The sequence below is a fragment of the Leptolyngbya sp. GB1-A1 genome (assembly GCF_039962475.1).
Classification (GTDB): domain Bacteria; phylum Cyanobacteriota; class Cyanobacteriia; order Elainellales; family Elainellaceae; genus Leptolyngbya_A.
Window position 1 is genome coordinate 57,672 of the sequence record NZ_JAMPLI010000003.1, and the last position, 57,671, is coordinate 115,342.

Annotated in this window: 47 protein-coding genes, 4 tRNA genes and 1 pseudogene (2 of these 52 cut by a window edge); 28 read left to right on the forward strand and 24 right to left on the reverse strand. The window is 51.8% G+C overall.

The features are described 5' to 3' along the window. Together NDI45_RS04085 and purH are read right to left on the reverse strand one after the other, a co-directional pair. A protein-coding gene (locus NDI45_RS04085; RefSeq protein ID WP_348246497.1) for a 2OG-Fe(II) oxygenase crosses the window boundary here: on the reverse strand, nt 1-77 show its start. It extends 808 nt beyond the left edge of the window; the window shows 77 of its 885 coding nt (coding positions 1-77); its start codon is at nt 75-77; its stop codon lies off the left edge, out of view. A gap of 11 nt (nt 78-88) precedes the next feature. Continuing rightward, a complete protein-coding gene (purH, locus tag NDI45_RS04090; protein WP_190789992.1) occupies nt 89-1,645 on the reverse strand; it encodes a bifunctional phosphoribosylaminoimidazolecarboxamide formyltransferase/IMP cyclohydrolase in 1,557 nt (518 codons plus the stop codon). A gap of 298 nt (nt 1,646-1,943) precedes the next feature. Between purH and NDI45_RS04095 the strand changes: the two genes are divergently transcribed. The 3 genes from NDI45_RS04095 (at nt 1,944) to coaBC (ending at nt 4,318) form a co-directional block, all read left to right on the forward strand. Further along, nucleotides 1,944-2,597 carry a hypothetical protein gene (locus tag NDI45_RS04095; RefSeq protein ID WP_348246499.1) on the forward strand — a complete coding sequence of 218 codons (654 nt, stop codon included), beginning with the start codon at nt 1,944-1,946 and terminating at the stop codon, nt 2,595-2,597. Between the two features lie 111 nt (nt 2,598-2,708). After that, nucleotides 2,709-2,921: a DUF2555 domain-containing protein gene (locus NDI45_RS04100; RefSeq protein ID WP_190789990.1), complete on the forward strand. Its 213-nt coding sequence runs from the start codon at nt 2,709-2,711 to the stop codon at nt 2,919-2,921. Between the two features lie 164 nt (nt 2,922-3,085). After that, entirely contained in the window at nt 3,086-4,318 is a 1,233-nt protein-coding gene (gene coaBC, locus NDI45_RS04105; protein WP_348246501.1) for a bifunctional phosphopantothenoylcysteine decarboxylase/phosphopantothenate--cysteine ligase CoaBC, read from the forward strand. Nucleotides 4,319-4,432: 114 nt separating this feature from the next. Here the strand turns inward: coaBC and NDI45_RS04110 are convergent, their stop codons facing one another. After that, the gene (locus NDI45_RS04110; protein ID WP_190789988.1) at nt 4,433-5,413 is read right to left on the reverse strand and encodes a LysR family transcriptional regulator; all 981 of its coding nucleotides are present in this window, start codon (nt 5,411-5,413) and stop codon (nt 4,433-4,435) included. A 535-nt stretch (nt 5,414-5,948) separates the two neighbouring features. Here NDI45_RS04110 and NDI45_RS04115 point away from each other — a divergent pair. Continuing rightward, nucleotides 5,949-6,350 (forward strand): fasciclin domain-containing protein, encoded by a 402-nt coding sequence (locus NDI45_RS04115; RefSeq protein WP_190789987.1) that lies wholly within the window; start codon nt 5,949-5,951, stop codon nt 6,348-6,350. Between the two features lie 316 nt (nt 6,351-6,666). On the opposite strand, the gene nuoH is transcribed toward NDI45_RS04115, so the two are convergent. The 3 genes from nuoH to NDI45_RS04130 all read right to left on the reverse strand — a co-directional run bounded on the left by nuoH (nt 6,667) and on the right by NDI45_RS04130 (nt 9,463). Beyond that, nucleotides 6,667-7,779 carry an NADH-quinone oxidoreductase subunit NuoH gene (nuoH, locus tag NDI45_RS04120; RefSeq protein ID WP_190789986.1) on the reverse strand — a complete coding sequence of 371 codons (1,113 nt, stop codon included), beginning with the start codon at nt 7,777-7,779 and terminating at the stop codon, nt 6,667-6,669. Nucleotides 7,780-7,881: 102 nt separating this feature from the next. Beyond that, the gene (locus NDI45_RS04125) at nt 7,882-8,772 is read right to left on the reverse strand and encodes an AraC family transcriptional regulator (protein WP_190789998.1); all 891 of its coding nucleotides are present in this window, start codon (nt 8,770-8,772) and stop codon (nt 7,882-7,884) included. A 55-nt stretch (nt 8,773-8,827) separates the two neighbouring features. Then, nucleotides 8,828-9,463: a histidine phosphatase family protein gene (locus NDI45_RS04130; protein ID WP_190789985.1), complete on the reverse strand. Its 636-nt coding sequence runs from the start codon at nt 9,461-9,463 to the stop codon at nt 8,828-8,830. 276 nt (nt 9,464-9,739) lie between these two features. Here NDI45_RS04130 and NDI45_RS04135 point away from each other — a divergent pair, with 276 nt between their 5' ends. Then, nucleotides 9,740-10,951, forward strand: coding sequence for a 1-acyl-sn-glycerol-3-phosphate acyltransferase (locus tag NDI45_RS04135; protein ID WP_348246505.1), 1,212 nt, complete (start codon nt 9,740-9,742; stop codon nt 10,949-10,951). Here NDI45_RS04135 and NDI45_RS04140 read toward each other — a convergent pair. The 3 genes from NDI45_RS04140 to NDI45_RS04150 form a co-directional block, all read right to left on the reverse strand. Further along, complete coding sequence (locus NDI45_RS04140; RefSeq protein ID WP_348246507.1) at nt 10,926-11,348, reverse strand: DUF2141 domain-containing protein; 423 nt, start codon at nt 11,346-11,348, stop codon at nt 10,926-10,928. The two genes, NDI45_RS04135 and NDI45_RS04140, sit on opposite strands and share 26 nt — an antisense overlap. A 602-nt stretch (nt 11,349-11,950) precedes the next feature. Beyond that, nucleotides 11,951-13,336: an NAD(P)/FAD-dependent oxidoreductase gene (locus NDI45_RS04145; RefSeq protein ID WP_348246509.1), complete on the reverse strand. Its 1,386-nt coding sequence runs from the start codon at nt 13,334-13,336 to the stop codon at nt 11,951-11,953. Between the two features lie 201 nt (nt 13,337-13,537). Then, entirely contained in the window at nt 13,538-14,734 is a 1,197-nt protein-coding gene (locus tag NDI45_RS04150) for an aminotransferase class V-fold PLP-dependent enzyme (RefSeq protein WP_348246511.1), read from the reverse strand. A 360-nt stretch (nt 14,735-15,094) separates the two neighbouring features. Between NDI45_RS04150 and NDI45_RS04155 the strand changes: the two genes are divergently transcribed. Together NDI45_RS04155 and NDI45_RS04160 are read left to right on the forward strand one after the other, a co-directional pair. After that, nucleotides 15,095-16,783 carry a TM0106 family RecB-like putative nuclease gene (locus tag NDI45_RS04155; RefSeq protein WP_348246513.1) on the forward strand — a complete coding sequence of 563 codons (1,689 nt, stop codon included), beginning with the start codon at nt 15,095-15,097 and terminating at the stop codon, nt 16,781-16,783. Between the two features lie 133 nt (nt 16,784-16,916). Beyond that, nucleotides 16,917-17,417 (forward strand): hypothetical protein, encoded by a 501-nt coding sequence (locus NDI45_RS04160; RefSeq protein WP_190789980.1) that lies wholly within the window; start codon nt 16,917-16,919, stop codon nt 17,415-17,417. Between the two features lie 135 nt (nt 17,418-17,552). Here NDI45_RS04160 and NDI45_RS04165 read toward each other — a convergent pair whose 3' ends face one another. Beyond that, nucleotides 17,553-18,401, reverse strand: a complete 849-nt coding sequence (locus NDI45_RS04165) for a M48 family metallopeptidase (protein ID WP_190789979.1) — start codon at nt 18,399-18,401, stop codon at nt 17,553-17,555. A 370-nt stretch (nt 18,402-18,771) separates the two neighbouring features. Here NDI45_RS04165 and NDI45_RS04170 point away from each other — a divergent pair, with 370 nt between their 5' ends. After that, a complete protein-coding gene (locus NDI45_RS04170; RefSeq protein ID WP_190789978.1) occupies nt 18,772-19,308 on the forward strand; it encodes a DUF4330 domain-containing protein in 537 nt (178 codons plus the stop codon). Nucleotides 19,309-19,588: 280 nt separating this feature from the next. Here the strand turns inward: NDI45_RS04170 and NDI45_RS04175 are convergent, their stop codons facing one another. Further along, a complete protein-coding gene (locus NDI45_RS04175) occupies nt 19,589-20,641 on the reverse strand; it encodes a glycosyltransferase family 61 protein (RefSeq protein ID WP_348246516.1) in 1,053 nt (350 codons plus the stop codon). A gap of 489 nt (nt 20,642-21,130) precedes the next feature. Here NDI45_RS04175 and NDI45_RS04180 point away from each other — a divergent pair, with 489 nt between their 5' ends. Continuing rightward, the gene (locus NDI45_RS04180) at nt 21,131-21,676 is read left to right on the forward strand and encodes an O-acetyl-ADP-ribose deacetylase (protein WP_190789976.1); all 546 of its coding nucleotides are present in this window, start codon (nt 21,131-21,133) and stop codon (nt 21,674-21,676) included. A gap of 249 nt (nt 21,677-21,925) precedes the next feature. On the opposite strand, the gene NDI45_RS04185 is transcribed toward NDI45_RS04180, so the two are convergent. The 4 genes from NDI45_RS04185 to NDI45_RS04200 form a co-directional block, all read right to left on the reverse strand. After that, a tRNA-Ser gene (locus NDI45_RS04185) sits at nt 21,926-22,010 on the reverse strand. Nucleotides 22,011-22,050: 40 nt separating this feature from the next. Further along, nucleotides 22,051-23,013, reverse strand: coding sequence for a TIGR04168 family protein (locus NDI45_RS04190; protein ID WP_190789975.1), 963 nt, complete (start codon nt 23,011-23,013; stop codon nt 22,051-22,053). A gap of 218 nt (nt 23,014-23,231) precedes the next feature. Then, nucleotides 23,232-24,755: a DUF2157 domain-containing protein gene (locus NDI45_RS04195; protein WP_348246518.1), complete on the reverse strand. Its 1,524-nt coding sequence runs from the start codon at nt 24,753-24,755 to the stop codon at nt 23,232-23,234. Nucleotides 24,756-24,910: 155 nt separating this feature from the next. Continuing rightward, on the reverse strand, nt 24,911-26,650 hold the full coding sequence (locus tag NDI45_RS04200; protein WP_190789974.1) for a caspase family protein: 1,740 nt from the start codon (nt 26,648-26,650) through the stop codon (nt 24,911-24,913). Between the two features lie 360 nt (nt 26,651-27,010). Between NDI45_RS04200 and NDI45_RS04205 the strand changes: the two genes are divergently transcribed. Then, on the forward strand, nt 27,011-27,826 hold the full coding sequence (locus NDI45_RS04205; RefSeq protein ID WP_348246521.1) for a hypothetical protein: 816 nt from the start codon (nt 27,011-27,013) through the stop codon (nt 27,824-27,826). 30 nt (nt 27,827-27,856) lie between these two features. Here the strand turns inward: NDI45_RS04205 and NDI45_RS04210 are convergent. The 4 genes from NDI45_RS04210 to NDI45_RS04225 all read right to left on the reverse strand — a co-directional run bounded on the left by NDI45_RS04210 (nt 27,857) and on the right by NDI45_RS04225 (nt 30,761). Further along, nucleotides 27,857-27,930, reverse strand: a tRNA-Arg gene (locus tag NDI45_RS04210). 94 nt (nt 27,931-28,024) lie between these two features. Continuing rightward, on the reverse strand, nt 28,025-28,834 hold the full coding sequence (locus NDI45_RS04215; protein WP_190792123.1) for a DUF1350 family protein: 810 nt from the start codon (nt 28,832-28,834) through the stop codon (nt 28,025-28,027). 149 nt (nt 28,835-28,983) lie between these two features. After that, complete coding sequence (locus NDI45_RS04220) at nt 28,984-29,538, reverse strand: hypothetical protein (RefSeq protein WP_190792122.1); 555 nt, start codon at nt 29,536-29,538, stop codon at nt 28,984-28,986. A gap of 128 nt (nt 29,539-29,666) precedes the next feature. Beyond that, a complete protein-coding gene (locus NDI45_RS04225; RefSeq protein ID WP_190792121.1) occupies nt 29,667-30,761 on the reverse strand; it encodes a tocopherol cyclase family protein in 1,095 nt (364 codons plus the stop codon). Between the two features lie 185 nt (nt 30,762-30,946). Here NDI45_RS04225 and pheT point away from each other — a divergent pair, with 185 nt between their 5' ends. From pheT to NDI45_RS04270, 9 genes are all read left to right on the forward strand, one after another. Further along, nucleotides 30,947-33,436 carry a phenylalanine--tRNA ligase subunit beta gene (gene pheT / locus NDI45_RS04230; RefSeq protein ID WP_190792120.1) on the forward strand — a complete coding sequence of 830 codons (2,490 nt, stop codon included), beginning with the start codon at nt 30,947-30,949 and terminating at the stop codon, nt 33,434-33,436. 28 nt (nt 33,437-33,464) lie between these two features. Beyond that, nucleotides 33,465-33,734, forward strand: coding sequence for a YciI family protein (locus NDI45_RS04235; RefSeq protein WP_190792119.1), 270 nt, complete (start codon nt 33,465-33,467; stop codon nt 33,732-33,734). A gap of 314 nt (nt 33,735-34,048) precedes the next feature. Then, entirely contained in the window at nt 34,049-35,095 is a 1,047-nt protein-coding gene (locus tag NDI45_RS04240; protein WP_190792125.1) for a hemolysin family protein, read from the forward strand. 83 nt (nt 35,096-35,178) lie between these two features. Beyond that, nucleotides 35,179-35,260, forward strand: a tRNA-Tyr gene (locus NDI45_RS04245). An 11-nt stretch (nt 35,261-35,271) separates the two neighbouring features. Beyond that, a tRNA-Thr gene (locus NDI45_RS04250) sits at nt 35,272-35,343 on the forward strand. Between the two features lies 1 nt (nt 35,344). Continuing rightward, on the forward strand, nt 35,345-35,650 hold the full coding sequence (locus NDI45_RS04255; protein ID WP_190792124.1) for a transposase: 306 nt from the start codon (nt 35,345-35,347) through the stop codon (nt 35,648-35,650). Between the two features lie 120 nt (nt 35,651-35,770). Continuing rightward, nucleotides 35,771-38,245 (forward strand): serine/threonine-protein kinase, encoded by a 2,475-nt coding sequence (locus NDI45_RS04260; protein ID WP_190792118.1) that lies wholly within the window; start codon nt 35,771-35,773, stop codon nt 38,243-38,245. Between the two features lie 153 nt (nt 38,246-38,398). Beyond that, entirely contained in the window at nt 38,399-40,684 is a 2,286-nt protein-coding gene (locus tag NDI45_RS04265; RefSeq protein ID WP_348246524.1) for a FecR domain-containing protein, read from the forward strand. A gap of 53 nt (nt 40,685-40,737) precedes the next feature. Further along, nucleotides 40,738-42,078 (forward strand): hypothetical protein, encoded by a 1,341-nt coding sequence (locus tag NDI45_RS04270; RefSeq protein WP_348246526.1) that lies wholly within the window; start codon nt 40,738-40,740, stop codon nt 42,076-42,078. 107 nt (nt 42,079-42,185) lie between these two features. Here NDI45_RS04270 and NDI45_RS04275 read toward each other — a convergent pair whose 3' ends face one another. Beyond that, the gene (locus NDI45_RS04275; protein WP_190792115.1) at nt 42,186-42,359 is read right to left on the reverse strand and encodes a hypothetical protein; all 174 of its coding nucleotides are present in this window, start codon (nt 42,357-42,359) and stop codon (nt 42,186-42,188) included. A 446-nt stretch (nt 42,360-42,805) separates the two neighbouring features. On the opposite strand from NDI45_RS04275, the gene NDI45_RS04280 reads away from it, so the two are divergent. Beyond that, nucleotides 42,806-43,231 carry a response regulator gene (locus tag NDI45_RS04280; RefSeq protein ID WP_190791455.1) on the forward strand — a complete coding sequence of 142 codons (426 nt, stop codon included), beginning with the start codon at nt 42,806-42,808 and terminating at the stop codon, nt 43,229-43,231. Between the two features lie 306 nt (nt 43,232-43,537). Then, nucleotides 43,538-45,352: an FG-GAP-like repeat-containing protein gene (locus NDI45_RS04285; protein ID WP_348246529.1), complete on the forward strand. Its 1,815-nt coding sequence runs from the start codon at nt 43,538-43,540 to the stop codon at nt 45,350-45,352. 14 nt (nt 45,353-45,366) lie between these two features. Here the strand turns inward: NDI45_RS04285 and NDI45_RS04290 are convergent, their stop codons facing one another. Next, entirely contained in the window at nt 45,367-46,065 is a 699-nt protein-coding gene (locus tag NDI45_RS04290; protein ID WP_348246531.1) for an MBL fold metallo-hydrolase, read from the reverse strand. A gap of 514 nt (nt 46,066-46,579) precedes the next feature. Between NDI45_RS04290 and NDI45_RS04295 the strand changes: the two genes are divergently transcribed. Together NDI45_RS04295 and NDI45_RS04300 are read left to right on the forward strand one after the other, a co-directional pair. Next, nucleotides 46,580-48,061 (forward strand): site-2 protease family protein, encoded by a 1,482-nt coding sequence (locus tag NDI45_RS04295; RefSeq protein ID WP_190790263.1) that lies wholly within the window; start codon nt 46,580-46,582, stop codon nt 48,059-48,061. Between the two features lie 30 nt (nt 48,062-48,091). Continuing rightward, nucleotides 48,092-48,673: a hypothetical protein gene (locus tag NDI45_RS04300; protein ID WP_348246533.1), complete on the forward strand. Its 582-nt coding sequence runs from the start codon at nt 48,092-48,094 to the stop codon at nt 48,671-48,673. On the opposite strand, the gene thrC is transcribed toward NDI45_RS04300, so the two are convergent. Continuing rightward, on the reverse strand, nt 48,636-49,715 hold the full coding sequence (gene thrC, locus NDI45_RS04305; RefSeq protein WP_199296353.1) for a threonine synthase: 1,080 nt from the start codon (nt 49,713-49,715) through the stop codon (nt 48,636-48,638). The two genes, NDI45_RS04300 and thrC, sit on opposite strands and share 38 nt — an antisense overlap. Before the next feature lie 1,023 nt (nt 49,716-50,738). Between thrC and NDI45_RS04310 the strand changes: the two genes are divergently transcribed. Further along, nucleotides 50,739-52,262, forward strand: a complete 1,524-nt coding sequence (locus NDI45_RS04310; RefSeq protein ID WP_348246535.1) for a SulP family inorganic anion transporter — start codon at nt 50,739-50,741, stop codon at nt 52,260-52,262. 227 nt (nt 52,263-52,489) lie between these two features. Beyond that, nucleotides 52,490-54,079, forward strand: a complete 1,590-nt coding sequence (locus NDI45_RS04315; RefSeq protein ID WP_348246537.1) for a hypothetical protein — start codon at nt 52,490-52,492, stop codon at nt 54,077-54,079. Between the two features lie 443 nt (nt 54,080-54,522). On the opposite strand, the gene NDI45_RS04320 is transcribed toward NDI45_RS04315, so the two are convergent. Beyond that, nucleotides 54,523-54,924 carry a fasciclin domain-containing protein gene (locus NDI45_RS04320; RefSeq protein WP_348246539.1) on the reverse strand — a complete coding sequence of 134 codons (402 nt, stop codon included), beginning with the start codon at nt 54,922-54,924 and terminating at the stop codon, nt 54,523-54,525. 421 nt (nt 54,925-55,345) lie between these two features. Between NDI45_RS04320 and NDI45_RS04325 the strand changes: the two are divergent. Next, nucleotides 55,346-55,977 (forward strand): annotated as a pseudogene (locus NDI45_RS04325) (transposase); the annotation flags it as partial. A gap of 63 nt (nt 55,978-56,040) precedes the next feature. Here NDI45_RS04325 and NDI45_RS04330 read toward each other — a convergent pair. Continuing rightward, nucleotides 56,041-56,313 carry a hypothetical protein gene (locus tag NDI45_RS04330; RefSeq protein ID WP_190790256.1) on the reverse strand — a complete coding sequence of 91 codons (273 nt, stop codon included), beginning with the start codon at nt 56,311-56,313 and terminating at the stop codon, nt 56,041-56,043. A gap of 50 nt (nt 56,314-56,363) precedes the next feature. On the opposite strand from NDI45_RS04330, the gene NDI45_RS04335 reads away from it, so the two are divergent. Both NDI45_RS04335 and NDI45_RS04340 read left to right on the forward strand, forming a co-directional pair. Then, nucleotides 56,364-57,317 carry a lysylphosphatidylglycerol synthase transmembrane domain-containing protein gene (locus NDI45_RS04335; protein ID WP_348246541.1) on the forward strand — a complete coding sequence of 318 codons (954 nt, stop codon included), beginning with the start codon at nt 56,364-56,366 and terminating at the stop codon, nt 57,315-57,317. Further along, nucleotides 57,314-57,671 carry the 5' end (the start) of a hypothetical protein gene (locus NDI45_RS04340; RefSeq protein ID WP_348246543.1) on the forward strand. 1,391 nt of this gene lie beyond the right edge of the window, so the window shows 358 of its 1,749 coding nt (coding positions 1-358); the start codon lies at nt 57,314-57,316; its stop codon lies beyond the right edge, outside the window. Before NDI45_RS04335 ends, NDI45_RS04340 begins: the two co-directional genes overlap by 4 nt.

The following is a 57,671-nucleotide window of genomic DNA, read 5'->3' on the forward strand; positions in this document are numbered from 1 at the left end:
GCGACCTGGTACTGCTGCCCTCCTGACAGAAGCAGCGTGACTTTGACGATTTCCGGCAAATCCTGAAATTCTGGCATAGCGCGTAACCTTAGTGCAAGAAGTGTCTCATTCCCGTCAACACCATAACAATGCCCAATTCATTTGCTGCTGCGATCGAATCTGCATCGCGCATACTGCCCCCTGGTTGAACGATCGCCTCAATGCCTGCTGCCGCTGCCGTTCGCACCGAGTCATCAAACGGGAAGAAGCCATCGCTAGCCAGCACTGCGCCTTTGGTTTTGTCTGCTGCCTGCTCCAGCGCAATTTTCACCGACCCAACGCGATTCATTTGTCCTGCGCCGACTCCAAGCGTAGTGCGATCGTGGGTGATCACAATGGCGTTTGATTTAACGTGCTTACAAACCTTCCAGGCAAACAATAGCTCGGCAAGCTGCGACTCGGTGGGCTGGCGATCGGTAACAATTTTCCAGTCGGCAGGATTGGCAATTTGATCGTCTGCCGTTTGTACCAGAAATCCACCTGCAATCTGACGCACCAGTTCCTTTTCACCCCGGCTCAAATCCGGCAGCACCAACACCCGCAGATTTGACTTGGTTGCCAAAATCTCTGCCGCTTCTGCATCACAGCCTGGAGCCACAATACATTCGAGGAAAGTCTTCTTAAGTTCGTTTGCGGTGGCTCCGTCGATCGATCGATTTAGAGCCACAATGCCGCCAAATGCAGAAGTCGAATCGGCGTTAAATGCTTTTGTGTAAGCCTCTACCAGCGAACCGCCTAACGCCACGCCACAGGGATTGGTGTGTTTGATAATTACTGCCGCCGCTTCCGAATCGGGAAACTCTGCCACAATCCGCCGCGCTGCTTCCAGATCGACCAGATTGTTATAGCTCAGCTCCTTGCCCTGTAACTTCTCCGCCGCTGCCCAGCCGCTCGCACTTCCCCCAGTCTGATACCACGCCGCAGGCTGATGCGGATTCTCGCCGTAGCGCAATTCCTGCACTTTCTGTCCGTTGAGGCTGAATAGGTTAGGCAAACTGGCAGACGGAGCTTCTTCTTGCTGGCTCTGCTGACTCAAGTAATCTGCGATCGCCCGATCGTATGCTGAGGTATGCTCAAACGCCTGCAGCGCACAGCTCTGCCGAAACGCGATCGACGGAGTGCCGTTCTGCCGCAGTTCCTCTAGATAATCGCCGTACTGATTGGGATTGCAGAGAATCGTCACATGGGCAAAGTTTTTCGCTGAGGCTCGCACCATCGCCGGACCGCCAATGTCAATTTGCTCGATCGCCTCCGATAAGGTTACGCCCGGTTTCGCGATCGTCTGCTGAAACGGATACAGGTTGACGACGATGAGATCGATCGGATTAATCCCATTTGCTGCCAGATCGGTGACATCCTGAGGCACATCGCGTCGCGCCAAAATGCCTCCGTGAATGCGGGGATGCAGCGTTTTTACCCGTCCGCCCAAAATCTCTGGCGACCCTGTGTAGTCTGAAACTTTCGTCACGGGAATTCCCGCATCCTTCAGCGTTTGCGCCGTGCCACCACTGCTGATAATGCTGAATTCAAATTCTTCGACAAGCGATCGAGCCAGATCCACCAACCCTGATTTGTCCGAAACGCTCAGCAATGCAAACCGTGCCATGACTTCTACTCTTTATCGATCGCCTTATTCAGAATAGTACGGAGGTGGAGGGAAGGGTAGATGAATTGAGGGGTGGCGGGGTGGATGAGTGGGGGTTGGAGTTGAAGGGTTTATGGGTTAGGGCAGTGATTTGGGTTAGGGGGCTGGTTGTATTTCGTTACGGCTTCTTGCTGAGACTTGCGTTTGCGAAGCGCGCCGATGCCACCTAATCCCTCATCTCCCCTTTTTCCCATCCCCCATCCACGCTTTTTTTGATAAACTTTCACCGCATAAGATAAACCTTTACCGCATAAACAGGATGACGCTGCAAGCAATTTTGGTTCCGGCAAAACGAGAACCTGCAAAAGGATTACTCGTCGGGCTGCACGGATGGGGCGCAAGTGGTCAGGATGTAGCAGCCGTTGCCGCTTATTTGAATTTGCCAAACTACCAGTTTGCCTTTCCCGATGCGCCGTTTCCCTTTCCGTATGGCGGTGTGGGGCGAGTCTGGTATAACTTTCCGGCGAACTACTCCTTTGCTAGCAGCTCTGATTTTGCCAACAATGCGGAGCTACAAACCAGCCGTCAGCAGCTGACTGATTGGCTCCGATCGCTCGAATTTCAAACCGGGGTTCCCCTTTCCCGGACGGTGCTGGCAGGTTTTTCTCAAGGTGGCGCAATGACGCTAGATATTGGGCTGCAATTGCCTTTAGCAGCGATCATGATTCTGAGCGGCTATCTCCATGCGCCGATCGACCTTCCCCAACCGATTAATGCCGCTAAACTGCCGCAGGTGGTGATAATGCACGGACGATCGGATCAGGTGGTTCCTTTGCGGGCAGCGCATCAGGCGCGCGATCGGCTGACAGAGCTGGGACTTCCGGTTGTGTATGAAGAACTCACGATGGGACACGAAATTTCCATGTCTGTCTTAAGCCGGATGCAAAGTTTTATAGAAGATAAGCTTGAATAGCCCCGATGGAGGAGGGGTCTGCGAGTAGGATAGGGGTAAGTCGCGTCTGTGGCTTTGCGGATACGCACGTCAACTTCAACCCGCACAGATGCGGAAATTCGGAGGGGTCAGATGAAAGCATTACACTTTTCGCGTCAGGAAATCGAGAAGATTACGGATACGGAATTGGCTGCGCTGGCAACCCGGCTGGAGCAGGACGAATACACCAGTCCCTTTGAAGGGCTGCAAGACTGGCATTTGCTGAGAGCGATCGCCTTTCAGCGTCCCGAAATGATCGAACCCTACTTGTATTTGCTGGATCTGGAAGCATACGACGAAGCTTAGAAAAAGGCATCATCCCCGAACCGCCCCCTGGTTTTGCAATGATGGGGAAAACCTGGCTTTCCTCTGGGTTTTCAGAGTCCCCATTTCTGGAGGATTGAGGGGGCGATGATAGGAGATTTAATATCCTTTGAACACCCCTGCAAGGGTTTGTGGCGAGATTAACAATGCTTCAAGGTCGCCGAATTCTCATTGGCGTGGGTGGCGGTATTGCTGCCTATAAAGTGTGCGAGGTCGTTTCGACACTGGCAAAAGCGGGTGCAGAAGTGCGCGTAATTCTGACCGATCGCGCCCAGCAGTTTATCTCACCCCTCACCCTTGCAACCCTGTCCCGTCATCCGGCTTACACCGATGCAGATTTCTGGCAGCCGACCCATCCCCGTCCCCTGCATATTGAGCTAGGCGAATGGGCAGACGTGTTTTTGCTGGCTCCGCTCACGGCAAATACGCTCGGCAAACTGATTTATGGCTTGGCAGATAATTTGCTAACCAATACGGTGCTGGCTTCGACCTGTCCGGTGCTGCTAGCTCCGGCGATGAATACCGATATGTGGGAGCAGCAAGCCGTGCAGCGCAACTGGCAGCAGCTTCAAACTGATTTGCGCTATCACGCGATCGACCCCACTGCCGGAATCCTGGCGTGCGATCGGGTGGGGAAAGGGCGCATGGCAGAACCCGCCGAAATTTTGTCCTATTTAGAATCGCTGCTCGTCACAGGCGGCAAACGCGACCTGAGCGGCAAGCAAATTTTGATTAGCGCAGGCGGAACCCGCGAATACCTCGATCCGGTGCGCTTTATTGGCAATCCCTCGACGGGAAAGATGGGCGTTGCCCTAGCACTAGCAGCCCTGCACCGAGGCGCAGCAGTAATGCTGGTTCATGCCCCGATCGAGCCAAATTTGCTTGCATCGCTTAAGACAGCCCGACTTGTGCCGATTGTAAGTGCTGCCGAGATGCAGCGAGAAATGCAGCAGCTCATGCTCCAAGCCGACTGGATTGTCATGTCTGCTGCCGTTGCCGATGTGCGTCCTGCCGAATTTCACCCGGAAAAATTACCGAAACGATCGCTTCCCGATACCCTGCCGCTCGCTGCGGTTCCTGATATCGTGGCAGAGTTGAGCCAGCGTAAGCAGCCGCGCCAAAAGCTCATCGGCTTTGCGGCACAAACCGGAGATATCCTGCCGCCTGCCCTGGAAAAACTTCAGCGCAAAAACCTGGACGTGATTGCAGCTAATCCAGTCGATCGTACGGACAGCGGCTTTGGCAGCGATCGAAATCAGGCGGTTTTTCTCGATCGAGCAGGACGAAAGCAAATTTTGGAGCCTTGCAGCAAGCTACAGATGGCTCACGCTTTGTATGATTTTGTGCAGTATGACTTTGTGGAGGGAGAATCAGGCTAGAGTTTGCCCGATCGCCAGGGTGGGCACCATGCCCACCCCATGAAATGACTGGAGAATTGCCCTGTTTTTGCGCCGATCGCCACGCTTAAAACCAGATCACCTCACAAGATAAGATTACACGGGCAAAACTTCTGCTTCTGGTTGCGCTTCGCCGGTTTCTTCACTGCCGTCTTGCCAGGGCAGAGCCATGTAAGCATGGGAAAGCTTTTGGGCAGCATCCTGCAAGTATTCCAGGAACGTGTTGGCGACAACCGAGAGCTGCTTGCCTGCCAAATAAACCACATACCACTGTCGCTGAATCGGGAAGTCTTCTACGTCCAGAATCGCCAGTTCGTTTGCAGTTGCATCCATCGCCAGCGTATGGCGAGACAGCACCGACAATCCCAGCCCTCCAGCGATCGCCTGCTTAATCGCTTCATTGCTACCCAGCTCTAGCCGCACTTTCACCGAGAGCTTGTGTTCATCGAGCAGCTTCTGGAGTGCGCCTCGTGTACCCGACCCTGGCTCCCGCATAATAAACGGCTCTTCGACCAAACGCTTCAGCGAAATGTGCTTTTCCTTCGCAAGCGGGTGATCATGGGGCGCAACGACGACGAGCGGATTGTCCAGGAATGGATAAGTTTTAATATCGAGATGCTCAGGAACCTGACTCATCACGTAGATATCATCCTGGTTGTTGGCAAGCCGCTCAATGACGCGCTCGTGGTTAGTAACGGTCAGCGACACATCAATGCCGGGATACTCCTTGCAGAACGGACCCAAAAGGCGCGGCATAAAATACTTGGTGGTCGTAATGACTGCAAGCCTTAAGCGTCCTTGTTTCATGCCCTTGAGGTTGGCAACGGTCATTTCAAGCTGCTCAAGTCGCTGAAAAATTTCCTGGCAGGTTCCAAACAGTTCTCGCCCAGCCTCGGTCAGGTACAGCCGTTTACCAACCTGCTCAAACAACGGTAGACCAATGGCTTTGGTAAGCTGTTTGACCTGCATCGAAACCGTGGGCTGTGTCAGGAACAACTCTTCTGCGGCGCGAGTAAAACTACCGTGGCGGGCGGTCGCCTCGAAGACTTTGAGTTGGTGTAGGGTCGCGTGTATCAACTGCGAATTCTCCTAACGAACGGGGACAAAAAAATCGAGCGGCGAGGCTTTAAATTCGGAAAAGGAGCGGTGTCGGTCAACGCCAGCCTGAAGTCAAGCCAGAAGAACAACCTTGCTCCTTATAGAACCAAGTCTATCATAGATATTTGAACTAATGATTTTTATCTATAGATTTCAAGGTTAAGATATTACGCAATGGAAACTACATGAGTTCCCTTCCAATAAGCGTTGCACGTTGAAAGGAAGACGGGTTGGGTTCAGGTAACCCCTTAATTCCCATTCCAGCAGTCTAGATTGAGAGTTGTCTCGTAATGGTCAGAGCTGCACGTCTTGCAGTCTGAGCACAGAGCGAGAGGCTGTTGAAGATTAAAGATTGCTCCAGCCCTTCCTCCTTAAAAATACGCTGCAACGCTCTTTCTTGAGATTTTTCCTTCAAAATTATTTTGAAAGGCTACTCGAAATTTTGTATTGTTCTTTATTGTGATGCTGATGCGTCAATCACAGCCTTCTTGTTCGCAGTTAGGTCATTTCTTATATGCCAGACATTGTTGATATTGCCGTTGGTGCTGGTTCGTTCAACACGCTTGTCACCGCAGTTCAAGCGGCTAACCTGGTGGATGTGCTAAAAAGCCCCGGTCCTTTTACGGTGTTTGCGCCTAATGACGACGCATTCGCCAAGCTCCCGCCCGGAACAATTACGACGCTTGTCCAAAACATTCCACAGCTCACAAGGATTCTCACGTTTCATGTGGTTCCGGGTCGGCTCAAGAAAGAAGACCTGGCGAAACTGGGCACGGTTACTTCCATCGAAGGGTCGCCTATCCCGATCGACTGCTCAGATGGGTTTGAGGTGAAAAACGCCACAGTGCTTGCTGCTGATATCGAAGCAGACAACGGGATTATTCATGTGCTCGATCGCGTTATTCTCATGGGCTAATCTCAAGCCTAATCTCAGGGTTAATCCCAGGGTTAATTTCAGGGGCTAAAGCGAGAACAATTCGCAAATTGGCATTGCTGAATGGAAATTGGATTATCGGATAGGAAGTTCTGCGCTAGGGCTGGATTGCAAACTCCCCTTACAGAATTCATCCATTGATCAGCAATGCCCACAAGTTTTACTGCTGTATAAGCTTCTATCTAAGCTTCCAGTGAATGAGCTTTAGGGCGATCGGCTGGAAGCTTTTGTGCGTTTTCAATCTGAGCGTGGTTAAATTCAATCAGGAAGTCGATCGCTCCAAGCGAACCGTTAGATCTTAGCCGCCAAACGCCGCAGGAAACGCCAGTTTCAATCCCGCAGTTGCAATGAGATTGACTAAAGAAATCGGCAGCATGAATTTCCAGCCGAGGTCTAGAATCTGGTCGATTCGCACGCGAGGAACCGTCCACCGAATCAGGACTGCGAGAAACACCATCAGATATGCCTTAAACAGCGTGGTGACAATGCCCAGACCTGCCAGCAAAATTTGCACGGGGGCGGATAAGGAGATGTTGAACCACTGGACGATCGCCTCTGTCGAAACCGGGAACTCCCAGCCACCCAGATACAGCACCGCAAACAGCAGACCCGATAGCACCAGCTGTGTGTAGGACGTGCCGTAAAACAGCATGAAACGAATACCCGTATATTCTGTCTGGTGTCCTGCAACAAGCTCTTCTTCGGCTTCCGGCAGGTCAAAGGGCAATCGCTCACATTCTGCAAGTGCTGCGATCCAGAAAATCAGTAAGCCGATCGGCTGTCGCCACGCATTCCAGCCCAGAATGCCATAGCCTGACTGTTGCTGCACAATGTCGATCGTGCTGAGCGAATTCGACATCAGCACCACTGCCAGCACCGACAGCGCAAGGGGCACTTCATAGCTAATCGACTGAGCTGCCGCTCGCAGTCCCCCAATCAGCGAGTATTTGTTATTTGAGGCGTAGCCTGCCATCAATAGCCCGATCGGCGCAATGCTCGATAGCGCGATCCAAAGGAAAATACCGATGCCCAGGTTTGTAATCACGATCGTTTGTCCAAACGGCACAATCAGATAAGACAAAAACACAGGCACAAACACTAGCAGCGGCGCGAGGGTAAATAGCCAGCGATCGACCCGATTTGCCAAAATGTTCTCTTTAGTGAGGAGTTTTAAGACATCGGCGATCGGAACCAGAATGCCAAATGGACCCATAAACTCTGGACCAATTCGCTGCTGAGCTGCCGCCGAGACTTTGCGCTCCATCCAGGTTGTGACCAGCGCGAACAATGTTGCAAACGTAATAATCAAAATCATTGGAATTGGCATCCAGATCGCCTTCGCTGTGCCTGTGGGAATCCCGAAGCCGTTGAGCAAATCAATAAAGTTAGTTTGAAAATCGAGCGATTGCATTTTTCATACCTCCAACGAATAGGCTGCTTTCAGTATCAGCAGGAGCAGAAAAGGAATCTTGGAGATTTTTCCGATTTTTGGAGATTTTTGCGATCGATTGGGTTAGCGCAGCATTTTGGGGGTGATGCCAAATTGTCGTTTGAAGTGGCGATTCAAGTGGCTTTGATCGACAAAGCCGACCAGCAAGGCAGTTTCGGCGATCGATCGTCCCTGCTTTAAGAGCTGTTTTGCCCGTTCGACGCGACAGCGAATCACAAACTGATGCGGACTCATGCCGGTCGCCTGCTTGAATCGCTGAGCAAAATAGTGGGGACTCATCTGGGCAACGCTCGCCAGTTCACTCAAGCTCAAATCCTGATCCAGATGGGCGTGAATGTAGTCGATCACCTCCTGAATCTGGTGGTGTGGCAGTCGTTCAACTTCAGTTTGCAGCTTGAGCGGACGAACCGTGTAATGCTGGAGCAGATGCACCATCAGCGTGTTTTCCAGAGTTTCGGCATAAAGACGGTTACCGATCGCATCTTGCTCAATCGCCTGCTTGAGCGATCGTCCCAGTTGGTGCGTTAAGGGATCGGAGGTGGCAAAGCGCGGGGTTAGCTCAACCCGATCGGGATCAAGAAACTCGTACCCTGCCTGTGCTAAACGAACTGGCTCAACGCCCAGCAAAATTACGCCACCTGCTCGATTCCACCGGGTCGCACAGCTCACGCCTGCAGGGGTAATCACCATATCGCCTTCCTGCACATCTTCCTGCCGAAACTGCCCGTCGAGCCGTCGCTCTGCCCGAATCGAAGTGGGCATATCGGTAAAAATGGCGATGCCGTGCTGCTTAGTGCAAACTTCTGGCGTTTCACCGGGCGGCAGGTAATCGTAGGCAAAGTAAATGCCGCTCCAATTCCTCGCCAGATTTGTGAGCTGCGGTCGCCTGGCAAAGACGCGCTCGTAGCCCTGTTCTGGCTCCTGGGCAAAATCGATCGATAATTTTGCTGCCATCACCGATTCCCCTAATTCGCTGAAGGTTGAAGGACTGCGGTGATTTAATTTTGCATCAAGTTCCCGGTCGATCGCGCAACGTTTTGTCCATATAGGAGCGATCGCCCAAAATTTCCAGCATCGGACCATGAATGTTAAACTTCACCACACTCATCGAAGCCGCCAGCAGACCAATGCGATCGCGATAGCGTCCCAAATCAATGCCTAATAGACTGCATAGCAAAATCCGAATCGTGGCTTTGTGGGAAACCACCAGCACATTGCCCGTATGCTTTGCTTCGATCTCGGCAATCACGAGCGAGGCGCGACTGGCAATTTGCACCGAAGTTTCGCCGCCTGTGGGCGGATTCCAAGCGGGTTCGGTCAACCAGTTGATGTAATCATCGTGAAACTCGGATTGCACTTCCTGCTGAGTTTTGCCTTCCCATTTGCCATAGCGAATTTCCTTCAGTCCGTCTCGAAGCTGCATTTCCATGCCGATCGCATCACAAAGCGGTTTCGCAGTGGCGATTGTGCGCCGCATCGGGCTAACGTAGATTGCCTCCCAGTCCACGTCTTGATAAGCTTTGCCAAAGTCAGCCGCCATGAGATGTCCTTCCGCTGTCAAATCCGGGTCAATTTCGCCGCAGTAGCCCCCGGTTTGGCTGTAAGTCGTTTCCCCGTGGCGCAAAAAATGAAGCTTCAGGCTCATAGGTTGTTTAGAAAACGGTTAAAAACAGAATCTAGTCACACAATGCCGCAGAACTGCCAACTCAGCCTCTTCCGATCGAGTAATTCAGCTTAATTCAACGCTCGATTTAACGATCGATTCAATGAGTAATAGTATTGCTGAATCATGAGATGAACAAGCAAGCAAGATGCACTCATCCAAAGAATATTTCTACCAGTCTTCCAGATCACCTTTAGACTGAAAAAAGCCTTTCCCGTGGGGTGGAAGGAATTGGTATGTTTGTCTCTGTGTCTGCTCATGAAACCTCGATCGCAGCCGTTTTATCCTGCCCAAATTAATCTCCCGCTCTTGCGAGGGCTTCAGCAAATTGCGCCCTGGATAGTTCGATTGTACTATCGGCTGGAACTGGTGATTAGCTCTGATCCGAGGGTGCAGCTTGAGACGCTGAAGGGGCGATCGTGTTTGCTGGTGTGTAATCATCCGACGTTTGATGATCCGAAGGCGGTTTTTTTGCTGTCGTCGCTGCTTCAGGAACCGTTTTATTACCTGACCGCGCATGAACCGTTTCGCGGCTGGCAGGGTTGGCTGTATCAGCGATTGGGAGCTTATTCGATTCGTCGCGGCTTAGCCGATCGCGACAGCATTGCTTACACGCTCAACCTGCTGCAACAGCCAAAGACCAAGCTGGTGATTTTCCCCGAAGGCGGCTGTTCGTTTCAGAATGATACCGTGATGCCGTTTCGATCGGGCGCGGTGCAAATGGCACTTCAGGCAATCAGCCGCAAAATGAAGCAGGGCGAGGCAGCTCCAGATTTGTGCATTGTGCCGATCAGCCTCAAGTATCGCTACACGGGCAAAATGGCTCCGGTGATTCACCAAACCCTGAGGCAATTAGAACAGGCGTTACGTATTTCGTCGGAGGGCGATGTGTATGAACGGCTGCGGCGGGTGGGGGCGGTGGTGATCGATTGCTGTGAACAGGAAGCCAATCTCATGCCTGTGCCGGGAGCCGACTGGAATCAGCGCATTGCCCGGCTCAAAGCCGAAGTGCTCGATCGCTGCGAACAACAACTGGAGATCACCTCAGCCACTACAGAACCAGATCGGGAGCGGGTTTATCGAATTCTGAACACGCTGGAAGCCCATCACAATACTTTGATGGCAGATGGAGCAGACGCGCTGGATGTAATGTTTCGCGCTGGGCGACGAGTGCTGAATTTTGATGCGATCTACGACGGTTATGTTGCTGCGAAGCCAACGCCAGAAAGATTTTTAGACACGCTGATCCGCCTAGAGCGCGAAGTTTTCGGCATCGACCAGCCTGCCCCTAAGGGACATCGACAGGCATTTCTGCGAATTGGTGAACCTGTGAATCTCAAAGATTATTATGCTGCCTACCGTGCCGATCGCACCAGTACGGTCAACCAGCTTACACGCCAGCTTCAGCAAACCGTGCAGCAAAATCTCGATATCCTGACCGAGGCTACTTCAAGAGGTATTTCATGGTAATCGAGACGATCGACTGATTTGCATCAAACTCAAATGCCGCTTTTTCAAATGAAGGCGCACCCAGCCAGATCGGAGGATTACTCGAAAAGCCAATGCCTTCTTGGGGAATGCCGATCGCGTTGAAGTTCAGTTGACCGTCCATATTCTCGTCATGATGCACAGTCACGGCATATTTCCCGTAGGGCAAATCCGGCAGCTCAATTTCGAGCAGGGCTTCGTCCACTTCAAAACTGCCCGATCGCACGGCACGGCTGATGTCTTTAGGATATCCATCTGCACTGGCAAAAACGGCAAGATGAACCACACCTTTTTGGCTACGGAGCCCGTCAATTCTCAAAACCAGGGTTTGAGCAGCAAGCGTTATCGAGGAAGAACTAGAGCGGGGTAAGGGAGTCACAGGCAATCCTTGGGATAATAAACGACCTTAGGGAATAAAACTTTAATACAACGACTCGGGAAAGATACGGACATTCCGTAATTTCTCTTACCATTGCATAGCCATTAGCCGATCGCAATCCCTCAATTCATAGACCTCCGGCAGCCCACGGAGCATCAAAAGATAGAAAGGTAAGGGAAGTGTTTTACCCCCCGGAGGGAGCCTGAGAAATTGTTGGAGAAGCATCAGAAGTTTTACATCGCCCCCGCGATTTCCCAATCGGGTTCCCGATCTTTTAGGGGAACTTTAGAATCCTTAGAAGCACTAAGTTGGAAGCACTCAGTTCCCCCAGAATTGGAAGGGTCGGAGGGCGGTTCGGATTCACAATCCGCTGTTAGGTCACACAACACCAATTTGACACAACACCACAGAAATTAAAGTGAGTGGTGAAACGGGCTAGCGGTGCCCCAATTTCTGCATCCACCGTGTGTCTCATGGAATTTCTCCTGAACCTTAGGTTGAGTGACGCCTTTTCGCCATGTCTCTACCCTAAGCCAGTGCTTTTGTTGACTCAGCCTAAAAAAGTCAGCCGCTCAAGTCTGAAAAAGTCGTATCCAAGCTGGCTACACATTCACAGGTGTGTTCTGATGCTCCCTTGGATGCTCTGGTACATGGAACTCGCCTTTGGCATCAATGCCTACCTCAAATAGGTCAGCTTCTCCGGTGATCAGTCTAGCTCCACGCTTGCGCGTAAAGTAGCTCCAGCCCCACTGGATCATGACCACCAGCTTGTTATCAAACTCAATGAGATAGTAAATGTGAGCGAACATCCAGAATAGCCATGCCAGAATGCCTGTGAATTTGACAAAGCCTAGATTGACCACCGCTTCGTTTTGCCCGATCACCGCCATGCTACCGAAGTCAGAATAGCTAAACGGCGGCAAAGTCAACTGATGAAGTCGCTGCCAAACCAGTTTCGCCACATACTGCCCCTGCTGCATGGCAACGGGAGCCACACCCGGTAGCACTTTTCCTTCCTGGTGAGCAAAGTGCGCCAGATCGCCAATCACAAAAATATTGGGATAGTTCGAAACGCTCAAATCGGGTTCGACCATCACTCGTCCTGCTCGATCGAGCGTTACGCCCGTGCGTTTTTCCAGCACTTCGCCCATTCCCGATGCCTTGACTCCGGCTGCCCACAGCACCGTTTTTGCCGGGATTTGCTCGATGCGATCGCCCTCTTTTGCCGTCACAGTGTCGCCGTCGATCTGAGTAACCAGGGTTTTGGTCCGAACGGTCACGCCCAGCTTTTGCAGCGACGCCATCGCTTTCTCGGACAGTTCCTGTGGGTAGGGCGGCAGCACGCGATCGACTCCTTCCAGCAGAATAATTTGTGCCTCGCTGGTGTCAATCTTGCGAAAATCGTCCTTTAGCGTTTTATGGGCTAGTTCTGAGATTGCGCCTGCCAGTTCCACCCCGGTCGGACCGCCACCCACCACGACGAAATTGAGCCACGCCCGCCGTCTTTCAGGATCGGTTTCTTTTTCGGCTGCTTCAAACGCCATGAAAATCTTGCGGCGAATTTCCAGCGCGTCTTCGACGGTTTTCAGTCCGGGGGCGATCGACTTCCACTGGTCATTCCCAAAATAGAAGTGGCTCACGCCCGTGGCGATAATCAGCGTGTCGTAGGGCTGCTCCATGCCCGGCATGATGACGACCTGGCGTTCCGGGTCGATGTCAGTGACTTCTTCCAACAGCACATGGGTATTTCTGTGGCGACTCAAAATGCTGCGAAGCGGCGAGGAAATATCAGCAGGAGAGAGGCTTCCCGTTGCAACCTGATATAGCAAAGGCTGGAATAAGTGAAAATTACGCTTATCGATTAGCGTTACATCGACGGGGGCACGTCGAAAGGCTTTCGCGGCATACAGGCCACCAAATCCGCCACCGACAATCACCACTTGATGCCGCCCAGAAGGAGGGGCAGGTTGCTGTACAGAAGTTTGCATAACGCTCTGACTCTACTTGCTATCTCTACTTTCAGTTCAACCCAGTCAAATCAACCCAGTCAAATCAGCTCGGTCAAAAAATTCCTACTTTTCGTAGCTTAACGTACGTTCATGAAGTTACCGTAACAAGTGCTACGGCTTGGATAAATTATTGGATTTTTTCAATGGTTTCTATCGGGAGATAGAGAGGAGCTTGACCAATTACTGAAATTTTTCGATCGTTTCGATGAGGCGATCGATTTCAGATTCCAGCGTCAAATAATGCACGCAGGCGCGCACGCAGTCCGGGTCGAGAATCGTCCGCAGCAAAAAGCCCCGCTTTTCAAGGAACTGCACCAGTCGCCCGTGAACGTTGTCCTCCTGCCCCATCACCTGAAACGACACCAGCCCCGACTCCGGCGGACTTGTACGAAGGCATCGAATCCAGGGAATGTTGTTCAGCTTTTGCCAGAGAATGCGGCTGAGATGCAAAATACGCTGATAGCGAGCTTCGGTAGTGCCCCAAGTGCGATGGGTGGCGATCGCCTGTCTCAACCCGGCAAATAACGTATAGTCTGAGGTGGCAATTTCAAACCGTCGTCCGTCGGGCTGCCATCCAGTCGGATTGCCTTTGGCATCTTTTGTAATGCCGCGCCAGCCAATAAACGTCGGGCTAAAGGTTTCCAGAACAGGCGATCGAACGTATAGCCCCCCGATTCCGGCTGCACCACACCACCACTTGTGCCCGGTAAAAGCATAAAAATCCACGTCCAAGGCATCCAGATTCAGAGGCAGCATTCCCACCGATTGCGCTGCATCTACCAGCAAATAAATTGGCTCTCCCTTAGTCGGGTAACTATGGCATGCTGATGCAATTTCCTTTAGCGGCAAGACCTGCCCGGTGTTCCACAAAATATGGCTAATCGCGACCATCCGAGTTGTTGGCTTGAGATGCGCTGCAAGGGTCGCCACCGGATCCCCTTCGTTCAGCGTTGACCGCAGCGGGCAGGTGGTAATTTCTACGCCAAACCGTCGCCTAATCTCCTGCGCTGCTGCAATCACCCCTGGATGCTCACAGTCCGACAGCAGCAGATGATCTCCCGCTTGCCAATCCACGCCCCACAGCGCAATATTGCAGCCCACGGTCACATCTTCAGTCAGCGCAACGGTCGCGATCGAAACACCCAGCTCAACGGCGATCGTCTCTCGCATTTTTTGCCCTTCCTGCATCAGCCAGCGATTCGCTTCGTCAGAAAACGGTCCAATTTCCTGAAGGAACTGATGCCCATGCATAATCGCATCGATTGCGCTCTGGGTCATGGGTCCCTGTCCACCATAGTTAAAATAGGCTTTTTGCCGCAGTGCCGGGAATTGCTGACGGTGCTTTTCCAGTTCCAGGAGGATGGGGGTGAGGGTCATAGAAGAAGGGCGAAAGCATCGGACGCGGGGGATTGCTCGAATTCTAGCAACTTTAGCTGGGAGGGTGGGGTAAAGGGTGGATGAGGGGATGGGGGTAACGTTGCTTGTGTTGCTTATGCAGGATGCGTTAGCGCAGCGTAACGTATTATCTTTTGAGCTTTGCGGCTCAGGGAAAGCGGGTGAAGAAGCAGGAATTAGGAAGGAGTTAGTGGTCTGAAAAACTCGCGAACTTTAGCACAATTTTGCAAGATAAGTTAAAGTCATAGGAGAGCAATTGCGTAAATCTTCGTATGGATTTTAGGGTACGAAACGCTGCGATCGGAATTCCTAGTTGCCATCCTCGCTTCAGGATGGAGGACTTTGACGGCTAACCCTCACCAGCCGGAGTTTGTGGGGGCTGAGTCGTTGCCAGCCTCACTCAGTCTTGTGTCCAGCCAGCAGCCTATCATCAGCACAAAGCGCAACTCTGAAGAAACTGCTTCTCGCCCGATTTTGATTCCCGCCGTTGTACCTGATGTTTCGGCTTCGGGTATCATTTTGCCCGAATTGCTCGAATCAGAAACTCTTGCTGAACTGCAAACGATTTATTTAACCGACGATCTGCTGTTTACCTTCCAGCGATGTCGCCGTCGCTCGTTTCTGGATGTCTATGGCGATCGATCGCTGCAAGATCCGCCCAGCAATTATTTGCTAAAGCTAAAGCAAGATAGCCAGACCCACCAGCAGGAAATTTTGCTCGAACAGCCTGCTATTCAGCCGGATTATTTTGCCAACAACTGGGCAACCGGAGCTACCGCAACCCTTGAATTGATGGAGCAGGGAGTCGATCGCATCGCACAGGGCGTTTTGCTGGTGGTGATCGAAAATGGCATTACGTTGGTCAGCAGTCCAAATTTGCTGGTGAAGCAGCCCGGACAGTCGATTTTTGGTGATTGGATTTATGCACCCGTTGATATTCGGTTAGGTAAGCGTCCTAAGCTTGATTATCAGGTTGTTGCTGCGTTTCATGCCTATTTGCTGGCAGCTGTCCAGGGAGCCTGGTCAGAAACAAGCTGGCTGATTTTACGCCGACGTGGAGCGTATGCGGTTAACCTGACGGAACTGCTGCCCCGTATGGAAGAAACGCTGCAAGGCTGCATCGAAACGCTGCTGCACCCCGAAGAACCTGAAATTTTTATCTCCAGCAATCGTTGCGATCTGTGTCACTGGTATAGCCACTGCTATGGCATCGCTCAGAGCCAGATTCACCTGTCGCTGTTGCCCGGAGTCACCCCCAGCCGCTACATCTATCTCAAAGAGCATCAGATTACAACGCTCGAAGCTCTGGCCGCCATCCAGCCTAAAAAGCTTGAATCTTTGCCCGGATTTGGCCCGCAGGTTGCCCATCGGCTGATTCGTCAGGCACAGGCAGCTTTAACGAATGAGGCCTTGCCAGACTGCCTACCCCAGGAACCCGTCCCCTACCCGCTGCTGTCTGAGGCAGAATTACCCACTGCCCCGATCGAACTTTACTTTGACATCGAAGCCGCCCCCGAACAGAATATTGTCTATTTGCATGGTGTGCTGGTGGTCGATCGCCTCAACCAAACCGAAACCTTCCACGCACTGCTTGCAGAAAACCAGACTGACGAATCCCTGGCGTGGCAAAAATTCCTCGATCTGGTCTGGCAATACCCCGATGCACCTATCTATCACTTCTGCCCCTACGAAGTGCAAACCGCCAAACGTCTTGCCCAAACCTACGGCACCCCCACCCACCTGATCGCGCCCCTGATCCATCGCTTTGTGGATCTGCATGAGCGGATCACCCGCGTTGCCATCCTCCCTGTGGAAAGCTATGCGCTGAAACCGATCGCCCGCTGGGTTGGCTTCGACTGGCGCGACCCAGAGGCAAATGGGGCACAGTCCGTCTGCTGGTATGACCAGTGGGTTGCTACAGGCGATCGAACCTATCTAGATTTAATCCTGCGCTACAACGAAGATGACTGCCGAGCAACTTATGTTGTGAAAGATTGGCTGGTGCAGTTCTGCCAGACCCAGAGGGATTAAAAAGTACTGTTTGAAGAATCGTATTAGGAGTCCTGCATTGCCCCCTAAATCCCCCATTTTTAATCTGCCGCGCTGAAAGCGCGAGGGGGACTTTAAAATAGGAGAAATTTCTAAGCATCTCTGTCAACGTCCTATGGGAACTGCGTTTGAAATCGGCTTAATTCTCAACCTGCAACCTGAACTGGCAAGCGAGGATATTGAGACATTAGAGTACATGACACGATCGCAAGATTATGATTTTCAAACGCTGCTTGACGATGCCCTTTTCACAGAAGGCAAGGAATGGAGAAGTATTATTGCAAACACAGAGATAGAGTATGAACAGAAATATCGCTCTCAACTTCGTCGGAGTGTTTTCAGTAACAACCAATTATGTTTTCGCATCGAGATAGGAGACGATTGGTGCTGGGGCGGTCCTTGGAATTGGTTCTCGGATTGGCTATTTTTAATCAGCACTGACGAAGGCTTAGTCGGTTACATGATAGATATCACTAAATTCAAAACTGAGCTAATTTACTTTGAGAAAAGCGGGATAACTTTGCAGGTTGTTGAGGACTTTAAAGTCCCCAGCAATTTAGTTAATTCGCTAAGCGAATCATTGGGTGGTGCAGGGAATATCGATTTCAAGTCATAGGATGCTAGTGAAGCATAAAATATCGGTTTCAGAGCTTCAAAACTAATTTCAGAACTATCCCTTTAAAACTCAAAGTCCCCCAGAATTGGGGGATTTAGGGGGCTGCAAAGCCTCAAACACCAGTCCAACCTTGCCCTATCTCACCGAAGCAATCTTCGATCGATAAGTGGCACTATCTAATCCATCTCCCATATTTGCCGTTGCCGGATCGATCGTTCGATCGAGGGCAACAATTCGATCGCGTACCGCCGGGTGGGTGCTGAGAAACGAAGGAATCGATCGCTGGTTTGCCAGCTTTTCCATAAAGTCAACCATTGCCCCTGGTGCATAGCGCGTTCGTCTCAGGTTTGCCAGTCCTTTTTGGTCGGCTTCAAGTTCGTCCTGGCGGCTGTTGGGGCGACGTACGGCAAACTCCACGCCCAACCGCACTGCGGCATTGCGATCGAGTCCCGCTGCCGAAACCAATCCTGAAGCCAGTGCGCCTTCCCGCAAATTTTCGACCGCATGACGACCTGCGATATGTCCGATTTCGTGGGCAATGACGCTGGCAAGCTGCGCCTCGTTGTCTGCCGCTTTCAGCAAACCCGTGGTGACGTAGACAAAGCCGCCCATTGTGGCAAAAGCGTTGATCTGATCGCCTTCCACAACTTGAAAGGTATAGGGAATGTTGGGACGATCGCTAAACGGTGCAAGCCGCTGTCCGATCTGATTCACGTATTGCGTGATTGTCGGATTGTTGTAGATCTTGATTTCTTCTGAAACGAGCTGCTGATTAATTTGTCGTCCCAGTGAAACTTCTTGCTGATCCGACAGAGTCGAAAGCTGAAGCACCTGCACACCGCGCAGCAGCAAATCGAGCAAGGGAACTGCCTGCGAAGTATGTGGGGTCGCGATGACCAGACTCACTGCGGTAAACAGCGATAGCAGCCCATATAGCCAGCGACGACGGAAATAGAGCGAGAGGCGATCGAAAAAATTAAGCATATCTGACTGTGGTTCTCAGAGTGCAGGTTCATTAAGGATGCGTAGACAGATTTTGCTGCAAGGGATTGGGGGCTGAGTGGGTTAGGATGCAGCGATCGTAGTTTGCATTCAAGATCCAATAGGCAAAACCAAACTGGGCAAAACCAAACGCCCTATTATTCGTTAGACGAAGCAGCAAAATGAAATGTTTCAGCCGATGTTCAGTTCTCTGATCGCTATTTTAAGCATTCCCTCTGTAGCGTCGAAATGGTCTATCGCAATGCCTAATTGAAACGATCTGCGAAAATGATTGGGTCAGTGACTTCAATGTGCCAACTTCGCCTACAATGATCTTGCTCTTTTCATCCGGTGCTGGGCACTGCTCAACCCAATGGCTATTTTGGATTCTAAAGGTCGGCTATTTGGCAAAATTAGCATTCTCGATCTGGGTGCAGGTCTGGTAATTCTGCTGGTGCTGGTCGGGCTGTTTCTGTTGCCGGGAAGCGGTGGCTCTGTGGCGCAAGTAGGTACGTCAACCAAGCCGATCGAAGTTGATGTGATCGTTCGGGGTTTGACGGTGCGCGATCCGCAGGCGTTGATCAAGTCGCTGGAAGACGAAAAGAAGACCAACATCATCATCCGCAATCAGCCCTTCGGTCAGGTGAATGTCCTGGGAGTGCAGCAGCTTCCGCGCACGGTAGCCGTTCCTCAACCCGATGGTTCCGTGAAGTCGTTTCCCGATCCGCGTCCAGAATTGAACTACACCGTAGACATGATGGTCACGCTGGGCGGCAATGCTCAAATTGTTGAAAATGGTCCTGTTCTGGGCAACACCAAAATCAAGGTTGGAACGCCCCTCGAGTTGGAAGGGCTCACCTACCGCTTCAATGCGCCTGTGATCGGAGTCAGAATCAAAGATCAGGCGTAGGCAGATCTGAAAGACGCAAGACTACTTGCCTGGAGCAAAGATTCCGATCGCCCTGGAAAACCTTGCTCAGCAGGCAATGAATGCGATCGTCGATTGTTCTCACTAAAGTGCTGAGTTCTTTGAATCAAGAACAGAGTGATCAGTAACAGATTGATCAACAAAAGATCGATCGCGTGATTTCTGCGTCTTTCAGATTTGCTTAGTGAACGCTTAGTGAACCTCGCTAATCTAGCGAACAGCCCCCTGCAATTGCTCGATCGCTGGCTCAATGCCTGAAGCGTTAATATACCTTTAAGTGATTGAGGGCGAGCAGCAATGTGGTCAGGTCAATTTCGTAGGGGTCTTTGATAGGAAAAGTAAGGGTATTTCGAGGACGTTTATCGAAGTCTAAATAGCGCAAAACTTTAGGGGTCATTTTTCCGCGAACTCCGCACCATCTGCCATTGAAGAGTGTGGCGAGCCGACGAAATCCGGGGCGACTGAGGGTGAAGCAAGGGGAGAACAGTTCAATCAGTCGAAGCCCGCTCCCTGCAACTTCTGGATTTTCTAGCCCCCGGCGATTGAAAACGAAGTTGGCGGTTCCAGCTCCATGAGCAACAACTGCAACTTTGGCATTCCGGCAAATCGACCATTCTTCACTTGGGGTTAAATCTTCAAAATAGTAAGTGACGAAGCCTCGCTTTTCTAAAAACTCAGTGATTTCATCATTGTTGCTTAATTGACGGCTGCCTTTACGGGGAATAAAAACTCGTTCAGGTGTATTAGGATTGTAGTCTTTAATTTCAAGATCGTAAGCTTCAGGCTGAAATCCATAAAGCTCTCGATTTGGAGTGACTTCAACCACTTCTCCAAAAACATTACCATCAGTGCAAATCGTGGGAATCCCCAATCCGTCATAAACTTGGCGGGCTAATTCTGTAGCACTTGCATTCAACACAACATAAATCTTAGCTTCTTGACCAAGATGCTCTGACAAAGCCTTTTTTGCAAGCAAGACAGGAGTCGCTACGTTATCAATAACATGGCTTATATTTTTTTCTGTATCATATCGACCGTCATAAACAAAACGACCTGAAAAATCCAGGGTTTCAGAACCCTTCAGGGCCTGATTGAGTTTATTATGGACTTTCCATTTCCAGCTTCCTGTTTGTCTGGCTCCTGTATCTTTGCTGTTAACTTGAATCTGTACATTTTTTTCTGGGACAGACTCTTCGGGTAGGAGGATTGTTTCTGTGAAAGCTGTATACACATCGGCGGCGCAGGTTGGATAAGCAAACATAAGTGCTGAATCAACCACGTATCCTGGAATGCGATGTTGTAATGAAATTTGCATCTGCGATATCTCCAGCAATCAGCTAATTCTATGTATGCATTGGCAATGAAATCCTGCCCAGCCAAAACATTTGGCAAGCCAATAGTGTCACTATGCAATCTCGATCGCTCAAGTGCTTTGTTCCTACGCTCTAATTTTTCTAAAGGGCGATAGGACGTTACTTGTAACCCTCTGCTAGGACGGCTCAGTGTAGGCTGTGCGTAGCAGTAAATATGGCATGAAGTTATGTGCTAACACTTAAGTTTGCTTTCGCTTCATTAAATCTTTGTTATTCCCCTCAGGATGAGAGAATGACCCTTACGGAGGCTATACTGAACGGACAGCTTCGCTTTGAGCAGTAAGAGCTGCTTGTAAATGTTAGTTAGATTCAGTCCGATAGCTGTGATTTTCCAGGCTCGTTAATGCTTCGTCAGTATGTGAAGCATTCATCAAGTTATTACTTTATTCAAAGTACCCTTGAGTTCTTTACCTTTGAGGCATAAGAAGCTTATGAACCTCTCGATCGCCCTAGGTGACATTACGCAGCAAGCTGTGGATGCGATCGTTAATGCTGCCAATTCTTCTTTGCTGGGGGGCGGCGGAGTCGATGGGGCAATTCATCGGGCAGCAGGCAGAGCACTTCTAGAGGAATGTCGGCAGCTTGGCGGCTGCGAGACCGGACAGGCAAAAATCACGCACGGCTATCGGCTTCCAGCAAAATGGGTAATTCACACGGTTGGTCCTGTCTGGCGCGGCGGCAGTTATGGAGAAGATCAACTTCTGGCGCAGTGCTACCAAAATAGTTTGCGATTGGCGCTCGGCTATAACATTCGATCGATCGCCTTTCCTGCCATCAGCACCGGAGTTTATGGCTTTCCCCTCGATCGTGCCACTCAAATTGCCCTCAGCGAAACGCTAAATTTTTTGAGTCAGGAACCCCGGATCGATCGCGTGATTTTTGTGTGCTTCAGCGAGTCTGCCTATCAGTGTTATCGATCGACGCTGGCAACGCTAACGGGTGAGGTTGCTGAGGTTGAGTCTGATTCCGCTGGATAGCCGGTGGAAATGGTTGGCTGAGACGTTTGTAGATCTAAGCTTGAGCTTTGCAGGAGGCGAGTTGAGCCGTCTTGCAAGACGAACAGATTGGTTATTTGGAGTGGGAGAGTTTGCAGAATCCTGACTTATACTGCATTCAAATCGAAAATGGGAAAACCCAAATCGACCGAATGGTTCAGGCATCTACCCCAACCTAGTAACTTATCCCTTCACCGGTTATCTTCACCGGTAACTTATCCCCTCAATCAACGGAGAGGGTGGGATTCGAACCCACGGTACCTTTCGGTACACTCGATTTCAAGTCGAGCGCATTCGACCACTCTGCCACCTCTCCAGACGGCAAGATTATCTTAACAGGTTGACCTCAAAAGATGCTAGTGCGTTGGTAGGGAAGCGGGCTCTGCCTGGTATAGCACCTGTTCAGAGACGATCGCGTCTTCTTCATCGAGCCACACTAAAGAAGCTTGCGTTATCGTTCCGGCTTTCATTTGCACCAGGGAGAAATTGCGCTGGCGTCCGGCTTCGGTTTGGATAATGCGAGGCACACTGGCAGCATTGAGATAGACCGTTCCGGTGGGGAAAACATCGATCATTTTTCGCAGACGGTCTTTGGTGTGGCGCAGCCCGTGGTGCATGTGTCCGAAGGTAACGAGGGGAACGGACTTGCCCAGGAGCAGCGTTTCTTCGATCGCCGCTGTCAAATCCGGGTCGCCGTGGTCGCCGCCAAGGGGTTTCCAGTCCTTGCCGCACGGGTCTTCGGGCTGAGCGCCCAGTCCTTTGGGTCCGCAGTGCCCGATAAAGAGTACCGTGTCGAAGGCAGCATCTTTCACCGCCTGCACAATTTTCGCCGTCGATTCTTCAAAACTCTGCACCCCATACCGCTCTTTGTAAAACTGCCCGTGGGCTGACCAATCCGAGCCGCCCCAGCTAAACGGACGGCCACCCACTACGCTGAGATTAAATTCGGGAAAGTCGAGTTTGCCATAGCCGACATGGGTTGCTCCCAAGAGATCAAGCTGTTGCTGTACCCGATCTTCGGTGTGGGTTCGCAGCTTCTTGCCCCAGTGAGTTGCGGTGTACCAGGCATCGTGGTTGCCCATCACTGCCGCCTTGGGAATCGACATCTCCGCGATCGATCGCACCACTTCCACCGATTCATTGCCAAAGTCACCCACCAGCAGCACCAGATCCACGCCCAGATGCTTCAGGGCAAGCTCGTCGGCGGGTTCCCACAGATCATGGACATCGCCAACAACCGCGATCGTCAGGGCATGGGAAGTCGAGGGAGTTGAGGTAGAAAAATTGGCGGCGGGAAGCGGAGTGTGACCGTTAACCATGCTGTGATGAAAAGATACCTTTCCTTAAGGATAGGCAGGGAAGGCACTTTTTTGTATGGAACCAGGGAAGGAAGCTCTGATCGACTTCGGAACTTGGAATTTAGGAGGTCGCAATTAAGAATGGCAGCGAGGAGAGTGATTGAGCAGGGTGAAGGGTTTATCGGTCGTCTTGAGGGTGAGCAGGGAGATAAACCGCTGGTCTACTCCAGGTTTTGCAATTACGAATTCCGAACTCCGAATTCTGAATTTCTGAGGGTGCGAACATGACGCTCAAACCAGAGACCGATCGCAATAATGCCAATGCCGCAGAGCAGAAACGCCAGGGACTTCACCAGCAGTCCGGTGTCGTATTCCAGGGTACGGCTGAGAATTTGCAGCGTCAGCAGAATTAAGCCACTCCAAAACAGACTGCGCTGACCTTCGGCGAGTCCTTCTCGTAGAAATCGCGTTGCCATTACAAAAAATACGGCATTTATTAAAAGCGTTGCCAGCTCCAGGATCGGATTTATGCTCCAGTGCCAGAAGCCTAGCAGTGCCAGCAGCACCAGCACCAGCAGCACCAGCGCATCAGTTTGGCTCAGTCTCCAGCGATCGGTTCTTTGGGGACGCGCCAGATTAATCCACTGAAGAATCGCGATGACCGTAAACAGCAGCAGATTGGGATTCAGCAAAAACGATCGCCCGTTTGTAATCAATCGTCCCAGCTGCTGCGAAAGCGGCAAATCGGTTCCTGGAAAATCCCAGGCATTGTGAAACGACAGGATGTAAAGCAGTCCCACTAAAAAAATAATGGCTAAGCTGCGGGCAAGCGGCGCAAAAGTCGCGGTTTTCTCGGTTTGATGCTCCTCATTCTGGTGTACAGCCTGTCCTTCGTCCTCGAAGCTCCATAGCAGCGCGGGCGGAATTGTAAAGGCGATCGCAGCTAGAAACCCCGACGCAAAATTTAGCCCCAGACCAAACGACTGCAAGACGACTTCAAACGAAGAAATCACGGCGATCGACCCTAGCACGAAAATCGTTCTAGAGCGACACCAGTAGGCAAGAGGCAGAAACAGCAGCGTGGCGGCGATCGGCATGTTGCGAATCAGCAGCATAATTCCGGGCAGCGTGCCCAAACCCACTAGGTAAGAAACGCCGCTCCAATAGCCAATGCCCATCAGCAAAATCGCCAGCACTCCCAGCAGGGTCAGCCGCAGCGCGTATGCCATTGCCAGCACCGCCAGCCCCCAGACCAGACAGAGTTCGGCAAACGTGCCTGTGCTGTGAAACATCTGCCCCACCAGTGCCAGATTTGCCCCCAGGATGAGTGCTCCCAGCAGCAATAAGCCCAGTCCGAACCGATGCTGCCAGTTCTTTTGTAAACTTGCTTGCGGGACGAGATGCCAGAGATAAAAGCCGATCGTACTCACACCCAAAAATAGTGCCATCAGCAAGAGCAGTTTTACGCCCCGCCCGATCGCCTGCCAGTTTGCTGCGACAAAGGTAATCACGCTCAGCCCCAGCAGCGCACAGCCTAAACACAGCACCACGACGACAAATCGATCGCGAGCAATGCGGTCTAGCCCTTCAAACTGATAGCGGTCTGCAAGCTGCTGAAACTGGTCTGCGTTAATCAAGCCTTCCGATCGCCATTGCTCTGCTTCCTGACGCAACTGCTGCCGAAACTTCTCTGAGGCCATTGCCGCATCCTGTTCTGGATTATCGGATGATTTCCGTGCCTCTACTCTGCCAGAGATTTGCAAACTCAGCGTGACCTAAAGGACAGCTATTGAAGTGGTGTGTCTGTGGGTTCTAATCGCTGTGACAGATCACCTTGAACGCAGTATCAACAGTTTTTAACGGCTCCTTAGCTACACAGCTTTAGCTACACAGCTTTAGCTGCACTACTGCTGCACCACTAAGGATTTACCGGAGGTTGACTGCGCCGCCACTCGGCGATCGCTTCCTGGGCTTTGGGATAGGTCGGCGTATTGGGTGGAACGAGCTCAGCCGTCTGAATTGCCAGATCGAGATTGCCTTCTGTTGCGCGATCCTGAGCAAGCTGGAAAATGAGCTGACTCCACTGGGCGATTGACTGCTGAGCACGGGCGTAAACTTCAGGGCGATCGTTAGGAACCAGCAGCCCCGTGCGAATGGCTCCCCCATAGTTTTCAGCTGCGGCTGGCGTTGAGCCATCATTGCCGCGATCAGCTCTGCCCTGCGCCATGTCGAGAATAATCTGACTCCAGCGATCGATGTGCTGCTGTGCTTCGTCGAAGAGCGGCTGACCGGGACGAATCAGGCGGGCAATCTCGATCGCATCAACAAAGTCAGAAGCTTGATTTTCAGTCGAAGATTCCCGCGATCGGCTCGTCATACTTTTTGCCTGACTCAGCAAGCCGCGGTTGGTTTGCTCCAGCAGTTTGAGCGTATTGGGGGTTTGCTGCTCTGGGGTGAGCTGGCTAAGCTGCTGTGAGGCTTCCTGATACTGACGCGCCTGGATTGCGGTTTCGGCGGCTGCCGTTAGCGTTGCCGGATCAAGGGGAACTGCCAGCGTTGGAGGCGAGTTTGTGGGCGCAGAAGCCGTCGGAGCAGGCGGATTAGCAGGTTTATCCTGTCCAAAAATGACCGCCGCGTTTCGCAGCAGCACGCCGACCAGCAGCAGACTTACCAGAATGCCGCCCCAGAGCAGCAATCGCTGCCAGAACGGATCTTGAGGCAACAAAGCGGCTCCTCCCGAAGCAGGAATCGGAGTCGTTTGAACTGGAGCAGGCTGATGTTCTGGAGGAATCGACGGCAAAGCCACCGCAGGCTCATCGATCGCCGAAGCTGCATAGGATCGCTCTAGCAACGATCGAATTCCTACCCCCGTTTCACCTTCTCCCCCGCCCACACCGACCGGAGCCACTGCACCCAGACGCACCGCCGCTGCTTCGGGCACAATGAGCTGATATTTCTGAGCCAGCGGCAAAAAGGCTAAAGGATCTTGTCGCGGTCGCCAGTGCTGTTCGCTCAGTTCCGGCAGGCGATCGGTCAAATACTGCACTAACTGATCGAGCGTAAAACAGCTTCGATAGCGAATCGCCTCTATCAACGTCGCGGTGAAAAGTCCCTGCCGCAGGGCGATCGTCTCGTGGGAAAACTGCTGCGGCTGACTGGAAAGAATCGTGGCGATCCCATAATGCTGAGCAAGCTGTAGCGTTTGATTGCCAACTCCGTCTCCGGTGAGGTGATTGTGAGTGCGGTTCACATCCAGCAGCAGCACAACTTGCTGAGTCGGGGCAGTTTTGAGCCGTTGAAAAACTGTGTCGATCGCAATTCCGGTTTCTGCGGGACGAGTGGGGTCACTGTCGATCGGCATCAGGTAATCAACCCCGTTCTGCTGAATTCCATAGCCGCTGAAAAAGCACCACAGCACGTCCTTGGCGGCGAGGCGCGTCTGGCAAATCTGCTCGATCGCCTGCGGAATGTTCTTTTGAGTGGGATAGAGCGATCCTTCAGCACAATCCGTCAGGGTCAGGCAGCAGTCGGTAGAGAACCCCGCTTCCTGAACCCAGAAATCGCGCAAGCTTTGTGCATCTCGCTGAGCATACAAAAGAGGTTGCAGCTTTTGAGTTTGATATTGATTAATTCCGATCGCGATCGCCCAGTGTGCCATTCCGTTTCACCCGTTCTCCAGCCGTAAAATGCGTTAACCCTGTGCCGGTCTAAGTGGATTCCTTGCCCTGTCTAAGCTAAGAATGCCCAGACGATAACACAATCTATTCAGTCCCGGCACACAGGGGATCGCGAAAAATAGAGGTTTCTACCCAAGGGCAGCAGGCAAAACAGCATTGAATTCTGCCGCCAAATCAACTAAAACAGTGTGGTTAAACGCACCGGATGTTTTCGAGAGGTCAGAATGCCCCAGCATCACCATTTGAGCAGAAGTCTAGCGAGCAGAGATCCAGCGAGCAGAGATCCAGCGAGCAGAAGTCTAGTAAGCAGGAAACATCGCCGTCATCCGATCCTCACAGGCTTGCTGCATTGGGGGTCTACCCTCTCGATCGCTGCCACTCTCTCCCTGCTGCCTTTGGGATTCCATGCTGAATTGGCTCAGGCTTATCCGCGTCAAACTTCGGTGTCGGTCGCTCAGCAGGAAGGGGACAGCTACACAGCTCTGGTGCGTCGGGCAGAGACAGCGGCGCGAACCACGGCTCAGCAGATTTTTGACGGCGATATTTTGGTAAGCGAAGTCGCAATTACGGTGGTGGGAGAAAGCGGAACTTCGATCGTCCCCATTCTGACAATGCGTGTGAGTCGCGACAACTGGCGTACCCGTCCTGATCCGCAGCAGTGGTCAACTTATTTTCGCAGTGCCCGATCGCTTCTCGAACTGGGAACTCCCGCTGCCAGTCCTCCTTCTGCGCCTGCGGCTCCAGTGCCCTCTGCTCCCGTCAATTCTCCAGCAGCGCAACCGGGAACCGTCCCACCCGCGAATGTGATTCCGCCTGCGGATGCTTCACCGACAAACCAGCCTACACCCCAACCTGCGAATCAGCCGAGCGATCAACCCGCGAATCAACCCGCGAATCAACCCGCGAATCAGCCGACCAATCAACCCGCAAATCAACCCACGGGTCAACCTGCAAACCAGCCCCCCACGTTTAATCAGCCGTTCAATCAGCCTGCAAACCCATCTGGGAATCAGCCGTCCAATCAGCCTGCAAACCCAGGAGTTGCCCCAACCCCGACACCGGGAACACCCACTCCTCCTCCAGCTCCCTCGCAAACGACTGCCCCAAATTCTGCCCCGATCGATTCCCCTGCAACTCCGGCAGGACAAGGGGGTTAAAGGCTTTGGCTACTCTAACTCTGGCATTGACGGGACTGGCGCGAATCGAACGCGCGACCTATCGCTTAGGAGGCGATCGCTCTATCCTACTGAGCTACAGCCCCAGATCTACCGCCATTATCATAGCAAGAGAATCTGGAGCAGGCGTAAACGAAAACCAAAACTATAGACAGCTTGTGGACAGCATGACGATCGCCCTCAGCTCAGCAGTGGTTCAACAGGACGGGGTTGAAGTTTCTGCCTTCGATGGGTGAGTTCTGAGAGCATCTCAATTGCAAGGGATTCAAGCTGCCGATCGCAAATTGATTCAAGCCAGCCCTGATGCCCCGGTGGTCTGACAACCCAGTCTGCAAATCTAACGGCGATCGGTTCCCGATGTCCGCCCGGAATTTCTTGCTGAATCGGGTTTGCCTTCTGTTTTCGACTAAGGGTTTGAGCAAACCATGCCACATCGCTCTCATTAGGAGAGCCTGCCAAGGTTCCAGCAATCGTGTCCTGCCGAAAGGAAATGAGCGCAGTGAGATTAAACAGAGAACTGTCTAAAATTCGGCGTTGGGTTTCCTGACGATTGGGCACTGCACCGAGATGCAGTCGATCGAGCAGGTCTGCCAGGGATGGAATGGGTAGTGCGTTGCGAGTGTCTGAAATATCGGGCGCGATCAGCAGGCTTGGCTGATCGAGAATCGATCGCATCGTTTCTAGCAGCACAATATATTTGCAGCCTAAGCTATGTCCTACCCAGAAATGAGGAATCGTAGACGGATAGTTCAGCTCGGCTCGAATCTGATCGCGCTCTTGGAGTAACCCTTGCGCGATCGCCAAATGATTGAACCCAAACCGAAAAGGAACCGCAATCACGGTGTAGCCTGCTTCAAACAGACTGTTTAGAAAATGGGAATAGGCGATCGAAGGAAAGGAACCGTAGAAAGCTCCCCCCAAAAATTCGATAACGCCGATCGGTTCAGGATGACGAGCGACCCAACTATGGGAAATGGGGCGAAACCGCATGATTGAATTCTTTGAAATATTTTGTGAAGTTGATTGAATGAGACGGGCAGGAAATCAGGAAAAGGGTTCCAGCGATTGCTGCTGAAACCCCAGTCTATCGAGCAAGGGTAATCTGCCAAACGTAAGCGTCAAGCGTCAGAACACGATCGCTATTTGCTCAGCTTCAGAATGCTGCCCGGATTTGCCGTTGGCAGTGAATAAGCCTGCTGGTCAAAATCAGGGTTGGGCAGCGTCAGATCCGCAGGCAGGAAAGTCCCGCGAATTTGAGGCGTGATCAGCACCTCCGCATGAGCAGCAGCAGAGTAGGGAGAGAGGGATGCTTCCACATAGCCCCGCACTTCCAGGTTGGCAACTTCCAGACTCGATCGAATCGGTGCTGTTTTAGAAACATCGGGTTGCAAAATGAGTAGGGCAGTTGCACCAGAGGCAAGCGTCAGCGGTTGGCTGGGCTTACCCGTCACCGGATCAGGAATCAAATCGCTAAACACATTGCCACTTCCCATATCCACGATCGAAATCAATTCCTCATTATTGAGGGGCGACGAACTGTTGAATTGAATTGAAATTGCGGCATCGGGTTCGCTAACGGGATTCACGTTAGAAATCATCAGAAAATATGCCTGCACCACGCGACGAGAAACACTCGGATTGAACGGTGCGGGAGCGATCGGTTTAACCAACAGTTCAAAAGAAGAAATAATCATTAAGGATTCCTAGTTGCATCTTTAACCACGAAAGCATTTGCCTTCCTGGGGTCGCATTCCCCTGACAGGTACTCTTTGCTCTGTGAAGATGCCAGATTATCCTTAACGGAAAGGGATGCTTAAGATGCTCAGGAATCCGACGATCGCCATACGTCATTCCAGGGAGAACCGCCGACCTCCAAACCGCAGAGAGAGCTAGTGGCCTGCAAAATCGTTTTGGTGGAATAAGCCGATCGCTCCTTCAGCGTAAGCTGCAAGTTGCCCTGCATTGTATCTTTGCAGCAAAACACGAGTCCCTCTTGGGTGGGGGCGCGAAGCGGTGTTCCAGGAAGGGTGGTGGTTCCCACAAGTTCGACTTCGTAGCCGTGATTCTGCGCTTGCATCCGCCATTTGCCCCAGGGATGAATTTCCCAGTGCACACGGGCATTCCAGGGAACAAACTCATAGAATTTGCCCTGGTAGTGAATCCCCACCATTGCCACTGATTCCATCCAGGTGAGAACTTGCCGCCTGCCGCCGCCTGCGGTGAGTGCCAGATCTGGCTCATGGTCGAAGCAATTGCAGTTGAGCCAGAACCATTTGGTTGGAAATGCGCCGCCCCAGTTCTTCTCGCCGTAAGCCGGAGCATTTGTAAACTCATAGCGTTTGCCGTTCCACTCGATCCAGCCGGTTGCCAGCCCGTGTGCCATCAAGATTTGCCAGCCCGGTTCAAAAATCTGAAACTGCGATAGCCATCCTGCCGTAGACTGCTGCGGTTTCCTGGAATCGCCCCATCCGTAGATCGGCTGAATTTCGTAGCACCAGCTCGCCGCTCGTCCCGACCCCGGATCAAGAAGCTTTCCCTGATTTAAGGTCGCCGTTGCCTGATAGCCTTCCTGAATCGTGCGATCGAACTCTTCCGGCTCCAGATATTTCGAAATGGTAGAAATCGGCGATCGTCTCCCCCAGTGTCCTAAACCCAATCGATCGCCCCACGCCCAAAATCGATCAACAGCCGGAAACGTCCGCCACAGATACTCATCGTCTGGACCCAGGATTTGCGCTGCGCCCCCGCTTTGTGCCTTACCGCCGATCGGATCTTCGATCGAATACATAAATGCAAAGGTCTGGCGGTCTTCGGGTAGCGTGACGCGATAGTACCAGCCTTCAAAAAAGCGGCGATGAGAGCCGTCCCAGTGATAGCCACTGTGGGGGGGAGACTGGGGATTTTGCAAGTCGGTCATGGGGCAGTTGCAGACAGTTCTTTTAGTCTAAAGGTTGTTTGAGAAGTATTGAAGGTTCTGCATTGCCCGCCATACTCCCCGTGAATAAGGGACTTTCAAACCTAAGAGGAGAGCAAGATCCTCAGGCAGCGAGAACGGTAGAATAAGGAACGGTTGCGCTGAAGAATGTCTAGGAAAAGCAGGCGATGCGAATCTCTTTAAGCTGGCTCAAAGAATTGGTTGAAATTGATATGACCCCCGAAGCGTTGGCAGATTTGCTGACGATGGCAGGGTTTGAAGTTGAAGAGATCGAAGATCGGCGCACCTGGGCGGATGGCGTGGTCATCGGTCGTGTGATTAGTCGAGAGCCTCACCCGAATGCGGATAAGCTCAGCGTTTGTCAGGTTGATATTGGTGCAGCACAGCCTTCTACGATCGTCTGCGGAGCTTCAAACGTGCGAGCCGATATCTTTGTTGCCGTAGCGACGATCGGCACTTACTTGCCCAAAGTTGACCTCAAGATCAAGCCGCGCAAGTTGCGGGATGTGCCGTCTGAGGGGATGATTTGTTCGCTGGCGGAGTTGGGCTTAGCAAAAGACTCCGAAGGCATTCACATCTTTCAGCAGGATGTCACCGTCGGGTCAGATGCCCGTCCTTTTCTAGGGCTGGATGACGTGGTGCTGGATCTCACCTCAACGGCAAACCGCGCCGATGCCCTCAGCATGATCGGAATTGCCCGCGAAGTCGCTGCCCTGACGGGGGCAAAGCTAAAGCTGCCCGAAGTGCCCGAAATTCCGGTGCAGTCTGGTTCAGATCTGGCAATTCGCATCAGTGAGCCGCAAGCCTGCCCGATCTACATCGGCACGAATATCGATGGCATTACGATCGCCCCTTCCCCCAATTGGATGCAGCGTCGTTTGCAGGCAGCAGGCACTCGCCCGATTAACAACGTGGTTGATATCACAAACTATATTTTGCTGGAATGGGGACAGCCGCTTCATGCCTTCGATCGCGATCGGCTTCAGACCGTTGCCCAAGCCCAATCGCTGACGATCGGCGTTCGCAGTGCCCATTCTGGAGAAACCCTGAAAACCCTGGACGCGCAGGAGCGCAATTTGCAGGAGCAAAATCTGCTGATTACCGCAGGCGATAAACCTGTTGCGCTGGCAGGGGTAATGGGCGGCGAATCAACGGAAGTCTTTGACGGGACGCAAAACCTGATGCTGGAGGCGGCGATTTTCGATACGGTGGCAATCCGGCGATCGGCTCGCACTCAGGGACTCCGCACCGAAGCCTCTGCCCGCTATGAGCGAGGGGTAAACTCAGCAGAGCTAGAGCTTGCCTGCCGTCGTGCCATCCAACTCATTACTGAACTGGCAGGCGGAACGGTTCGCACTCAGGCGGTTGCCGATCACCGTCCGGGTCAAGCAGCGACAATTAGGACGATCGCCCTGCGAATGGAGCGAGTCAATCAAGTGCTCGGACTGGTGCTGCTCAACGGTCACGGCGAGAATTGCAATCATAACGGTCATGATCACAGCCATGATGAGCTGACCGAAGACGATATTGGCGAACTGCAACCTGTCGATGTCGAGCGCACCCTGAGCGCACTGGGCTGTCAGCTTACGGAAACTGAAGCAGGGGTTTGGTCGGTCACTGTGCCGCCCTATCGCTATCGAGATCTAGAGCGCGAGATCGACCTGATCGAAGAAGTGGCACGGCTCTACGGCTTCAATAATTTCTGCGATACGCTGCCCGGAAAAACCGAGCCAGGCTACCTCTCCGACGAGTACGCGCTGACGAAGCGAATTCGTGAGGCGATGCAGGCAGTTGGCTTAACCGAGGTGATGCACTACTCGCTGGTGAAAACGGGTGAAGAAAACCAGGTCGTCCTCAGCAACCCGCTCCTGGTAGAATATGCTGCCCTTCGTACCGATTTGATGCCTGCCCTGATCGATGCCTTTCAGTACAACCTGGAACAAGGTAACGGGGCACTCAACGGCTTTGAAATTGGGCGCGTGTTCTGGCGCGATGAAGACGGCTTGAACGAAACCGATATGGTGGCGGGCATTCTGGGCGGCGATCCGACGGTGGGCAAATGGGTGCGGAGCGGACGTGAACAGCCGATGACCTGGTTTGAGGCAAAAGGAATGCTGCAAAGTGTCTTTCTGCGGCTAGGCCTGAACGTGGAATATCAGCCCGATCGCCGCAATCCCCTGCTGCATCCTGGCAGAACCGCTTCTCTCTGGATCAATGGCAACCGCCTGGGCACATTCGGTCAGTTGCACCCCCAGCTTTGCCAGGAGCGCGGCTTACCTGATGCCATTTATGGCTTTGAACTCAGTCTGGACGAACTGCTCGACGGCATGGCGCAGGACGAAAACCTGGTTTCCCTGTTCCAGTCCTACTCGTCCTATCCGGCATCCGATCGCGATATTGCCTTCTTTTCACCCGTGCAGTTCTCGGTTGCGGAAATCTCGCGGGCGATTACCCAAGCAGGCGGTAAACTGCTCGATTCCGTGGAGCTATTTGATGAATACCGGGGCGAAAATGTGCCGCAGGGCAAACGCAGCCTCGCCTTCCGTCTGATCTATCGCGCTCCCGATCGCACCCTGACCGACGAGGACATCAACCCCGTCCATGTGAAAGTCCGCCGAGTCCTGGAAGAAAAATTCCAGGCAGAGCTAAGAAGTTAGTCTAGGAAGCTAAATCAATCAGGAATCTATGCCCAAATATGTTCTCTGGGGTCGCTACTGCGAAGACGTGCTGGAAAAACGCGCCCCTTACCGTCAGGCACACCTCGATCGCCTGGCTCAACTAAAAGATGCAGGACGGGTAATCACGATCGGACCAACCAAAGATGTAACGCGGGTCTTTGGCCTATACGACGCAGAAACCGAAGTCGCTGCCCGTCAGCTTGTCGAAGAAGACCCTTACTGGCAAAACGGCATCTGGACAGAATATGAGCTAATGGAATGGATTCAAGCCTTTTAGGTGATGCGAAGTAGTTCCTTCTTCGAGGTAATTGCCTTCCTGCCGGAGCTTCATTCTTCCTTTAGCAATACTGGGGTAACGAAATGGGGGGATATCATCACAAGATATTCCCTGATTTTTTGCTGGATGTTTTGGGTTCTGTCGCTCTTTGCTGACGCACGACCTTCCTCTTAATTTAACCTGTGATTTCCCTATCCTTCTCGCTGCAACCCGACCTCATTCATTTCTCCCTGAACCACTGCTTCACACCGATTCTGGCTCAAGCTGCCCCTCTGCTGGGTAGCACCTGGATTGATCTGAGTGCTCTGTTTCTGATGCTGGGAATGTCTGCTTTCTTCTCCGGCTCCGAAACGGCAATCACGGCTCTAGACAATCTGAAACTGCGTGCCCTGATCAAAGACCAGGGCGATCGAAGTGGTTTATTTACGCTCGTCCTGGAAAAGCGGACGCGTTTTATTACGACGCTGCTTATTGGAAATACGCTGGTCAACAACCTGGCTGCGATTTTGACCAGTAACCTGTTTGTCATCTGGTTTGGCAGCAATGAAGCAGTGCTGTTTGCCACGATCGTCGTCACGATTTTGACGCTGGTTTTTGGCGAAATTACGCCGAAGTCGCTCGCGATTAATAACGTCTTACCGATTTTTCGGGTTGTGGTGCGTCCGATCTTCTGGCTGTCGCGGATTCTCTCCTGGACGGGCATTGCCTATTTGCTAGAAGCAATTGCCCAGGCAGCAATTCGGCGATTTCAACGCGATGTTGTGCCGCAAGGTGAGTCGGTCAAAGATTTGCAGCTCATGATCGAGATTCTGGGCGGCAAAGGGCAGCTTGACCTGGACAAACGCCAGCTCCTCAACAAAGCCCTGATGCTCGATCGCCTTACTGCCTATGATGTGGTGAAGCCGCGTATCGAAATGCGAACCATTTCCCAGGAAGCAACGCTGCAAGGCTTCATCAATCTCTGCCTGGAAACAGGCTACTCGCGCATTCCCGTCCAGGAAGAGTCCAAAGACGAAATTATCGGCACAGTGCATCTCAAGCGGGCCCTTCAGGTACTCAAAACCCTTAACCAAGAAGGACAAAGCGATGGTTCTGTGACGCTGGCAATGGACTTGCCCGTGTTTGTGCCCGAGGTTAAGCGGATCGCCGATTTGCTGAAAGAAATGCTTCAGCGTCAACTCCATTTGGCGATCGTGGTAGACGAATACGGTGGCACGGTGGGATTGCTCACGCTAGAAGACATTCTGGAAGAACTGGTCGGCGAGATCTATGACGAAAGCGATCTCCCTGCCCGTGCTAACCTGCGAGGACGAGTGCCCTTCAATCGTCGCATCGCAAGAAATCCTTCTCCCAATCGCTAGCCCCGTCATTCTGAAAAAATTGATCGCAAACTCTTTGACAAAATTCGCAACTTCCATGTACGATGATTAATCGTGGAAAGGACGGGTCGGTGCCCGAGTGGTTAATGGGGGCGGACTGTAAATCCGCTGGCTACGCCTACGCTGGTTCGAATCCAGCCCGGCCCATTCCACGATTTGCCCGTGTAGCTCAGTGGTAGAGCACACCCTTGGTAAGGGTGAGGTCATGAGTTCAATCCTCATCACGGGCTTATTGTAGAGCGACATGATATTTGTCTGTGGCACTACATTAGTAGTGTCGTTGCGAGTGCCGAGCAGTTTCATCGTATTATTCGTGAGCATTGGTGCATCGAGAATCGATTGCATTGGGTCAAGGACGTGACGTTTAACGAAGACAATGCGCTGCAAACCGGCAGCAATACAGTCACGAACTGGTCAGTGGTCCGCAACTTCTTCATTAACTTTTCTTTTTCTCGCACGCTGGGGTTCACTTCGATGGCTGCTGCCAAACGGCAATTTGCCAATCAGTTGGACAAGGTTTTTCCCCTATTACAATGAAACAGCCCTGCTTAACCAGTCAGCACACAACCTTAATTTCAGTCCTACACTGGTTTTAAGCATCCTGAACTTCTCCTTCAGGTCAGGTATATATAATGCTAGGTTCAATCCGTCAGGACCATGAACAAACAACGATCGTTGATGTCTACTCCCTCTGCCAAAGCCAGCAGCTCTGCTCAACGCGACGGCATGACGACTGGAGGGAAGCGAGGCTTCAGGCGGGGAGACTGGGGGCGCGGGCTGGTCGGCTTCTGGGCAATGGCTGCGGCAATAGCAACAGCGCTGGATCTGGGGCTGGTACAGGTTTTAGAACGACAGACACAGACTTTATTTTCTGAGGTCAGAGGCACGGTTGCTGCCCCGAAAGAGGTTGTCATTCTAGCGATTGATGAAAGCTCTCTTGCCCAAGGTGATTTTTTTCGATCGGATCCAAAACAGTATGCCAGTTTAGAACCGATTCAGTCTTGGCCCTGGAAGCGCAGTGCCTACGCGAAGGCTGTTGAAAAATTGATGGCGGCTGGGGCAAAAGCAGTGGCGATCGATGTAATTTTCTCAACGCCCAGCAGCTATGGTGCACAAGATGATCAGCAGCTTGCCCAGGTACTTCAGCAGTATCAAGGACGGATTGTGCTGGCAGCTCGCTATGCAGAAGCAGAAACGCCGCAGGGATTTAGCACCCAACTTGTAGCACCACTGCCTCAATTCTGCAATCGTCCTGACTGCATCGGGTTCATCAATTTTCTAATGGAGCCAGACCAGCGGATTCATCGATTCGGTGAGGCATTTTCGCGCCACCTGCTGCAAAATTCGCCATCCGTTGAGGCAGAGGTTTTACCGCAGGCTCCTTCTTTTGTTGAAACAACGCTGCGGGCTGTGAATCTGCCGTATCAGAAGCCGATCGCCGATTCGATTTTCTTCTACGGTCCGGCAAACAGTTTTACCCACGTTCCTTTCTGGACCGTGCTGGATCCTTCTGCCTGGCAGACCACATTAGAGTCGGGAGCCTATTTCAAAGACAAAATTGTGCTGATCGGCTCAACTGCCATGGTTCATCAAGACTTGCATGCGGCTCCCTTTTCTAAAAGCTGGCTCTATCCGCAGCCGATGTCAGGGGTGGAAATTCACGCCAACGCCATCGCCACGCTGCTGGAAGGACGATCGATCGCGGAAGCCGTGCCGCAAGCTCCCCTCAGAGGATTATGGGTGCTGATCGGGGTTGCAGGCGCAGGCTGGTGGTTGACCCGTCCGCAGCAGCCCCTACGTCGCTTAATTTGGGCGATTGGCTTCGCAGCAGTTTGGCTCGGTCTCAGCTATGGCTTATTTATCCAGGCGAGATTGCTGATTCCAACAGCAGTTCCAGTTGGAGCAATTGCATTGAGCGGTTTGTCGCAGCTCATTGCGGGGTCGGTGAAAGAACAGGTCAAAAAGCGGCAGCTCCGAGACACACTGAGGCAGTATGTCACTTCGCCGATCGTGCAGGAAATTGTCAGCCAGCACGATGACCTTCATGATTTGCTGCGAGAACGAGAACTGGCTTTATCCGGCAAAGTGTTAGCCAGTCGCTACCGCATCACGAGAGTTTTGGGATCTGGTGGATTTAGCGAAACCTACATTGCTGAAGACCTCCAGCGACCGGGCAATCCGTCTTGCGTGGTGAAGAAACTGCGCGTCTTGAGCGACAACCCAAACACCCTCAAGCAGGCACAGCGACTTTTTGCGATCGAAGCAGAAACGCTAGAACGGTTAGGGCAACATGAACAAATTCCGCGCCTGCTGGCATCCTTTGAGGAGGAGCAAGAGTTTTATCTGGTGCAGGAATATATTCGGGGGCATCCCTTAACAACAGAGATTTTGCCTGAGCGATCGTTGCCGGAACAGAAAGTTGTGCAGATGATTTATGAACTGCTGAATGTGCTGGCGTTTGTGCATAGCCAGGGGGTGATTCACCGGGATTTGAAACCCTCTAATATTCTTCGACGACGATCTGATTGGAAACTCATTCTGATCGATTTTGGCATTGCCAAGAAGATTACAACCCAGCTTGCCGAAAGCAGCAACACAAAATTTACGATCGCAGTTGGCACACCGGGCTATATGCCTAGCGAACAGTCTGCCGGACGACCCCAGTTCAATAGCGATATCTATGCGCTCGGCATTATTGCGATCGAGGCGTTAACTGGACAGTCTCCCCATCGACTCACCCATGACTCCAAGACCGGAGCATTGCGATGGAGCCAGCAGGCGCGTGGGCTGAATCCTGCTCTGGTAGCCATTTTGAACAAGATGGTATGCCACGACTTTACCCGCCGCTATCGATCGGTTCAGGAAGCCCAAACTGCTCTGATGTCCCTTTATCCTGATTTAGCAAATCCTGACCCGCAAACGAGCAGTGCTGAAATGGCAGGGACACAATCGGCGCAAAGCATAGCTCCTAGTGAATCCTCTGATCCGATCGCTTCTGAAGAAGACCGTTTCAACGACATGACCCTGCGGCTGCCTGAGGATTGGCTAGATCAGAACGAGGCAGAATCGGTCAATAACATGACCCTACCGCTGCCTGAGGATTGGTTGGATCATTCACCCGATCATCGCTAGCGAAACTTTCAGAAGCTTGTGTAGAATGCGAGATGGGTTTAGTAAGATTACAAATACCAACATCCTTTCACGCAATATCAGACAATCAGGGCAAGTGCGGAACATATCTACCACGTCGCAGTCTTCAACCTTCAGACCCTATCGAAATTCTGCATGGTTCGCCGTACAATTCCCGTTATCATTGCTATTTTGTCAAGTACGGTTTTACTGACAACAGAAGCGCGTGCCCAAACCTCGCTCAATCGTGCTGTGCTCTCAGCAATCCGAAATCAGGTCCAGGTGCTGCAGCAAAACCAGTCTGCTCGTGCAGCTCGTATTTCCGATGTTGTCACGCCTGGACAGGGAGTTTCTACAGCTCGCGCTTCATTAGCAGAACTCCGATTTAATGACGGTTCGTTAGGACGGCTCGGAGAACAGGTTGTCTTCTGGTTCACGCCCGGAACACGCAATTTCCGCATCTCGAATGGAACTGCTTTGTTTCTGATTACGCCCGGACAGGGCAGGACACGCATCCAAACTCCGAATGCAACCGCCGGGATTCAGGGTTCTGCGCTCTTTGTCCGCTATATTCCCGAAACCGATACGACAATTATTGGAGCCTTAACGGATAGTGGCATTCAAGTATTTAATCGAGATGCCTCTCAGCAGCAATCCCTACGAGGTGGGCAGATGGCAGTTGCGATCGGGGATCGCATTGAACAAATTTACGATTTCGATCTAAATACTTTCTATGAAACGAGTACGCTGGTGCGAGGGCTAGCTCCAACCGAGGAACGATCGCAATCAGAGACTCGCGATGCCACAATCTCCCAGGTTCAAGAGGAAATGCAGACTGCGATCGAACAGCAGCAATCGCTCCCTCCCAACGAAGTCATTGAAACTCCAAGCTTTGTCAGAACTCCAGAGTCCAGCGCCACAGAGCCTTCGATCGCGCCACCCGTCTTTGATAATTTCCCTGACTCCAATCAAGTCACCAGTCCGCTTGAAACCCTGACGAATGAAAACCAGCCTCGCAATACGCCCCTAGATCCAAATTCACAGCCCGCAATTCCATCTTTCCAGAACCGATCGGATCAGGTCATTACCGATCCACGAGTTGACGATCGGCGGAATCCAACTGATGATCGTCCCGGAAATGGCAACGGGAGACCGAATGTAGACGATCGTCCCGGCAATGGCAATGGCAACGGAAGACCCGACAACCCTGGCAACAGTGATGGGAACGGACAACCCGATGTAGGCGACCGTCCGGGTAATGGCAATGGGAGACCGAATGTAGACGATCGTCCGGGTAATGGCAACGGCAACGGCAACGGCAACGGAAGACCCGACAACCCTGGCAACAGTGATGGGAACGGACAACCCGATGTAGGCGATCGTCCGGGCAATGGCAATGGAAGACCGAATGTAGACGATCGCCCCGGCAATGGCAATGGCAACGGAAGACCTGACAACCCTGGCAACAGTGATGGGAACGGACAACCTGATGTAGGCGATCGTCCGGGCAATGGCAATGGAAGACCGAATGTAGACGATCGCCCCGGCAATGGCAATGGCAACGGAAGACCTGACAACCCTGGCAACAGTGATGGGAACGGACAACCTGATGTAGGTGATCGTCCCGGAAATGGCAATGGGAGACCGAATGTAGACGATCGCCCCGGCAATGGCAATGGCAACGGAAGACCTGACAACCCTGGCAACAGTGATGGGAACGGACAACCTGATGTAGGTGATCGTCCCGGAAATGGCAATGGGAGACCGAATGTAGACGATCGCCCCGGCAATGGCAATGGCAACGGAAGACCTGACAACCCTGGCAACAGTGATGGGAACGGACAACCTGATGTAGGCGATCGTCCAGGTAATGGCAATGGGAGACCGAATGTAGACGATCGCCCCGGCAATGGCAATGGCAACGGAAGACCTGACAACCCTGGCAACAGTGATGGGAACGGACAACCTGATGTAGGTGATCGTCCCGGAAATGGCAATGGGAGACCGAATGTAGACGATCGCCCCGGCAATGGCAACGGTAACGGAAGACCCGACAACCCTGGCAACAGTGATGGGAACGGACAACCCGATGCAGGCGATCGTCCGGGTAATGGCAATGGGAGACCGAATGTAGACGATCGTCCGGGTAATGGCAATGGCAATGGGAATGGTGATGATAGACCGAGTGTAGACAATCGCCCTGGCAATGGAAATGGCAACGATAATGAAAGACCCAATGTAGATGATCGTCCTGGCAACGGCAACGGCAATAACGATAGAGATGATCGTCCTGGCAACGGCAACGGCAATAACGATAGAGACGATCGTCCTGGCAATGGAAATGGCAATGGAAATGGCGATGGCAATGGCAATGGAAATAATCGACCACCCAACGGCAATGGAAATAATCGACCTGATAGAGACAACGAACGACGTAATTGAGATTACGTATTAGCCGCGTGAAGTTTAAGGGGTGTTTACTGAGCTATTCAATCTTGTGGGCTGGTTTTCTGTGCAGCCGCGCCCAGGGCATGAATGCTGAAATTCCGACAGCAGACGCATCAGACGGAGCATCGAAAGCTGAATTGCATGACATTGCTCAGTCTGAACATCAATTTTTTGCCGAGAGCGATCATGCTGTTAGCAATCCTCTCTGGACTCCAAATATTGCCCCTGCGGAAATCATTCTGCCTACACGAGAAGCGTTTAATCCAAACAGCCTTGCTCCAGACTTGAATTTCACAGCCGATTCCCAGATTCGTGGAACAGTTCTGAATGAACTATCCAGCTTAGAAGCGCATCAGGAACAGCAGAACCCGGCACAGGAACAGCAACAAGAGCAGGAAACGCGCTCTTTTTCATTGGAATCTCAAATTCCTCCTGTTCCTACAGCGATCGCTAATGAGATAGAGGAATTCGTAGAAACGCAAAACAATCAAGAAGCTGTTTCGCAATCGATCGATCCAGAATTAGGGAGACTGCGGCTTCGTGAAACGCAACGGGTAGAGCCACAATCGACCGATCCAGAATTAGGGAGACTGCGATTGCGCGAAAGGCAGTTAGCAGAACAGCAAGCCAGTGATCCGGAATTAGGTGAATTTCAACTCCGTGAAAGAGAGCTTGCAGAACGGCGACCGGAGCAAAGCGTCTTTTTTCAAGGCAGAATTGACTATTTTAGAAGCAATAATATTCTGCTAGATGACGTTGATCCTGTAGATGATCAGCTAATCACGGTTGGCATCTCCGTACTAGGCGTTCCAAGCATTGGACCTCGAACTAACCTAGTTGCCTCTGTCGGCGCTAGCCTTGCTCGCTATGGCGATTTGTCAGAACTTAACTACAACAATCTTCAGTTTCGCCTTGGAGTACGCCACAATCTGTTTCCTAACACTTATGGGGAATTGAGTTGGACGAATCAACAATTGTTTTCTGCTGATGATGGTGACCAATTCCTGAATGATCATTCAATTCGGCTTTCCCTGTGGCGACGTGACCAGCTCGCGCCTCGACTTAATTTAGATAGTTTTTATCAGTTCCGCCTCAGCTTTGCTGATCCAGCCGATCGCAGCCGTCTAGTGAATACGCTAGGAATTTACTTGAGCTACGAAATTCAACGCGATTTAGAAGCCGGGTTAGATTATCAGTTTGTTCTGACAAACTTTACTCAACAGGAACGCGAGGATAGTTATCATCAACTAACCGCTCAACTGAGCTACAATCTTTCTCGCAAGACCAGTATTAGTCTATATGGCGGTTTTAGCTTTGGGCGATCGTCCGAATCAAGCATTGATTTTGATAGCTCCATACTGGGCATCAGCTTAAGCACAAGCATTTAGGCGGCGATCGTCTCAACAATCTGCGTCTGATAGGAAACTTAAGGGCGACAAGTCAGAGCCATGGGTTTGAATCCAGTATCGCCCCTATAGAAGATTGCTAGCAGTATTCATAGGATGCAATGATACTCTTTGCCACCACGTTCAACCCCTGAGGTTTCGCACAACCGATCCGCATTGTATTGATTGAGTAGCCGCTCAACCTGGTAGGTTGTAACATCAAGCGTTTTGGCGATCGTCTCTTTCCACTCAGACTTCACCTTACGGTTGGGAGCCTGAGCCAACCACTCAGTTAGACGAAAGCGTATTTGTTAGAATCTGATGACTCGACCAGGGCTTTAGTGGGGAGAGCCTGGCCTCATTTCGCTTGAATCCTGCTTGTCTTGCTTCGTACAGCAATTACAGCGAGGTTGTTTTTCCGACTCAGATTGAAGATAGGCAGTTATTGAGCGGATGCGACTCAACGCATATCGGATTGTTGCTAGTATTTTGGCTCTTTTAGCAAGTAAGTCCCTATAATCGCTATTCATCCTGAGCACCTGAGCTAGTCTATAGCAAGGTTAACCTTATTAGAGTCTGTTCAAGCTCTCGCGTTGGATAGGCGATTTTGTGAATTCTCCTTGTTTTATTGTTGGCAGGTGAATAGGCTTTTATACTTAGCCAGTCGTAGGATAGATTCCGAGATATCAATAATTCTCTATCCTTTTTATTGGCAAGTCTCTTTAGGAAAATGAGTGATTCTGGTAAGCCCCTTGAAGGATTGCATCTGCTAGTTATTGAGGACGAGCAGGATACAAGAGAACTAATTACCTTCATTCTCCAGCTATGGGGTGCAGAGGTTACAGCGGTTATCCACATTTATGAGGCGATAGAAGCTCTAGATCGGTTTATACCGGATGTAATCCTCAGTAACACTCATTTACCAGATGGAGACGGATATATGCTTATCGGTCTGTGGAGAGACAAAGAGGTAGAGCTAGGGATAGAGCCAATTCCAGCAATTATCATCGCTGATTCAGACAGAGAGGTAAGTAGGAATCGCATCCATCAAGCAGGTTTTCAAACCTACGTCTCTAAACCTTTAGACGTGACCGTGATCGTTGAAACCGTAGCGACGGTAGCTTCTAGGCAAGGAGCTAAGGAAAGAGAGCACTGAAGCGATCGAATCCTGTCTAGCTCCTAGACATTCCGGCTATACTAGGCACAGTTTGGGTACAGCTTCAAGACCAAACGCTCAGAATCCTTACAAAATGCGCTCTTTGCACACCCTTGGTAAGGGTGAGGTCATGAGTTCAATCCTCGTCATGGGCTTATTTACTTTAAGAAATAAAACTGCCGATCGCCCCAGGTAAGCTACACTTCTAGACGCTACATCTGGAGAGCAAACTGATCTGATGGGCTAGATGTGTCCTGAGAAAAGGCTCTGGATATGGCAGACCTGCCGTGAGTGCGTGAGGCTGCGATGACCCTTGCAAAAAAACTGTCTTCTGCTCAGCGTCAATCTTCAAACCGAAAAGACCTGCTGAACTTTGACCTGAGGTTTGAGTCGGGCGGGAGTTTGCCGCTCAACGCCTTTTCTAACAGTGCTGCGATCGCTGACTTCAACAATGACGGCAACCTGGATACGGTGATCACGACGTTTGGCTTTGCCTTCAATACCGATGCGTCGCTGTTTTTGGGTACGGGTCGGGGCACGTTTAACCCGGCGATCGAGCTAGAAATTGGTGACAATCCGGGTGGGCTAGCAGCCGCCGATTTAAATGGCGACGGGTTCGCTGATATTGTGGCTGCAAATCGCACCTCAGATACGGTTTCGCTGCTGCTGGGTCGCGGAGACGGTAGTTTTCGCAGCGTTGTTCGGCTTGAGGTCGGCACGCAGCCCCGAGAGGTAGTCCTTGGAGACTTTAACGGAGACGATCGCCCTGATATTGCAGCCGTTAACTTTGGAAGCGGGTCGAGCAGTGTTTCGATTTTGCTAAACAACGGGAACGGCACGTTTCGTGCTGTAAAGACCAATCGCATTTTGGGAGGGCAGTCGCTCGCGCTGGCAACCGGAGACTTTAACGGCGATCGAAGGCTCGATCTGGTCACAGCGGATGCTGGCTCGAATACGGTTTCGCTGCTGCTAGGAACTGGAGACGGCAATTTTCGGGAGTCGAAAAGCTATCGCTCTGGGGGAGCTGTACCGTTTGGGGTGGCAACTGGAGACTTTGATGGCGATGGCAGGCAGGATGTGGCGACAGCAAATAATGGCTCTCGTTCTGCGGGAATTTCAGTGCTGTTTGGCAACGGCAAAGGGGAATTTACGCGGGGAGAAACCCTGCTTCCCAACACGCGAACCACGTCGATTCGGGCAGCAGATCTGAATGGCGATCGTCAAATTGATTTAATTGCAACACTGCAAAATGGTTCCTCGCTGGCGACTATTCTCACCAATGGCGAAGGCAATTTCAGCCGTCCTTTTTTCACCCTAGCTAACAGTGACCCTTCTGCAACAGCGATCGGTGATTTGAATGGCGATCAAAAGCCCGATCTGATTGTCTCTAGCAGTGGCTCGAACAACGCACGGGTTTTGCTGAACCGCACCAGCTTTGTATTTTTGCAGCGTCCTACCCGCAGTCGCGCAGGTACGATCAACGGTTCCCAGGAAACTCGCACGTCGATTTCTGTTAACCTGGCAAACGCAACGTTTCAGCTCAACACCAGCCCCCGGACTCGCTATCCAATCAGAAACTACGCCAACGCGATCGGCACTCAGCTTGAGGACAGCCTCACTGGAAGCAGCGGACGCAATACGCTAGCCGGGGAAGCAGGCAAGGACACTCTACGCGGGCTGGACGGCAACGATACGCTATTGGGCAACGCGGGAGCCGATCGCTTACTGGGAGGGGACGGCAATGACTCCCTCAGCGGTGGCACAGGAAAAAATACGCTTACTGGAGATGCCGGGAGCGATCGGTTTATTTTTGCGACAGGCGCACCCTTTAACCCGCAAGATCCGCCCAGCCGCATTACTGATTTCACACCCCGTCAAGACAAGATTGTCCTCGATCGCCAAACCTTCCCTACCCTGACCCGATCGATTAGCTTTCAGGCAGTTTCGACCTTTGCCCAGGCACAAGCCAGCAGCGCAGCAATTGTCTACGCGCAATCGACCGGGCGGCTCTACTACAATCCCGACGGTGCAATTCCCGGCTTTGCTCAGGGCGGAGTGTTTGCCGTTCTCAGTTCACCCAACCGCCGATCGCTAAGCGCAAATGATTTCAATGTCAGCTAGAGGTCATTGCGCTGTTAGAGTCCAGGCTTTTCTAGCCGCATCGCCTCCAGATCAAGCTGACTGAGCCGATCGAAAGCTCGATCGATCGATCGCTGTCCTCGCAAAAACCCTGTATTCGCGCCCGGACAGAGAAACTGAAGCGTTTCTGGCGTGAATCGATCGCGCAGGGCTGCAATGCTGCGAAGCTGACGCGGCCAGTGAAAAGTTTTGGCAATGCGGAGCGGAACCGGGTTTCCCTGCTGATTCGGCAACAAATGCCGTCCGGTAAACAGAATGCCGCCAAAGCGATCGTGATACAGGCAGGCAGAGCCAGGAGAATGTCCAGGTGTCCAGATTGCCAGACTGCTGGAGCTGAGGCGAACCTCTTGCTGAAACGTTGTGATGTCCATTTGGGGCAGCAGATATGCCTCCTGCTCCTGAATCAGCACTTCGCAGCCCGTTTCCTGCTGAATTGACCTGACCTGACCGATCGCCCCCCGATGAGTCAGAAATAACCACCGCACGCCTCCCTGCTCCTGAAGAAACGATCGAGTTGCGGCATCCCACGCAGGACAGTCAACCAGCATATTGCCGCCCTCCTGCAGAATCAGGTAAGCCGTGCCGCCTGCAATCTCGCGGTTGGGAGGAAAGGCAAACACGGTTTCAAACACGGGGCGAGGCGGTTTGGCAGCAGCGTTTGAAGGGTTTGAAGCAGTTTCTGATGAATTGGGCACAGGGGAATTAATCACGGGAAGCGGGTGAGAAAAGGGCGGTAGTGAGAACTGACGATGATAAGACTACTGTGACGGTTTACATGACCAGATGGATAGGCTGAAGGGGTCGCTTCGCATGGGTGAGTAAAAGACGGGTTGCCATATCATGCTGCATGAGCAGTCTTCGGGTTCAGCATATTGGGGAAAGCCTCGTTTTCTGCGAAAAGGCTGGAGAATTCCCAGTTCTTCTCCCCATCGCTCCGCAGTTCGCTAAATTACCATATCAAACACTCAAAAGACAAAAATTATTTCTATCCACGATTGTTTTCCTCTTCATCTTAAAACTCCTATCCTGACTCCTTCAAAAGCGTCGAGCAGTTTGGCGATCGAAGCAATCTTCCCTCAATTTTCCCTGATGGATAATTGAATCGATAACAGGCGAATCAGCTAAAAACGGTTTGGCGATCATGCAACCGAGCTATTCTGGATGAAGCATGGTTCAGATTGAGCGGGAATAAAAGGTGAAATTGACGGCATGATCTTGCTGCTCCTGATTATTGGATCGATTACCTACTTTGTGGTTCAGCGCAGTGTGGCGAATTTGACGCGCACCCCGGTCTGGCTACTGTGGCTGGTCATGATGATTCCTGCTTTTGTTTGGGCGAGCTGGGCGGTTGTTAGAGTGGCGGAGCCAATTCCCCTTGAGCTGCTGTTTGCTGCATTTGTAGGCAGTTCGATTCTGTACTGGACGCTGGTGCAAAAAGGACGAATTCCGCCTTCTCAGTCTGCCCAAGCGCAATCTGCCCAGTCCGAACAGCCTGCGTCTGTGGCGAATGTCCGTCCGACTCCACCTCCCCGATCGATCGATCGCGAAGAAGAAGCCAGCCTGCAAAACTGCTTTCCCTGGTCGGTGTTCTATCTGCAAAACATCGAGCATCGCCCCCAGGCGCTCATCTGTCGCGGGCAGCTCCGAACCTCGCCGGAAGTGGCGTATCAAACGGTGCGGGAAAATGTGGAAGCGCAGTTTCGCGATCGGTTCCTCGTCGTTTTTCAGGAAGGCTTAAACGGCAAGCCTTTTTTTGCCCTGGTTCCCAATCCCTACCAGCAGGCAGGTGCAGCCTTGCGGAAAACGGGCGATCGCCCTGGCATTGCGTTAATCCTGCTGTTTGCCACTTTGTTAACCACGACGCTGGCAGGGTTTTTGATCGGCAAAACCAATCCTCAGCTTCCAACGACCTTTGCCGAACTGCTGACCGGACTTCCCTATGCCGTTTCGCTGCTGGCAATTTTGGGAGCGCACGAGCTAGGACACTTCTGGGCAGCCCGGCGCTACCGAATTCGGGCATCTTTGCCTTACTTTATTCCGGTTCCGCCTGCAAGTATTTTTCCTTTTGGGACATTAGGCGCGTTTATTCAGCACCGATCGCCCATTCCCAATCGCAGGGCCTTGTTTGACATTGGGCTACTGGGACCGCTTGCCGGGTTCCTGGTGACGGTTCCCGTTTTGCTGTGGGGTTTGGCGCAGTCTTCCCCAGTGCCCGTAACCGAGGAATCTGGACTGCTGAACGCGGCTTCGTTTAAGTCCAGCGCGTCGGTGCTACTGACCGTGCTCAGTCGGATTGCGCTGGGCGATCGCATGGCGATAGACAGTGCCCTGAACCTGCATCCGGTCGCAATTGCAGGCTGTCTGGGGCTGATTGTGACTGCGCTGAATCTCATGCCTGTGGGTCAGCTCGACGGCGGGCATATTGTTCACGCCATGCTGGGGCAGCGATCGGGGGCGGTGATCAGTCAGGTGGCTCGGTTACTGCTGATTGGGCTGGCATGGGTTCAGCGAGAACCGCTGCTGTGGGTATGGGCAATTTTGCTGTTTCTCATGCCCGTAATCGATGAGCCAGTTCTGAATGATGTTAGTGAATTGAATAATGCCCGCGACCTGCTGGGAATCCTGGCACTCGGATTGCTGCTGCTGATTATTCTGCCCGCGCCTGCTCCACTTCTCCGGGTTTTGTTTTAGACTCTAGTACACTGCCTGAAGGATAGAGTCATGACCCAGGATGTCCGGCAATGGTTAGGCGAAATAAAAGCCCTGCAACAAAAGCTGACCGAAGCGCAGCAGGAACGAGATGACGCGCTAAAGAGTGCAGCAAACTGGCGCAATTTATATGAAACTGAAGCCCGCCAGCGACGCACCGAGGCAAAACTGGCGCAGCAAAAGGTCGATTCCCTGCAAGCGGAACTCAACGCGCTAAAAGCAACTCCGTCCCTGTCTAATGATTTGGCCGCTTTCTCAGAGCCAGATGCAGCTCGCGCCCAGACGGTTCAGCAGCAGGTTAGCCAGCTCGACCCGATCGAGGCGCTGCAAGCTCGCCTGAGTGAAGCACTGCTAGAAGCCGATCGCCTGAAGCAGACACTTCGGTCTGAGCAAGCAGCCCATCAGCAGACCCGCGTCGAGTTGACAGCTGCCCTGGGAGATGCGATCGATCGGCTCACTCAGGAACGCACCCGTAACTGCAACTCGGATAACAACCCCGATCGCGGCAAGCTCGAAGATTCAGTTCTCTCCGAAATACCTGCCGTTTTGCCTGCGTCTAAAACCCCATCACTTGAGCTACCGCACTTCGAGTAGCTTCGATCCCGGTTTTGAACTGGTTTTGACAGTGTTTAATCGCCGTATCCGGGTCTTTAAGTCCGTTTCCGGTGAGAACACAAACAATTTTTGCGCCTGCCGGAACCTGATCTTTCACCTTCAGCAGTCCCGCCACTGAAGCCGCACTCGCAGGCTCACAGAAAATGCCTTCCTGAGAAGCCAGCATGCGATAAGCGTCTAGAATCTCTTCGTCGGTGACAGCGTTGAACTGTCCCTGACTGGCATCTCTTGCCGCAACTGCCTGCTTCCAGCTTGCCGGATTGCCAATGCGAATTGCGGTTGCCAAAGTTTCCGGGTTGGGATTGGGTTGACCTGTCACCAGCGGAGACGCGCCTGCTGCCTGAAAGCCCATCATCCGAGGCAACTTGCAGCGATTTTCCTGATGATACTGACAAAAGCCCATCCAATAAGCGGTAATATTGCCCGCGTTGCCTACCGGAATACAGAGCCAGTCGGGAGCGTCACCCAGCACGTCTACAATTTCAAAAGCGGCGGTCTTCTGCCCCTCTAATCGATAGGGGTTCACTGAGTTAACCAGCGTGATCGGGTAGTGCTCTGACATTTCCCGCACGATTTCCAGGGCACGATCGAAGTTTCCCTGAATTGCCAGCACTTCTGCGCCATACAGCAACGCCTGTGCCAGCTTGCCCAACGCCACATAGCCATCTGGGATCAGCACATAGGCCCGCATTCCGGCTCGTCTTGCATAGGCAGCAGCGGCGGCTGAGGTATTGCCCGTACTGGCACAAATCACCACTTCTGCTCCGGCTTCCTTCGCTTTGGTGACTGCCATCGTCATGCCCCGGTCTTTGAAGCTGCCCGTCGGGTTCAGACCGTCATACTTGACCCACACCTGCACTCCGCGTCCAATCTCAGCGGCGATCGCAGGAGCGGGAATCAGGGGCGTATTGCCTTCTAGCAGCGTCACCACAGGGGTTTGATCGGTGACGGGCAAATAGCGGCGATAGGTTTCAATCAAGCCGCGCCAGCCTCTCTGACCCGCAACCGATTGAGCTGCCAAATGAGCGTTACCAGACGAACCAGAACTATGTGTATTAACAGACGGTAAACTAGCAGTCACAGCGAATTTGTGAATGAAGAACTTAGGACTGAGATGGTATCTCACCCGTTCTCTCAAGTCTAGTGCGATCGAGTCACATCAGCCAAGTGTAAGGGTTGTTCACAGGTTGGCGATCGTTCCCTTGAGGGGATTTGGAGAACGTTTGCTTCACAGAACGTCATGCAGCAAATCCTGTACTGTCCAGCCACTCAGCACCAACAAAGACAGCAGAGCAATGGCGAGAACCGTCAGCGGAATCCAGAGCTTATTTTGAGGTTGAGACATTTCACTAAAGTTTACGAATTTTAATTCTGCCGATCGACTTAAACTGCTTCTAGCTCATAACTTCTAGCTGAGAAAGGAAGCAGTTTTATGGCTCAGCTCTATGACTCATTTATGATTCAGTTTTATTCCTTATATAAAGTCTGTCCCCGGTACAGTGAAGCTTCCAATAAGCAGCCTAAAATCCCTGCTCCTACGGTAGTGCTCGATGGTAAGGTATCGAGGAACTCAATCCATCTGGTGATAGCGGTGAACGATACATCGCAACCCTGAGGTAGTCTTCCAAGGTTCTTGTATGTACAGACCAGGCTGCACAGAATTATTTCTTTTAACCCAGGCTCAGAATCCTCTATTTCGAGGAGTTATTTGGGTTAAACCTAATTCGGTTATCCAGGCAGTTGCAGCAGTGCGTATTCCGGGTGGCTTGACTCCACCGTGAGTTTGGGTTGTGTGGTGCTGGTGGGCAAACTGCTGACTACGATCGCGGCAATGCATTCTTGAAAATGCCGATCGTGCTTGTATTCTGCTGCTGATTGCTTTGGGAATCCTGGCGGTTACTGTTCCTATTCGATGAACTGAATTGACAAACTAATTGATGAATTGAATTGATCGGTTAGCGGTTGCGGTGGTTTGGTCGCGCCCAATCGGCCGATTGATATTGATTTTACGATTGCCAAAATCTTGAACTATTCAGGCGAAGAAATGTCATACCGAGTGATTAGTCTGTTCCAAGCGAGGCGGATTCGAGCTTTGCGATCGAAGCTTCGGAGAAAAGCGCAAAGCCCAAACCTCAAGACTGAAGTTTTAGCCGGAATTACAGTAGCACTAGCCTTAATTCCCGAATCGCTTGCGTTTGCGGCGATCGCCAAAGTCAACCCAATGGTCGCGCTGTACACCTCATTTTGCATGGCAGTGGTCACAGCGATCGTGGGTGGGCGTCCGGCAATGATCTCAGCCGCGACTGGCTCAATGGCACTTCTGATGACCACGCTTGTGGCAAAACACGGTGTTGAGTATCTCTTTGCCGCAACTGTTCTCACGGGTGTACTTCAGATTTTGATTGGCATTCTTCAGTTAGAACGCTTTTTTTCTTTTATTCCACCCTCGGTCATTGCCGGGTTTGTCAATGCGCTGGGAATTTTGATTTTCCTGGCACAGTTGCAGCAGTTTGCAGGAGAACCGTGGCAAATGTATGTCATGGTCGCCGTGACGCTGGTGATTGTTTATCTATTCCCCAGATTGTCTAAAGCAGTTCCGGCTCCGCTGGTTGCCATTGTTTCAATGACCCTATTTGCGATCGCCGTGAACCTGCCCGTGCGTCGGGTTGGCGACATTGGCCAAATAACGCGCAGTTTGCCCAGTGTACACCTTCCTGCCGTAAGCCTTTCGCTAGAAACGATCGCCATCATTTTGCCGTATGCTTTGACGCTGGCGATCGTCGGGTTGCTGGAGTCGCTGTTGACTGCCGCCCTGGTGGATGAGTTGACGGACACTCGCAGTTCCAAAAACCAGGAAATTAAAGGACAGGGGATTGCCAACGTGGTGACGGGGTTCCTGGGCGGCATGGCAGGCTGTGGGATGGTTGGTCAATCGATTATCAACGTGCGATCGGGCGGACGGAGCCGATTATCAACCGCTGTTTCCGGTGCTTTTTTGCTGTTTGCCATTTTTGTGCTGCGAGATTTGGTGCAGCAGATTCCAATGGCGGCGTTGGTCGGAGTCATGATCATGATTGCGTTTGAAACCTTCGACTGGAATTCGCTCAAAACGCTCCGCAAAACGCCTTTGCCTGAATCGATCGTTATGCCAATCACGGTAGCGATTGTCATTTGGACCCATGACCTGGCGAAAGGGGTTTTGGTGGGGGTCATCCTCAGTACCGTTGTCTTTGGCTGGCAAGCAGCTCAGATTAGAGCAACGACGACTCAGCACAGTGAGGTAAAGACCTACCATTTGTCGGGTCAACTGTTCTCTGGTTCAGCAAACCGGTTTCTGGAACTATTTGACTATCAGCACAATTCCAAGCGCGTCGTTCTTGATTTTAGTGCAGCTCGTCTCTGGGACTGGGCAGCCGCAGACGCAGTTTCAAAAGTCGTCAAGAAGTATCAAATCCTCGGTAAACAAGTAACACTGAGCGGGCTTAATCCAGAGAGTCAGGCGATCGCCGAACAGTTTGGACTGATGCAGCTTGCCGATTTTGATTGGTTCGTCGATCAAAGTGCCTAGTACCCATTTGTACGAAGGGGCACTTTCATTTTTGGTCTCTTTGCGGGGCGGTATCAGCAAGTGTAGGGGATAGTTGGTTTGCGCTTGAACCACAACCGGGGACAGATTGTACTGTAGGATAGCAACTGTTCTTGACCGATCGGCGTCTTGCTCAGGACAGGTCGTTAAACTGCCTGTGTTCCACTGCGATTTGCCACTGCGATTTGCCACCCCGATACACTGTTGCAATGAAAGACCTCTTTGCCCGCGAAGCCCTGGCTCAGATTCCCAAAATCCTGACGCTGCTCGATCGCAATCCGCACAGTCCAACTTATGGCTGTTTCGATCGCAACTTCTGGCACTACAAAATCATTGATTTCCCAAGCGGGATGTCCCAGGAGTTTGTGCTGCCGCTGACGCTGGCGTATGAAATTAACCTGCCGGGCAACCCTTACTATCAGCAGCCTGTGATTCGTGAATGGGTGAAAGCAGGCATTCTCTACGCGGCAAAAAGTGCTCACGCAGACGGCTCCTGCGACGATTATTTTCCGTTTGAGCGAGCAGGCGGTGCGGCAGCATTTTCGCTGTTAGCCTGTCTGGAAAGCTATCGGCGGCTGGAGTTTCAGGACGAGCGAATGCTGAAATTTTTTAGCCAGCGGGCAGACTGGCTGGCGCATCACCAGGAAAGTGGGCGGCTCACGAATCATCAGGCGTTGATCGTGCTGTGTTTGGAGTTGCTTTCTCGACTGCTAAAGACAAATCGCTGGGATCGGGCAAAGGCGCAGCGACTCGAACAGGTCTTTTCCTGGCAGCACGAAGAAGGCTGGTTTCAGGAATACGAAGGCTGCGATCCGGGCTACCACACGCTGACCATTTCCTGTCTGGCATGGCTGTATGAACTCACGCCCGATCCACGCCTGCAAGCATCACTTACCCAAGCCGTCAAACTAGCGGCAGAATTCGTCCATCCCGACGGCTCCTACGGCGGCGAATACACCAGCCGCAACACCTATAATTTCTTTCCCAATGGCTTTGAGCGAGTCGGACGCTGGCTCCCTGAAGCTCTGGCAATCAACGATCGCTTCCTGCAAGGACTGGCAAACGCCAAGGCTCCCTGCTACGCGGACGATCACATCATCGGACACCACACTTGGAACTATCTGTTGGCATGGCAAGATTTTGTCGAGTCTCGTCCGGCAATTCCAACTCGATCGCAGGGTCAAGTTTGGCTGAAGCAGGCGGGTTTGCTGATCGATCGCCGCGAGAATACTGAGCTGTATCTGGCGTTAAATAAAGGCGGCGCATTCAAACTTTTCCGTAACAATCAACTGATTGCGTCCGATACGCAGTTTTCCGTGCAGGTGCGGCAGGGCGGCAAGCTCAAAAATGCGGTGGGGCATCTGGTGAGTGACTACACGATCGACCTTCAGCCCAACGAAATTGAAGTTCGTGGCAGGCTAGGTTGGGCAAAACAAAAGCAAATGACTCCCCTGAATTTGATGATTCTCCGAGTCGTGATGCTGACAATCGGACGCTTTTTCCCTAACCTGATTCGCAAAATTTTGCAAAAAGTGCTGATTGTGGGCAAGAAAGACGCGCCGTTTCAGTTCACACGCCGACTAATCTGGCAGGATGGACACTGGCAAGTGCAGGATCAGCTTCAGGCAAACGATTGGTTCAATGTGGTGAGTGCAGGTATTGGCGGCGATCAGACTTCGATTTATGTGGTGATGAGCCGCACGTTTCAAGTCGGACAGCTTCAACCCTGGCTGGATTTGACCGAGAAGGTGAAGTCGCTGAGGATGGGGGAAGTTTTAACGATCGATCGAACCCTTTAGGAAAGGTTTGAATTGGGATAACCCTGACCCGAACTGCCCCCTAGCCCGCTAATGCTGGAGGGAACCTGGCACTCTTTAAGCTGCTCGCAGTCTCTCAAAATTAGAGCATTTGGGGACAATATTTGGGGACAATGCAGGACAGATACTGCTGGCAAATTATTTCTTCATATCCGAAGCCCTGATTTTGCCGTTTCCTGGGTTACAAAACTCGAACATCTCGCTTCTGATTGTAATGAACTTGTAAGGCTTTCAGGGTGTTAAGCGATGTTTCGCCAGCAGTATCAAAACTGCGTAAGAGTCCAATTAGCAAGAGACGCGACAACATGATTGGCTTTCAATTAAATGGCGAGCCAAACAGCAATTACACACGCTTAAACAAACTTCGAGGCAGCAACTTTTTTACAGTCGCCGCCCCGAAAATACCGCGCTACTTAGACAATTGCTTATGCAGGAATTAGCACAGTGTCAATGATGTGAATGACGCCATTATCAGCAGTAACATCTGGTGTTGTCACGCTAGAATTGTTCACCTTAACACCTTGGGAGGCATCAATCTTTACGTCTGAACCTTGAACGGTCGTGGCTGACTTCAGCTTCACCACATCCGCCGCCATCACCTTGCCAGAAACAACGTGGTAGGTAAGAATTTGCTTGAGCTTCGGGATATCTTTGAGCAAAGAATCAACCGTGCCCGCAGGAAGCTTTGCAAATGCTTCATCATTCGGTGCAAAGAGTGTAAATGGGCCAGCACCCTTGAGGGTTTCTACGAGGCCGGCAGCTTTGACAGCAGCAACTAGGGTGCCGAATGAACCAGCGTTTACGGCAGTATCAACAATGTCAGACATTTATTTACCTAGCTTATGTGTCTGTAACAACCATAACGCAATTGCTGAAAACATTATGTCGTTTTTCTCAGTATCCGGCTAAAGGAATGGATATGCTCTGCTTGGCAATAAGAATACTTGTAAATAGCTAGACTTGATTAAATTTAAAACTGTTGTCACCGTTCACCAAACTGTCCGTGATTTAAAAGATAATCTTCTGATAGATAAGATAGTTCAACCCATCTTCAAAATCGAGAACGGCTTGATCGGTCTCTTTCAAATTGGCTATTTCTGAACCCTTGTCAGAAATAGAAACGTTTAATGAGCCGTAATATAAGGTGTGGGAAGCGAAGATACCGTTGGCGAATTCGTTAGAGAAAATCTAGGCGAAAGGTCTCTCATGAGATGAGGGTAAAGGTACATGGCTGAACAGAGGTGCATTATGTCCATGCAACCCCAACCGATTCTTCCAGTTCTAGAAGACGCTGCAGCAGTTGCACGAACCGACTTTCCGAAAGGCAACCTTTATCTCCAGATCCACGCTACCCTTGGCAGCATTTATCAGGACGAAACTTTTGCCTCGCTCTTTTCGAGACGCGGACAACCAGCTCAAGCTCCTTGGCAGTTAGCATTAGTTTGCGTGATGCAGTTCATAGAGAATCTATCCGACCGTCAAGCCGCAGATGCTGTTCGTGCTCGCATTGATTGGAAGTATGCTCTCAGCTTACCGCTGAGTGATCCAGGATTTGATTACTCCATTTTGAGTGAGTTCCGCACTCGTTTGCTTGCAGGCAATGCAGAGCAATTGTTGCTGGACAAATTGTTGGAACAATTACGCCAAAAGAAACTACTCAAAGGACATAAACGGCAACGAACAGATTCAACTCATGTTCTCGGGGCAATTCAGAGCTTGCATCGACTAGAGACATAGGAGAAACCTTTCGTGCTGTGCTCAAGAGCTTAACGGTTGTGGCTCCAAACTGGCTTCAGGAGCATTTACAAGTGGAATGGTTTGACCGGTATTGTCGCCGCACTGAGAACTATCGATTGCCAAAACTAGACAGCGAGCGAGAAGAATGGGGGTGCGAAGAAATTAAATGGACGATAAAGCACAAAACTAATCAGGCTGATGCTGCTCTAGAGCCAGCGATCGATCACCCTCACCGTTTCACTCGAATGTGGAATCAGTAATCCTCTAAAAAAGAGTTCTTCGGTCATTCCCGGCATAATCAATGCCCGTACAATAACACTTGCGATCGTCCAACCTGAAGTTTGAATATCCAGCGTCAGGAATTGCGAGCCGAAACCGATCGGGAGGTAAATCAGTCCATAGAGCAACAGCAGCCCCACTGCCCAAAACCAGGATTCTCGCCCTGGAATCGTCCGAATCGATTTGACTACCCGGAGCATGATTCTCTGTCCTATCCATCTCATGTCCAGTGCCTCACTGAATTAATTCTATGAAACGCCTGATCTCGATCGCCGTTAGCCTCATCATTCTCGCAGTCATTTACTGGAGGATTGACTTTGCTGGACTGCTGCAAGTATTTCAGGACAGCGATCGATTGTGGATGGTCGTGAGTTTGGGGATGGTGATTCCCTTAACCATGTTCACTGCATGGCGATTGCAGCAGTTGATGCCGCCCGGAACGCGATTGAGATTTGGCGAGGCAAATCAGCTTATTTTGGCAGCCAGCGTCTTGAATATGGTGCTGCCGTCCAAGATGGGGGACATTGCGAAGGCGTATTTTATGCGCGATCGGGGGCATTTGAGTGGGACGCTTGCCCTGTCGCTGGTGGTGTTTGAGAAAACCTGCGATTTGCTGTCGCTGCTGTTGTGGTGTGTATTTGGGCTGCTGCTTTACCCGCAAAAAGATTGGCTATTCTGGATCATGACGGCGACGGTAGCGATCGGGCTAATGCTTGGACTGGCACTGATCGGACTGCCCCGCTTTGCCCAGAGTTTCTTTCAAATGGCGCAGGCCCTTGCCCCTAAAAAGCTGAAAGCCAAGCTGGAAAAACTGAGCGGTTCTTGGCAGGAGATGCACGATTACTTTTGGCGCGATCGGCTTCAGCTCACAAAGATTGCCGTAACGTCGGTGTTTATCTGGTTTCTGCACCTGCTGCAAATCTGGTTTTTTATTCTGGCACTCAACGCCTGGACTCCGTTTTTGGTGAATCTGGCACTGTCGCCCCTGGCCATCCTGGCAGGGCTGCTGCCCCTGACGTTTGCAGGCGTGGGAACCCGTGATGCAGCTCTAATTCTGTTTTATCAGCCTTATTTCAATGCTCAGACAGCGGCGGCTTTGGGGCTGCTTTGCACCTCGCGATATCTGCTGCCTGCGATCGGCGGACTGCCTTTTCTGGGACAATACCTGTCAACCCTGCGGGAAATGCGGCGGATTAAATCATGATGCACCTGCCTAATCGATTGCCTTTGAAGTCTGATCGATCGCGCCTGATCTTTTGGCTCGGTCTGAGTTTACTCATGTCGCTGGTCTACTGCATTCCGGCTCTGATAACGGCATTCAGCAATGAATATGTAATTCAGGACGATGCGCGGCAGCACGTTTTTTGGGCCAGGCGGTTTCTCGATCCGCAGCTTTTTCCCAATGATTTGATTGCCGATTATTTTCAGTCCGCTGCCCCCGATGGCTATGCAACTCTCTATCGTTTTTTTGCCGGAATTGGGATTGATCCCGTCTTTCTCAGTAAGCTGCTGCCGCCCGTTTTGGCACTGATTAGCACAGCCTTTGCCTTTGGCATTG

Bases quoted from the DNA above. Each gene is read 5' to 3' on its own strand.
- NDI45_RS04225 (WP_190792121.1), bottom strand. From the start codon at position 30,761: ATGACCGACTTGCAAAATCCCCAGTCTCCCCCCCACAGTGGCTATCAC.
- purH (WP_190789992.1), bottom strand. From the start codon at position 1,645: ATGGCACGGTTTGCATTGCTGAGCGTTTCGGACAAATCAGGGTTGGTG.
- NDI45_RS04190 (WP_190789975.1), bottom strand. From the start codon at position 23,013: ATGGTTAACGGTCACACTCCGCTTCCCGCCGCCAATTTTTCTACCTCA.
- NDI45_RS04130 (WP_190789985.1), bottom strand. From the start codon at position 9,463: ATGAGCCTGAAGCTTCATTTTTTGCGCCACGGGGAAACGACTTACAGC.
- NDI45_RS04300 (WP_348246533.1), top strand. From the start codon at position 48,092: ATGACCCAGGATGTCCGGCAATGGTTAGGCGAAATAAAAGCCCTGCAA.
- NDI45_RS04175 (WP_348246516.1), bottom strand. From the start codon at position 20,641: ATGCAAATTTCATTACAACATCGCATTCCAGGATACGTGGTTGATTCA.
- nuoH (WP_190789986.1), bottom strand. From the start codon at position 7,779: ATGCAATCGCTCGATTTTCAAACTAACTTTATTGATTTGCTCAACGGC.
- NDI45_RS04100 (WP_190789990.1), top strand. From the start codon at position 2,709: ATGAAAGCATTACACTTTTCGCGTCAGGAAATCGAGAAGATTACGGAT.
- NDI45_RS04170 (WP_190789978.1), top strand. From the start codon at position 18,772: ATGGCTATTTTGGATTCTAAAGGTCGGCTATTTGGCAAAATTAGCATT.
- NDI45_RS04165 (WP_190789979.1), bottom strand. From the start codon at position 18,401: ATGCTTAATTTTTTCGATCGCCTCTCGCTCTATTTCCGTCGTCGCTGG.
- NDI45_RS04315 (WP_348246537.1), top strand. From the start codon at position 52,490: ATGAAAGACCTCTTTGCCCGCGAAGCCCTGGCTCAGATTCCCAAAATC.
- NDI45_RS04310 (WP_348246535.1), top strand. From the start codon at position 50,739: ATGTCATACCGAGTGATTAGTCTGTTCCAAGCGAGGCGGATTCGAGCT.
- NDI45_RS04115 (WP_190789987.1), top strand. From the start codon at position 5,949: ATGCCAGACATTGTTGATATTGCCGTTGGTGCTGGTTCGTTCAACACG.
- NDI45_RS04335 (WP_348246541.1), top strand. From the start codon at position 56,364: ATGAAACGCCTGATCTCGATCGCCGTTAGCCTCATCATTCTCGCAGTC.
- NDI45_RS04280 (WP_190791455.1), top strand. From the start codon at position 42,806: ATGAGTGATTCTGGTAAGCCCCTTGAAGGATTGCATCTGCTAGTTATT.
- NDI45_RS04145 (WP_348246509.1), bottom strand. From the start codon at position 13,336: ATGCAAACTTCTGTACAGCAACCTGCCCCTCCTTCTGGGCGGCATCAA.
- NDI45_RS04125 (WP_190789998.1), bottom strand. From the start codon at position 8,772: ATGGCAGCAAAATTATCGATCGATTTTGCCCAGGAGCCAGAACAGGGC.
- NDI45_RS04215 (WP_190792123.1), bottom strand. From the start codon at position 28,834: ATGCGGTTTCGCCCCATTTCCCATAGTTGGGTCGCTCGTCATCCTGAA.
- pheT (WP_190792120.1), top strand. From the start codon at position 30,947: ATGCGAATCTCTTTAAGCTGGCTCAAAGAATTGGTTGAAATTGATATG.
- NDI45_RS04220 (WP_190792122.1), bottom strand. From the start codon at position 29,538: ATGATTATTTCTTCTTTTGAACTGTTGGTTAAACCGATCGCTCCCGCA.
- NDI45_RS04320 (WP_348246539.1), bottom strand. From the start codon at position 54,924: ATGTCTGACATTGTTGATACTGCCGTAAACGCTGGTTCATTCGGCACC.
- NDI45_RS04180 (WP_190789976.1), top strand. From the start codon at position 21,131: ATGAACCTCTCGATCGCCCTAGGTGACATTACGCAGCAAGCTGTGGAT.
- coaBC (WP_348246501.1), top strand. From the start codon at position 3,086: ATGCTTCAAGGTCGCCGAATTCTCATTGGCGTGGGTGGCGGTATTGCT.
- NDI45_RS04260 (WP_190792118.1), top strand. From the start codon at position 35,771: ATGAACAAACAACGATCGTTGATGTCTACTCCCTCTGCCAAAGCCAGC.
- NDI45_RS04285 (WP_348246529.1), top strand. From the start codon at position 43,538: ATGACCCTTGCAAAAAAACTGTCTTCTGCTCAGCGTCAATCTTCAAAC.
- NDI45_RS04235 (WP_190792119.1), top strand. From the start codon at position 33,465: ATGCCCAAATATGTTCTCTGGGGTCGCTACTGCGAAGACGTGCTGGAA.
- NDI45_RS04200 (WP_190789974.1), bottom strand. From the start codon at position 26,650: ATGGCACACTGGGCGATCGCGATCGGAATTAATCAATATCAAACTCAA.
- NDI45_RS04265 (WP_348246524.1), top strand. From the start codon at position 38,399: ATGGTTCGCCGTACAATTCCCGTTATCATTGCTATTTTGTCAAGTACG.
- NDI45_RS04095 (WP_348246499.1), top strand. From the start codon at position 1,944: ATGACGCTGCAAGCAATTTTGGTTCCGGCAAAACGAGAACCTGCAAAA.
- NDI45_RS04160 (WP_190789980.1), top strand. From the start codon at position 16,917: ATGGGAACTGCGTTTGAAATCGGCTTAATTCTCAACCTGCAACCTGAA.
- NDI45_RS04240 (WP_190792125.1), top strand. From the start codon at position 34,049: ATGCTGGGAATGTCTGCTTTCTTCTCCGGCTCCGAAACGGCAATCACG.
- NDI45_RS04295 (WP_190790263.1), top strand. From the start codon at position 46,580: ATGATCTTGCTGCTCCTGATTATTGGATCGATTACCTACTTTGTGGTT.
- NDI45_RS04150 (WP_348246511.1), bottom strand. From the start codon at position 14,734: ATGACCCTCACCCCCATCCTCCTGGAACTGGAAAAGCACCGTCAGCAA.
- NDI45_RS04135 (WP_348246505.1), top strand. From the start codon at position 9,740: ATGAAACCTCGATCGCAGCCGTTTTATCCTGCCCAAATTAATCTCCCG.
- NDI45_RS04330 (WP_190790256.1), bottom strand. From the start codon at position 56,313: ATGCTCCGGGTAGTCAAATCGATTCGGACGATTCCAGGGCGAGAATCC.